The sequence below is a fragment of the Collinsella aerofaciens ATCC 25986 genome (assembly GCF_964237925.1).
GTDB classification, from domain to species: domain Bacteria; phylum Actinomycetota; class Coriobacteriia; order Coriobacteriales; family Coriobacteriaceae; genus Collinsella; species Collinsella aerofaciens_BJ.
Genome location: NZ_CAXSKI010000014.1, coordinates 1 through 57,122 on the forward strand (window position 1 = coordinate 1; position 57,122 = coordinate 57,122).

General features: G+C 60.7%; 56 protein-coding genes and 1 riboswitch. Of the genes, 12 read left to right on the plus strand and 44 right to left on the minus strand.

Going from position 1 to position 57,122, the window contains the following annotated elements:
* The 3 genes from ACESWY_RS07355 to ACESWY_RS07365 form a co-directional block, all read right to left on the minus strand.
* Positions 1–1,022 (minus strand): hypothetical protein (locus ACESWY_RS07355; protein WP_373093869.1); only part of this gene is annotated, 1,022 nt, incomplete at its 3' end.
* Positions 1,023–1,175: 153 nt separating this feature from the next.
* Complete coding sequence (locus ACESWY_RS07360; RefSeq protein ID WP_373093867.1) at positions 1,176–1,916, minus strand: ABC transporter ATP-binding protein; 741 nt, start codon at positions 1,914–1,916, stop codon at positions 1,176–1,178.
* Between the two features lie 5 nt (positions 1,917–1,921).
* The gene (locus tag ACESWY_RS07365; protein ID WP_349100652.1) at positions 1,922–4,144 is read right to left on the minus strand and encodes a hypothetical protein; all 2,223 of its coding nucleotides are present in this window, start codon (positions 4,142–4,144) and stop codon (positions 1,922–1,924) included.
* A gap of 134 nt (positions 4,145–4,278) precedes the next feature.
* Between ACESWY_RS07365 and ACESWY_RS07370 the strand changes: the two genes are divergently transcribed.
* From ACESWY_RS07370 to ACESWY_RS07395, 6 genes are all read left to right on the plus strand, one after another.
* Positions 4,279–4,791: a hypothetical protein gene (locus tag ACESWY_RS07370; RefSeq protein ID WP_373093865.1), complete on the plus strand. Its 513-nt coding sequence runs from the start codon at positions 4,279–4,281 to the stop codon at positions 4,789–4,791.
* 9 nt (positions 4,792–4,800) lie between these two features.
* Positions 4,801–5,052, plus strand: a complete 252-nt coding sequence (locus ACESWY_RS07375) for a helix-turn-helix domain-containing protein (protein WP_006235292.1) — start codon at positions 4,801–4,803, stop codon at positions 5,050–5,052.
* 18 nt (positions 5,053–5,070) lie between these two features.
* Positions 5,071–5,778, plus strand: coding sequence for a site-specific integrase (locus tag ACESWY_RS07380; protein WP_373093871.1), 708 nt, complete (start codon positions 5,071–5,073; stop codon positions 5,776–5,778).
* A gap of 396 nt (positions 5,779–6,174) precedes the next feature.
* Positions 6,175–6,462 (plus strand): ACT domain-containing protein, encoded by a 288-nt coding sequence (locus ACESWY_RS07385; protein WP_006235289.1) that lies wholly within the window; start codon positions 6,175–6,177, stop codon positions 6,460–6,462.
* Positions 6,463–6,539: 77 nt separating this feature from the next.
* Positions 6,540–7,958, plus strand: a complete 1,419-nt coding sequence (locus ACESWY_RS07390; RefSeq protein ID WP_373093863.1) for a citrate synthase — start codon at positions 6,540–6,542, stop codon at positions 7,956–7,958.
* 87 nt (positions 7,959–8,045) lie between these two features.
* Positions 8,046–8,888, plus strand: a complete 843-nt coding sequence (locus tag ACESWY_RS07395) for a Cof-type HAD-IIB family hydrolase (protein ID WP_373093861.1) — start codon at positions 8,046–8,048, stop codon at positions 8,886–8,888.
* Between the two features lie 118 nt (positions 8,889–9,006).
* Here ACESWY_RS07395 and ACESWY_RS07400 read toward each other — a convergent pair whose 3' ends face one another.
* From ACESWY_RS07400 to ACESWY_RS07415, 4 genes are all read right to left on the minus strand, one after another.
* The gene (locus ACESWY_RS07400; RefSeq protein ID WP_373093859.1) at positions 9,007–9,801 is read right to left on the minus strand and encodes a Cof-type HAD-IIB family hydrolase; all 795 of its coding nucleotides are present in this window, start codon (positions 9,799–9,801) and stop codon (positions 9,007–9,009) included.
* A gap of 198 nt (positions 9,802–9,999) precedes the next feature.
* Complete coding sequence (locus ACESWY_RS07405; RefSeq protein WP_346964941.1) at positions 10,000–11,820, minus strand: adenine deaminase; 1,821 nt, start codon at positions 11,818–11,820, stop codon at positions 10,000–10,002.
* A 223-nt stretch (positions 11,821–12,043) separates the two neighbouring features.
* Entirely contained in the window at positions 12,044–13,255 is a 1,212-nt protein-coding gene (gene tyrS, locus ACESWY_RS07410; protein ID WP_373093857.1) for a tyrosine--tRNA ligase, read from the minus strand.
* 96 nt (positions 13,256–13,351) lie between these two features.
* Positions 13,352–15,310 (minus strand): U32 family peptidase, encoded by a 1,959-nt coding sequence (locus ACESWY_RS07415; RefSeq protein WP_225093812.1) that lies wholly within the window; start codon positions 15,308–15,310, stop codon positions 13,352–13,354.
* Between the two features lie 162 nt (positions 15,311–15,472).
* Between ACESWY_RS07415 and ACESWY_RS07420 the strand changes: the two genes are divergently transcribed.
* On the plus strand, positions 15,473–17,668 hold the full coding sequence (locus ACESWY_RS07420; RefSeq protein ID WP_373093855.1) for a transglycosylase domain-containing protein: 2,196 nt from the start codon (positions 15,473–15,475) through the stop codon (positions 17,666–17,668).
* Positions 17,669–17,857: 189 nt separating this feature from the next.
* Here ACESWY_RS07420 and ACESWY_RS07425 read toward each other — a convergent pair whose 3' ends face one another.
* The 23 genes from ACESWY_RS07425 to yqeB form a co-directional block, all read right to left on the minus strand.
* On the minus strand, positions 17,858–18,295 hold the full coding sequence (locus ACESWY_RS07425; protein WP_006235280.1) for an arginine repressor: 438 nt from the start codon (positions 18,293–18,295) through the stop codon (positions 17,858–17,860).
* Positions 18,296–18,427: 132 nt separating this feature from the next.
* Positions 18,428–19,426 (minus strand): glycosyltransferase family 2 protein, encoded by a 999-nt coding sequence (locus tag ACESWY_RS07430; protein ID WP_373093853.1) that lies wholly within the window; start codon positions 19,424–19,426, stop codon positions 18,428–18,430.
* Between the two features lie 203 nt (positions 19,427–19,629).
* On the minus strand, positions 19,630–20,454 hold the full coding sequence (gene truA / locus ACESWY_RS07435) for a tRNA pseudouridine(38-40) synthase TruA (protein WP_055287449.1): 825 nt from the start codon (positions 20,452–20,454) through the stop codon (positions 19,630–19,632).
* Between the two features lie 92 nt (positions 20,455–20,546).
* Positions 20,547–21,014, minus strand: a complete 468-nt coding sequence (gene rplQ, locus ACESWY_RS07440; RefSeq protein ID WP_225093815.1) for a 50S ribosomal protein L17 — start codon at positions 21,012–21,014, stop codon at positions 20,547–20,549.
* Positions 21,015–21,044: 30 nt separating this feature from the next.
* Positions 21,045–21,986: a DNA-directed RNA polymerase subunit alpha gene (locus ACESWY_RS07445; RefSeq protein ID WP_006235276.1), complete on the minus strand. Its 942-nt coding sequence runs from the start codon at positions 21,984–21,986 to the stop codon at positions 21,045–21,047.
* A 32-nt stretch (positions 21,987–22,018) separates the two neighbouring features.
* Positions 22,019–22,615, minus strand: a complete 597-nt coding sequence (gene rpsD, locus ACESWY_RS07450; RefSeq protein ID WP_006235275.1) for a 30S ribosomal protein S4 — start codon at positions 22,613–22,615, stop codon at positions 22,019–22,021.
* A gap of 19 nt (positions 22,616–22,634) precedes the next feature.
* Positions 22,635–23,039: a 30S ribosomal protein S11 gene (gene rpsK, locus ACESWY_RS07455; protein WP_006235274.1), complete on the minus strand. Its 405-nt coding sequence runs from the start codon at positions 23,037–23,039 to the stop codon at positions 22,635–22,637.
* Positions 23,040–23,053: 14 nt separating this feature from the next.
* Positions 23,054–23,428: a 30S ribosomal protein S13 gene (rpsM, locus tag ACESWY_RS07460; RefSeq protein ID WP_022094275.1), complete on the minus strand. Its 375-nt coding sequence runs from the start codon at positions 23,426–23,428 to the stop codon at positions 23,054–23,056.
* 14 nt (positions 23,429–23,442) lie between these two features.
* Positions 23,443–23,556 carry a 50S ribosomal protein L36 gene (rpmJ, locus tag ACESWY_RS07465; RefSeq protein WP_006363204.1) on the minus strand — a complete coding sequence of 38 codons (114 nt, stop codon included), beginning with the start codon at positions 23,554–23,556 and terminating at the stop codon, positions 23,443–23,445.
* A 150-nt stretch (positions 23,557–23,706) separates the two neighbouring features.
* Positions 23,707–23,925 (minus strand): translation initiation factor IF-1, encoded by a 219-nt coding sequence (infA, locus tag ACESWY_RS07470; RefSeq protein ID WP_035137443.1) that lies wholly within the window; start codon positions 23,923–23,925, stop codon positions 23,707–23,709.
* A 104-nt stretch (positions 23,926–24,029) separates the two neighbouring features.
* Positions 24,030–24,818, minus strand: coding sequence for a type I methionyl aminopeptidase (map, locus tag ACESWY_RS07475; protein WP_006235270.1), 789 nt, complete (start codon positions 24,816–24,818; stop codon positions 24,030–24,032).
* Positions 24,815–25,441 (minus strand): adenylate kinase, encoded by a 627-nt coding sequence (locus tag ACESWY_RS07480; protein ID WP_006235269.1) that lies wholly within the window; start codon positions 25,439–25,441, stop codon positions 24,815–24,817. Before ACESWY_RS07480 ends, map begins: the two co-directional genes overlap by 4 nt.
* A gap of 18 nt (positions 25,442–25,459) precedes the next feature.
* Entirely contained in the window at positions 25,460–26,746 is a 1,287-nt protein-coding gene (secY, locus tag ACESWY_RS07485; RefSeq protein ID WP_368138426.1) for a preprotein translocase subunit SecY, read from the minus strand.
* Positions 26,740–27,189: a 50S ribosomal protein L15 gene (gene rplO, locus ACESWY_RS07490; RefSeq protein ID WP_006235267.1), complete on the minus strand. Its 450-nt coding sequence runs from the start codon at positions 27,187–27,189 to the stop codon at positions 26,740–26,742. The genes secY and rplO overlap by 7 nt, the downstream gene beginning before the upstream one ends.
* A gap of 3 nt (positions 27,190–27,192) precedes the next feature.
* Positions 27,193–27,375: a 50S ribosomal protein L30 gene (gene rpmD, locus ACESWY_RS07495; protein WP_006235266.1), complete on the minus strand. Its 183-nt coding sequence runs from the start codon at positions 27,373–27,375 to the stop codon at positions 27,193–27,195.
* Between the two features lie 2 nt (positions 27,376–27,377).
* A complete protein-coding gene (rpsE, locus tag ACESWY_RS07500; protein WP_006235265.1) occupies positions 27,378–27,902 on the minus strand; it encodes a 30S ribosomal protein S5 in 525 nt (174 codons plus the stop codon).
* Between the two features lie 14 nt (positions 27,903–27,916).
* A complete protein-coding gene (rplR, locus tag ACESWY_RS07505) occupies positions 27,917–28,285 on the minus strand; it encodes a 50S ribosomal protein L18 (RefSeq protein WP_006235264.1) in 369 nt (122 codons plus the stop codon).
* 75 nt (positions 28,286–28,360) lie between these two features.
* The gene (gene rplF / locus ACESWY_RS07510) at positions 28,361–28,897 is read right to left on the minus strand and encodes a 50S ribosomal protein L6 (protein WP_006235263.1); all 537 of its coding nucleotides are present in this window, start codon (positions 28,895–28,897) and stop codon (positions 28,361–28,363) included.
* Positions 28,898–28,930: 33 nt separating this feature from the next.
* Positions 28,931–29,329, minus strand: coding sequence for a 30S ribosomal protein S8 (gene rpsH, locus ACESWY_RS07515; protein WP_006235262.1), 399 nt, complete (start codon positions 29,327–29,329; stop codon positions 28,931–28,933).
* Positions 29,330–29,448: 119 nt separating this feature from the next.
* Positions 29,449–29,634 carry a type Z 30S ribosomal protein S14 gene (locus ACESWY_RS07520; protein WP_022094280.1) on the minus strand — a complete coding sequence of 62 codons (186 nt, stop codon included), beginning with the start codon at positions 29,632–29,634 and terminating at the stop codon, positions 29,449–29,451.
* Positions 29,635–29,713: 79 nt separating this feature from the next.
* A complete protein-coding gene (gene rplE / locus ACESWY_RS07525; protein WP_006235260.1) occupies positions 29,714–30,271 on the minus strand; it encodes a 50S ribosomal protein L5 in 558 nt (185 codons plus the stop codon).
* Positions 30,272–30,582: 311 nt separating this feature from the next.
* Entirely contained in the window at positions 30,583–31,626 is a 1,044-nt protein-coding gene (locus tag ACESWY_RS07530) for an XdhC family protein (protein ID WP_373093842.1), read from the minus strand.
* 9 nt (positions 31,627–31,635) lie between these two features.
* Positions 31,636–32,430, minus strand: coding sequence for a selenium-dependent molybdenum cofactor biosynthesis protein YqeB (yqeB, locus tag ACESWY_RS07535; protein ID WP_373093840.1), 795 nt, complete (start codon positions 32,428–32,430; stop codon positions 31,636–31,638).
* A 102-nt stretch (positions 32,431–32,532) separates the two neighbouring features.
* Between yqeB and yqeC the strand changes: the two genes are divergently transcribed.
* Positions 32,533–33,267: a selenium cofactor biosynthesis protein YqeC gene (yqeC, locus tag ACESWY_RS07540; RefSeq protein WP_373093838.1), complete on the plus strand. Its 735-nt coding sequence runs from the start codon at positions 32,533–32,535 to the stop codon at positions 33,265–33,267.
* 109 nt (positions 33,268–33,376) lie between these two features.
* On the opposite strand, the gene hydA is transcribed toward yqeC, so the two are convergent.
* The 5 genes from hydA to dpaL form a co-directional block, all read right to left on the minus strand.
* On the minus strand, positions 33,377–34,744 hold the full coding sequence (hydA, locus tag ACESWY_RS07545) for a dihydropyrimidinase (protein WP_373093836.1): 1,368 nt from the start codon (positions 34,742–34,744) through the stop codon (positions 33,377–33,379).
* Between the two features lie 9 nt (positions 34,745–34,753).
* Positions 34,754–35,368 carry a nucleotidyltransferase family protein gene (locus tag ACESWY_RS07550; RefSeq protein ID WP_368136619.1) on the minus strand — a complete coding sequence of 205 codons (615 nt, stop codon included), beginning with the start codon at positions 35,366–35,368 and terminating at the stop codon, positions 34,754–34,756.
* A gap of 149 nt (positions 35,369–35,517) precedes the next feature.
* Entirely contained in the window at positions 35,518–36,720 is a 1,203-nt protein-coding gene (gene ygeW / locus ACESWY_RS07555) for a knotted carbamoyltransferase YgeW (RefSeq protein ID WP_055287465.1), read from the minus strand.
* A gap of 204 nt (positions 36,721–36,924) precedes the next feature.
* On the minus strand, positions 36,925–38,310 hold the full coding sequence (locus ACESWY_RS07560; protein ID WP_373093833.1) for a YgeY family selenium metabolism-linked hydrolase: 1,386 nt from the start codon (positions 38,308–38,310) through the stop codon (positions 36,925–36,927).
* A gap of 74 nt (positions 38,311–38,384) precedes the next feature.
* Complete coding sequence (gene dpaL / locus ACESWY_RS07565; protein ID WP_138339638.1) at positions 38,385–39,599, minus strand: diaminopropionate ammonia-lyase; 1,215 nt, start codon at positions 39,597–39,599, stop codon at positions 38,385–38,387.
* Between the two features lie 277 nt (positions 39,600–39,876).
* On the opposite strand from dpaL, the gene ACESWY_RS07570 reads away from it, so the two are divergent.
* The 3 genes from ACESWY_RS07570 to ACESWY_RS07580 all read left to right on the plus strand — a co-directional run bounded on the left by ACESWY_RS07570 (position 39,877) and on the right by ACESWY_RS07580 (position 42,443).
* On the plus strand, positions 39,877–40,530 hold the full coding sequence (locus ACESWY_RS07570) for a helix-turn-helix transcriptional regulator (protein WP_089573552.1): 654 nt from the start codon (positions 39,877–39,879) through the stop codon (positions 40,528–40,530).
* A gap of 123 nt (positions 40,531–40,653) precedes the next feature.
* Complete coding sequence (locus ACESWY_RS07575) at positions 40,654–41,640, plus strand: hypothetical protein (RefSeq protein ID WP_373093831.1); 987 nt, start codon at positions 40,654–40,656, stop codon at positions 41,638–41,640.
* Positions 41,641–41,921: 281 nt separating this feature from the next.
* A riboswitch (SAM riboswitch) is annotated at positions 41,922–42,012 on the plus strand.
* Between the two features lie 8 nt (positions 42,013–42,020).
* Positions 42,021–42,443, plus strand: a complete 423-nt coding sequence (locus ACESWY_RS07580; RefSeq protein ID WP_373093829.1) for a hypothetical protein — start codon at positions 42,021–42,023, stop codon at positions 42,441–42,443.
* Between the two features lie 110 nt (positions 42,444–42,553).
* Here the strand turns inward: ACESWY_RS07580 and ACESWY_RS07585 are convergent, their stop codons facing one another.
* The 4 genes from ACESWY_RS07585 to ACESWY_RS07600 form a co-directional block, all read right to left on the minus strand.
* Entirely contained in the window at positions 42,554–43,288 is a 735-nt protein-coding gene (locus ACESWY_RS07585) for a 3'-5' exonuclease (RefSeq protein WP_373093827.1), read from the minus strand.
* Between the two features lie 458 nt (positions 43,289–43,746).
* Positions 43,747–43,953 (minus strand): hypothetical protein, encoded by a 207-nt coding sequence (locus ACESWY_RS07590; protein ID WP_373093825.1) that lies wholly within the window; start codon positions 43,951–43,953, stop codon positions 43,747–43,749.
* Positions 43,929–44,090, minus strand: a complete 162-nt coding sequence (locus ACESWY_RS07595; RefSeq protein WP_161144910.1) for a hypothetical protein — start codon at positions 44,088–44,090, stop codon at positions 43,929–43,931. The genes ACESWY_RS07590 and ACESWY_RS07595 overlap by 25 nt, the downstream gene beginning before the upstream one ends.
* Positions 44,091–44,273: 183 nt before the next feature.
* Positions 44,274–45,665 (minus strand): ATP-binding protein, encoded by a 1,392-nt coding sequence (locus tag ACESWY_RS07600; RefSeq protein ID WP_373093823.1) that lies wholly within the window; start codon positions 45,663–45,665, stop codon positions 44,274–44,276.
* Between the two features lie 592 nt (positions 45,666–46,257).
* Between ACESWY_RS07600 and ACESWY_RS07605 the strand changes: the two genes are divergently transcribed.
* On the plus strand, positions 46,258–47,256 hold the full coding sequence (locus tag ACESWY_RS07605) for a hypothetical protein (protein WP_373093821.1): 999 nt from the start codon (positions 46,258–46,260) through the stop codon (positions 47,254–47,256).
* A 425-nt stretch (positions 47,257–47,681) separates the two neighbouring features.
* Here the strand turns inward: ACESWY_RS07605 and xdh are convergent, their stop codons facing one another.
* The 5 genes from xdh to ACESWY_RS07630 all read right to left on the minus strand — a co-directional run bounded on the left by xdh (position 47,682) and on the right by ACESWY_RS07630 (position 57,056).
* Positions 47,682–50,459, minus strand: coding sequence for a selenium-dependent xanthine dehydrogenase (gene xdh, locus ACESWY_RS07610; protein ID WP_373093819.1), 2,778 nt, complete (start codon positions 50,457–50,459; stop codon positions 47,682–47,684).
* 12 nt (positions 50,460–50,471) lie between these two features.
* Positions 50,472–50,951, minus strand: a complete 480-nt coding sequence (locus tag ACESWY_RS07615) for a 4Fe-4S binding protein (protein WP_055252516.1) — start codon at positions 50,949–50,951, stop codon at positions 50,472–50,474.
* 11 nt (positions 50,952–50,962) lie between these two features.
* A complete protein-coding gene (ygfK, locus tag ACESWY_RS07620; RefSeq protein ID WP_373093817.1) occupies positions 50,963–53,962 on the minus strand; it encodes a putative selenate reductase subunit YgfK in 3,000 nt (999 codons plus the stop codon).
* Between the two features lie 148 nt (positions 53,963–54,110).
* Positions 54,111–55,466 (minus strand): putative aminohydrolase SsnA, encoded by a 1,356-nt coding sequence (ssnA, locus tag ACESWY_RS07625; protein ID WP_373093816.1) that lies wholly within the window; start codon positions 55,464–55,466, stop codon positions 54,111–54,113.
* Between the two features lie 195 nt (positions 55,467–55,661).
* Entirely contained in the window at positions 55,662–57,056 is a 1,395-nt protein-coding gene (locus ACESWY_RS07630) for a uracil-xanthine permease family protein (RefSeq protein ID WP_373093815.1), read from the minus strand.
* Positions 57,057–57,122 lie beyond the last annotated feature (66 nt).

Sequence of the window (57,122 nt, forward strand, 5' to 3'; positions counted from 1 at the left end):
GATGCGCCGCCCGAACCGGAGCCAATGAATTCTGTCGGGAAGCATCCTACGTAACCCGTTGCCTCGATAGGCGAGAATATGGCCAGCGGCAGGAGATTGAGCGCGGCGTTATGCTCCAGTGCCGAATCGGACAGTAACGGGAATGCCGGGGCCGCGACAAGCAGCGCGGAGGTAAGGGGGCCTGCGAGGACGCGCCTCGTTGCGGTCGATAGGACGGCGGAGCAAACGGATATCAAGGTTCCGCCCGCAAGCAGCGCGAGAAGCAGGGTCGTGAAGACGTTTCCCGCGGTCGTGGTGGTAAGCGCGCCGTCATGGAAGAAGGCGATCGGGTACCCAATTTGCCCGAAGCCGTTTAGGGCCAAGGCGTAAATGCCCCCGGGTGCGAGGCCGGCGAGGAGCATCGCGGTCCCCGCGGCGATTATCGAAAACACGGTCTGGATAAGGCGCCGGAATTTGGGCACGGGCGCCTTTGCCGCCAGGGTCCCGGGCCTTGTGGCGCCGAGCACGAGTATCGACGAGAGAAGGAAGGGGATGAAGGGAAGGAAAGACGGCGCCGTGGCAATGGCGTAAGGCAGGAAGGAAAGGAATGGCAGGTCGTTTGCGGAGGCCGGGATATCCGTGATGCCGGAGCTGCTCAGAGCGCGGCAATATGCGAGCTCCGCGTCATTGGTCTCTCGGTCTCCCACGATGGACCCGGATTGGAAGCCTTCGCCCATGAGCGCGTAGTAGCTCTCGGCAGAATCGAGAAAGGCGGCGTCGGTTTGAGCGGCGAGGGCGGCGTTCGCGTATCTTGCAAGCTCCGCGTCGACTTGCTGCTCTGGCGATAGGTCTGTGCCGCTGGCCTGGGGCGCGCGCGTATTGAATGCGTCGACAAAGCCCTGCATGCCCTGCTTCATAAAGAAGGGCCCGTAGATGGGTGAATTGAACGCAATGGGGATGGAGAAGGCTGCAGCGAGAACGAGCGTAGAGATCCATACGGCCCTGTCTCTTAGGATTAGTTTGAGAAGAAGTCGACAGTACATTTGGAAGCACCTACATTCCTCAAAGCATCGTTAGATTAATAATGACAGACCGAATGAAGATACGTGCGACGGGGGCGAGGCGAATGGCTGAGCGGTATCGATATGCGGGTTCAACGGTATCACATTGACCACATAGATTTTTAACTTGCATTTCTACCCGCCCTTTTCGTAGAGTCGCCGATACGTGCTTAGCGCACCCTCGGCGCGTCCGGCAGGCTTTGCGAAATGGGATCCAGGAGACTTCGGCGCAGCATCATCTTGCGGAATGCTTCTAATGAGCCTCCCATCCTTCAAAAACAGAATCTCATCGCACAGCCTATCGACCGAATCCAAGATGTGGGATGACATGATGATGCACGTACCAGAATCGGCCAGCTTCCTGAGAATCTCGGAATGCAAGTCCACCCTGCTGGGGTCGAGCACGTTCATGGGCTCATCTAATAGAAGGTACCGCGCGCCCGTCGCATACGCAATCGTCAGGGTAAGCTGCTGCTTCATGCCCTGGCTCAGAGTGCGGATCCTCATCTTCGCGAACTCGCCTATCTGCGTTTGTTCCACTATCTCTTCGATATCGCGAGCATGCGGCCACATATCGCAAACCATCTTGAGGTGATCTTCCGCACGCAATCCGGGATACAGCAGCGTCCCCTCACCAGGTGCATAGAAGATCATAGAACGGACCTCTCTCGCACCCGTACCCTGCACCTCATCCAGAACGATGCTCCCGTCCACGCGAGGACCCGGCAAACCTGCCATCGCACGCAGCAACGTCGTCTTTCCATGCCCGTTCGGAGCGACGAGACCGTAGACCGTACCCGGGGCAAACTCAGCGTTCACCGAATCTACGAGCACCTTCTTTCCATAAGAGATCGTCAGCGTTTGAAGGTCAATCATCGAGATCATCCCCTTTCGATCTTTGGAACACTCAGGCGCACCATCAACGGAGATACGGCGCCCAAGACCACCAGCAGAGCGCCCGATGCGCCGACGACCTCTCCAAAAGGCATCGCGTTCGTCCCTCGCCCAAGGAACCCAATCGTCCCCACCTGGGAAGCGGGATCAAACGAGGCGAATGGAGCCAGCAGCGCGACGCCCATGCCCACGCTTTCAACATGAGCGCTCAACGAACCCAACACCAAGAGAACCGCGCAAACCATTCCGGTGACAACGGGGTTGCGGCTAATCGCTGCTGTCAACGCAGCGACGACGGAAATCACGCCGTATGCCATGACCAGCAACGGAATACTGCACAACACCGCCTCCCCCACCGTGGACGTTGTCGAAGCTCCCGCCCGAATGAGAGCGACGGGATACTCCGATCCACCCGCACCGTTCTTAATCACGGACACAACGACAGCGGGAACCATCGACACCAAAAGCAGCACCAAGCCAAGCAGGAGAGCCAGCGCAACAGCCGTCAGAAAACGCACATGCGCTGTTGCGGGGATCTGGAGAACCAGAAGGGAACGACACTGCAGGTGGGTGCACGCGAGCGATGTGACAACCACGGGCAACAGCAAAAATAAGGAGGGAAGCGCTGCCTGGAGATACGAAAGGAGGATTAATGGGGGCATCTTCGTACTTAACTCGTAAACCTTGGGGTCCGGCAAGCTCGCGATCGACTCAAGCAGAAGGGCGCGCGCCTCCGCACGAGAAGGAGTCTCCGGCTCGATTCCGATCGATTGCAGGAGAGTCGCATCTGCCGCGCCCAGCTCACCTCGAGCGCGCTCGTACGTCGCAAGGCTTCGAAACCCCTCCGCAGGCATAGGCGCGTACACGAAACCCGAAAGAGCATCCCGCATGTCTTCCAGGGCCGCTTTGCCCTCGACGTCCATATTCGCAGCGTTCTGCTCTAGATACCGATCTATTGAACGGAGCTCCCCATCCCTATACCGAACAGCGGAAACGTTATCAGCGTCAGGAAACATCTCGACCAGAGCCGGGGCCAGCATCGTCGTCGACATTGCAATCGCGCATACGGCGAGGGTAGGAGAACGCAGGAGCAGTTTCCCCATCGTTCTTACGTATGCAACGGCGGAGGCACAAGCGCTCGAACGAGTTGCCGTTCTCGATGCAGTGAAGGAACCTCTCTCAAGACAAATCGGGGATATCGGGCACGCGCAGCCGCTCTTTCCAGCAACGCAAAGCAGGCTAATTGCCAGCACCTCGATCCCGATTGCGCATACGAGGGCAATCGCGCCACGCTCGAAGCAAAGTCCAGGCAGATTCACTATCTGCGTTGTCGGGTACGGGCTATAGGCGCCGACGGTCAACTCAGTGTTCGCATACGTAAGGGGATTCAACAGGGCGAACTCACGTAAAGCGATGGATCTTCCGTAATACCCGGGAACCATCGTCACCCCCATCAGGGCACATACGAACACGATTCCAAGCGTAGGGTTATTGGCAATCTTCACGGCAAGGTGAACGACAAGCGAGATGAACGCTGCCACCAAGAATTGCAAGATGGCCGTCTGCGCGAACACCAGCCAAGCCGGTTTGATAACCGGAGTCGCATATTGAATGTAGCCTATCGGATAGAACGGCGAGCCCGGGCCATTCTTCACAAGCGCGGCGATTATCCCTGGAAGATTGATGGCGAGGACGGCAAGCATTGCAAAAACACTCGCCCATACGCTCGATGCAACAAGTCTACCCAGCTCGCCCATCGGTGCCTGGATGATGAGCTTTTCACGTTTGTTAAGACGCGCGGCAAGGAACGAGACGGCAACGGCCGTTGCGACCCATAGCAAGTACTCCTTCGATCCGTCATAATAGGTGTACTCTCCATCCGATATCTGCAGAAACGGAAGTAGGGGGGAGAGCGGTGCCAAGATAAGACGTCCCGCGGCAAGAGGGTACAGAAGCGCGGGCATGCTTGATGAAGAGGTATAGACACCGTCCTCCCCCGCATTCACAAGCGCATCCGCATAGGATGCTGACAATTCCTGCTCAACACGGGTTATTCCCGACTCGAGGTATTCGACCCGTCCGTCGATGCCAGCCGCGCTCCTGAAGACGGGCAGAGCACAAAGAACCATCAACGCAACAACGACAACACAGAGCGACCTGGAGGAGAGAAGCGACCTAAAGATCGCCTTCGAGATTTTGAGCATATTCATCGCCAACCTTAACCTCATCCAGTCGGAACAGAGGGGCCGAACAAAATGCTCGGCCCTTATTACTTGCCGGCAAAGTCAATTTAACATAAACTGTTAAAAAGTAACCTGAGTTTTTAAATTCTTCGGAGGTTATTATGAGTTCCGACAATCGCACTCCCCGGCTTCATTCCTTCCGCATCGCATGTGCGATAGCCTCTGCGACCCTTTGCGCCACCGCCATCGCACAAGTGGCGTTCTCCTTAAAGCCAGCAATCAAAGTGCTCGACAACCCTGTAATTGCAGACTCCCCCGCGTATCCAGCCCTTGCGATCTCGACATTGGTCCCTGCCGTCATCGGTATCGCTACGACCATCCTCAGCGCCGTTCTCGTGTGGACGATCAAGAGCGGAGACCCCTTCAAGAAAGGGTCTGCGACATGCTTGAAGGTGCTCGGCATTCTCTTCGTTGTTCAAGCTGCCACCAGCCTCTACGCCGGCTCACTCAAAACCTCCGTTTCGATGTTTGGCGGCGAGGGGGCCGTCGGCGCCCAAGAGATCGCTTCATCATTCGATTGGACCTCTCTGGTTCTCGGCATCGTCCTGTTCATGCTTTCCCAGCTCTTCTTGTACGCCCGAGAGCTGTACCTCGACTCCGACGAGATTGCGTAAGGAAACGCCATGCCCGTAATTGTTCGCCTCGACAAGATCATGGCCGAGCGAAAGATTTCCTCGAACGAACTTGCCGAAAGGATTGGAACCACGCCCGTGAACCTGTCCCGTATTAAAAAAGGGCATATTCGCGGCATTCGCTTCAACACACTCGAGCAGCTATGCCTCGCCCTTCGTTGCCAACCCGGAGACCTTCTCGAAGTCATGAGCGAAGAGGATGCCCGAAAGGAGTTCGGACTCGATTGGTCCGCCGAGGATTAGAGGGCGGTCGTACTCGCCCTGCACACGGGGATGCGAATCGGCGAGGTCTGCGGCCTTCGGTGGTGCGATGTGGATTTCGAGACGGGCCTGATCTCGATCAGACACTCGGTGGCGTACGCGAAGGGAATGGGTTCGTTCATCAAGGACACCAAGACCCATGACGCCAGGGGTATCCCCATCGACCCGGTCGGCCTACTCCCCTTCCTGAAGGAGACCCACGAGATCGACTGCGGAAAGCTGCGCTTGCGCGGCCTTACCGGGGCGATCGAGATCGGGGGCTGCTACATCCTGTCGGAGCCGGGCGCGACCTTCGCGACGACAAGCTATATCCGCAGGGCGTTCAAGACGTTCTCGGAGACCAACGGCCTCATGGGCACCAACGACGAGCTGATCACGTTCCACGGCCTTCGCCACACGTTCGCAACGCAGTGGATCCGCCAAGGCGGCGATATCAAGGCGCTCCAATCGATCCTCGGCCACAAGGACGCCATGGCGACGCTCAACGTCTACGCCGACATCGAGCCCATCTCCAAAATCCATAACATGCTGCGCGCCACGCCGTGCCTTTGGCGCGGGCACCTCGGGCCGAGGGTCGATCCGGGTCCCATGTTCCAACAGAGGATCCAGGAGTCCATCGAGACGCTCCAGGCGTTCGGCTACGGCATCACCGAGCCGGACGACCGAAATATCGCCATACGCGACGTGAAGACGAACAGTTGGCTCTAGCTCACCGAGTACGCGGCAGTGCTGGGCCCATCTCGACTGAGGTCACGGTGGTCCGATAGGGGCGCCGCCCGCGGCATGCGCCGCGGAGCGGTATCCCCTACCGAAGGGCGGGGATGCCCTCCGCTTCCAGTTCGGAATCAGCCGTCGGAGGCGTTCGGCTGACTGCAGGAACGGCCTGTCCGCTCAATGTGTTCGGCTGAGATCGGAAATCAACCCAACACGAGCCGGACACGCGCCAGACGGCTCTTCCCCGTACGGCCTTCCCCCTTACGCTCATGTTGCAGGCATGTAACGCCGCAGCGAGCGCGCCTTTTTTGCGCCAGACAGGTACAATGATGAACACTGTACCGTAGCGGAGCGCCCCGCGCGCGCCGCAATCACGCGAAAGGGTTTCCCATGGCCGAGATCTCGTCCTCCCGTATCGTCATCACCGTCCTTGGCAAGAACCGCCCCGGCATCGTCGCCGGCGTCACCCGTGTCCTAGGCGAGGCCAACGTCGACATCCGCGACATCACGCAGTCCATTATCGAGGACATCTTCACCATGACCATGCTGGCCGATACCGCCGAGTCCAAGCTCGACTTCGCCGAGCTGCAGAAGGCGCTGGCCGAGGCCGGCGAGCTTTCGGGCGTCAACGTGTCCATCCAGCGCGAGGACGTCTTCAACTTTATGTACCGCCTGTAGCGAGCAAGCCGCTGGGGATAGCCTGACGCGCGCATGCCCATGCAAGTCACCCCGATGCGGCCCGGAGAGGAGCGCGCATGGCCTACGACGCCAAGAAAATCTATTACCGCTTCGATGACCACTTGAGCCGCCTGGTTCTGGATTACGAAGCAAGCCGCCAGATTTCGTCTGAGAGCGAAAACCTCTACCACGGCCTGCCGACCGACCCTTATGACGAGGGCCTGTTTGTCGAGCACAATGTCAAGCGCGGCCTGCGCAATGCCGACGGCTCGGGCGTGGTCGCGGGCCTCACTCGTATCTCGGATGTGCACGGTTACAACAAGGTCGACGGAAAGGTCGTGCCCGATCAGGGCAAGCTCACGCTTCGCGGCTACAGCATCGAGGATCTGGTCAACAATGCCCAGGCCGAAAATCGCTACGGCTACGAGGAAGTCGCCTATCTGCTTATCACGGGTTCGCTACCCAACAAGGAAGAGCTCGACGGCTTCTGCGAGCGCCTAGGTGCCTTTAGACATCTGAGCGACGAGTACGTCAAAGAGTTCCCCATGACCACGGTGTCGTCGAGCATCATGAACGTGCTCCAGCGCGCCGTGCTGCTGCTCTACGCCTTCGATGCCGAACCAGACGCGATCACGCCCGAGCACGAAATCGACGTCGCCATTTCCATGCTCGCACGTCTCCCGCGCATCGCCGCCTTCGCACACATGGCCTCGATCGCCAAGCTTCGCGGCTCCGAGGTTCACGTGCCGCACCCCACGCCCGGTCTCTCCACCGCCGAGACCATCCTACAGGTCCTGCGCGGCGGCATGGCGTTCACCCGCGATGAGGCCATGCTGCTCGACGTGATGCTCATGCTGCATGCCGAACACGGCGGCGGCAACAACTCCACGTTCGCCTGCCGCGTGCTGTCCTCTTCGGCCACCGACCCGTATTCTGCCTACGCTGCGGCTATCGGCTCGCTCAAGGGTCCGCGCCACGGTGGCGCCAACGCCAAGGTCGTGTCCATGCACGAGGACATCCGCGCGCATGTTTCCAACTGGGAGGACGAGGACGAGGTCGCGGCCTACCTGGGCAAGATCCTCGACAAGCAGGCCTTCGACGGCACCGGCCTCATCTACGGCATGGGCCACGCCGTCTACACGCTGAGCGACCCACGCGCCGAGGTATGCCGCCGTTACGCGCGCTCGCTGGCAGCCAAGAAGGACTTGGGCGAAGAGTTCGCACTCATCGAGCGCATTGAGCGCCTGGCACCCCAGGTCATGCGCGACCACGGCATGACCAAGCCCATCTGCGCCAACATCGACCTGTACACAGGCTTTATCTACAAGATGCTCGGCGTGCCCGAGACGCTTTTTACGCCGCTGTTCGCCGTCGCCCGCATGGCCGGCTGGTCGGCACACCGCATGGAAGAGCTCTTCTGCGCGCACCGCATCATCCGCCCCGCCTACCGCCCGGTTATCGAACCGCTGGAGTACAAGCCACTCGCCGACCGCTAGGACGCGGACCGATATAGATCTTGAGCGTGGCCAGGGCATCGCCGCCCTCGGCCACGCTTTTTATGCCAACAGAAAGGGCTGCATCAAATGATTGTGTTTTCCGATATGGACGGAACGCTGCTGACGAGTGATAAGCAGATGAGCGACGCCACCTGGGCGATGCTCGACGAGCTTGCGCGCCGCCGCATTGAGTTTGTACCCTGCACGGGACGCCCGCTGTCGGGCATCTTTGAGCCCATCCTCGCCCACCCCGCCGTACACTACGCGGTCTGCGCCAACGGTGCCAGCGTCTGGCAGCTCGACGACGGTACGCCCGCCGATGCCTCACGTGCTACGCGCATTTTGAGCCGACCGCTCGACCGCGCCATCGCCCACCGCGTCCATAGCATCGCCGCCGGCCACGATGTGACCTTCGATATCTTCGCGGACGGGCAGTGCTTCCTCCCCCGCTCGCTCTACACGCGCCTGGACGAATTCTGCGGCGGCGACCCCCACATCGCGGCTTCGCTCAAGCGCACACGAACACCGATCGACATGGATATCGACAGCAAGATCGACGAAGTCGAGACGCTCGAACGCATCGCCATGTACTGGCACGACCCGGCCGATCGCGACGCCATCGCGACGGCGCTCGACACGCTCGGAGGCATTGAGGTCACGCGTTCTTACGCCATGAATATCGAGGTCATGGGCGAGGGCGCCACCAAGGGAACGGCCCTCACGTGGCTATGCGAGCATCTGGGCGAGCGTCTCGCCGACGCCTGGGCGTTCGGCGACAACATCAACGACATTCCCATGCTGCAGGCAGCGGGCCACGGCATGGCCATGATCAACGCCGAGCCCGAAGACCGCGAGGCCGCCGACGCCATCACCGAATACGACAACGACCACGACGGCGTCGCCCGCACCATCATGGACGCCCTCGCCTAGTCATTGGCCAGTCACTGGGGATGTTCTTAAATGACTAGTCGTTGGGGACACTCTTCGCAAAAAGCTGCAAGGACTGTCCCCCACTGTCGGCAGAAAAGGAACGTCCCCATCTGCCGGATTAGGAGAGACTCTCCAGCACGCGACGGAGCTCCTGCTGGACGGCGTGGTCGCGGTTACGACCCACCACGCGATCGGCCACCGCCTTAAGCGCGGGGCGCGCGTTTTCCATCGCGCAGCCCGTACCGACAAAGCGAATGATCTCGTAGTCGTTCATCGAGTCGCCAAACGCCATGACCTCGTCGCGTCCAATGCCGTAATGCTCCGCGAGCTGTGCGATGCCCGAGGCCTTCGACACACCAGGCTGCATGGCATCGATCCACGCGTTGCCCGAAGGCGCAAAAGTAAAGAGCTGACCAAGTTCGCGCTGCAGTACGTAAGCGCTGTCCATAACGGTACCGTCATCGCAAAAGATACTCGCCTTGATGATATTTACGCTGGGATCGGGCAGCTCCCAAATGCGCTCGGCATTGGGAAGGTCCTTATCGACCTCGCGCACGAACTTGCACTCGTCATCGAGCAAAAAGGACTTGGTTCGGTCAAAGAGCGCAAGATGCAGATTGGGAAACGTCGCGACTGCTTGGGCGAGCTTTCGAATCGCCAGGTGCGAATACACCTCGCGGTCCACTATCTTGCCGTCGGCGTAGACCTGGGCGCCGTTAGCGGCGACAAAGTCCATCTTGTCGCGAACGGGCGCAAAGAACTCGCACAGGCGATCGTAGCGACGACCTGACGATGCGGCGAAATGCACGCCATGCTCGTGTAGCGCCAGAATCAGTTCGTAGGTCTCGGGAGGCACCTGGCCGTTTTCGTCAAGCAGTGTGCCGTCCATATCGGATGCAATCAGTTTAAACATAGAAAAGCTCCCTTCGGGCTTGTTGGAATCGAACGTGTATCCGATTCCAACGTACCCAAAGGGAGCTCAAATAAGACTCCGCGGGCGTAAACGTTACAAGGACCTGGCAAATAGCTCACACATGCCAGAGGTCCTACGGTCGCGGCGTCAGGCGACACGCCATCCCGACGGCCAGTCGTTTAAAAACGTCCCCGATGACTAGTCGGCGTAGGTGAAGGTCGTGACGTCGAACATGCCCTCGGGGCGGATGCGGAGCGTCGGGATGACCGGCAGGGGCAGGAAGATGATGCCCATGATGGGGTCGAGCGGCGGCTCAATACCCATGGCGCGCGCCTTGACCATAAAGTCGTCGTGCTGCGCAGCAACGTCCTCGGCCGTGCCTTCGCTCATAAGACCACCGAGCGCCAGCGGAATGCGCGCCACGACCTCGCCGTTGCGCACCAGCACGTGACCACCTTGGCCCACGGCCTCAACGGCGGCCATCATATCGGCGGCGTTGTCGCCCACCACGCACACGTTGTGCGAGTCGTGGCCGATCGTAGAGGCAATGGCGCCACCCGTGATGGTGAAACCGCGCACCCAGCCGCGACCGATGTGCTTGCCAACAAGACCCAGGCCCGCAGGACCATCGCCGTCGGCGCCCTCGGCTTGCAGCGACACGCCGCGGCCGTGACGCTCGATCAGCATAATGCGGCGCAAGTCCTCGTCAGTCTCGGGACGAACCATGCCCGTGATGGCCTTGCCCGGCACCACGTCAATCACGGCCTCGCCCGGCTTAAAGGCATAGTCGAATACGTCGAGCGAAAGATTCGGCAGCTTAACGGAGGCGCGCAGCTCATCGGCAAGGGCCGCAACCTCGGCCATCTCGGGTGCGATCTCGCCCACAAAGGTGCCGTCCTGCGCCACCAGGGCACCGGCGGCATATACGCGATGCGGAGCCGCGGCAAACGTCAGGTCGTTGAGCACCAGCAGGTCGGCACGCTTGCCCGGGGCAATCGCACCGCGGAGCTCGTGCGGGTCGCGGCAGCCGTGATCCAGGCCAAACGCCTCGGCCGTGGAGAGGGACGCCATGGAGATGGCGACCACCGGGTCGATACCGGCCTCAATCGCCACGCGGCAGGCATTGTCGATCATGCCGGTTGCAAGCGCATCGGAAGGGGCACGGTCGTCAGTCGCAAAGCAGCAGCGGCGGGCGCGCGCTGGATTCTCCAGCAGCATCGGGGACAAATTGGCCAGGTCGTGGCTGCACGTGCCCTCACGCAGCATCACGTACATGCCGCGGGATAGCTTGTCGAGCGCCTCCTCGGGAATCGTCGACTCGTGGTCGGCGATAATGCCCGCTGCGGCATAGGCGTTGAGGTCCTTTCCGGCAACGAGCGGCGCGTGGCCGTCAACCTGCTTGGACGGCGTCTGGTTGGCAGCATCGATGCGAGCGCAGGTCTCGGGGTCGGCCATAAAGACGCCCGGCAGGTTCATCATTTCGCCCAGACCAAAGACATCGCCCGGATGCTCGGCAAAAAACGCCTGCATATCGGCAGCCGAAATAACGGCACCGGCCTGCTCGTCGGGCAGCGCGGGCACGCACGAAGGCATCATGTACTTGATGGAGATGGGTGCGCGGCGGCCGTCCTCGATCATAAAGCGCAAGCCGTCGAGACCGGCAACATTGGCAATCTCGTGGCTGTCGGCAATGGCGGTGGTAGTACCGCGCGTCGCGGCCATGCGAGCATACTCGGCGGGACGGATGTTCGAAGACTCGATATGCAGATGCCCATCAATAAAACCGGGAGCGAGATAGCGACCCTGGCAGTCGATGACCTCAGTTGCCTCGTAGGTGCCAGCGGCATCGTCGCGACCATCGTAGAGCACGCCGACGATCACACCGTCCTTGACGGCAACGCTACCGGGCGCCACACGCTGGCCATACACGTCGACGATCTGCGCATTGGTAAACAGCGTGTCGACGGGCACGCGGCCCTCGGCGGCCTCGATCACAGTCCTCATGACCTCAACGGACATACATACTCCTTTAACCGTAGAAAAAGGCTGCGGAGCGGACAGGCCTTCACCGCAGCAAACCAATAGCCATTGTATGCCCAAAAGGAAGCCCCGCTAACACCCCTTCCGCTTAACGGCACCGCCAAATGATCCCTCCGTCCCCAAGGGATCGTCGTAACCAAAAAAGGCCGCAGTCGGGAATCCCGGCTGCGGCCTTGTTGCACTTGTGAGGTCAACTCGCTCGTTAGATCAGCTTGAAGCCCTTGCGCTTGCCTACGGAGAGGGTGTCGCCCAGCTTGAGGGCGCTGGGATCGATGTTATAGCTCTTGGGAGCCACGGCCTTGCCGTTGATCTTGACGCCGCCGCCGTCGATATCGCGACGAGCCTGGCCGGCGCTCGCCGAAAGACCCAGGTCCTTGAGCAAGCCGGCGAGGTAGATCTGGCCCTCGTCGTTAACGGTCAGCTCGACATGCTTCTCGGGGAAGTCGGCGAGCTGGCCCTCCTTGAACACGCGGTCGAACTCGGCCTGAGCCTCGTCGCCGGCACCGACGCCGTGGTAGGTGTCGCACAGGTCGCGGCCCAGAGCGCGCTTGAGCTCGTAGGGGTCGGCAGAACCATCGGCCAGGGCAGCGTCGATCTTGTCGACCTCGGCCGGGGTGAGCGAGCTCGCCAGGCGGTAGTACTTGCCGATCATCTCGTCGGGGATGGACATGGTCTTGCCGAACATGTCCTTGGGCGCGTCGGTCAGGCCGATGTAGTTACCGTAGGACTTGGACATCTTACGAACGCCATCGGTGCCCTCGAGCAGCGGCATGGTGAGCGCGATCTGGGGCTCCATGCCCATCTTCTCCATGAGCTCACGGCCGGCGAGCAGGTTGAAAAGCTGGTCGGTGCCGCCCATCTCCACGTCAGCCTTAATCATGACCGAATCGTATGCCTGCATCACGGGATACAGGAACTCGTGCAGGGCGATCGGCGTCTGGGACTGGTAGCGCTTGGTAAAGTCATCGCGCTCAAGAATGCGGGCAACGGTGAACTTGGAGCACACCTGCAGCAGGCCGGCCAGATCCATCGAAAGGATCCAATCGCCGTTGTGCACGATGGTGGTCTTCTCGGGGTCCAGGATCTTCATGGCCTGGCTCACGTAGGTCTCGGCGTTGGCCTCGATCTGCTCCTGCGAAAGCTGCGGACGCGTGGAGTTCTTGCCCGAGGGGTCACCAATCAACGCGGTACCGTTGCCGATGATGAGGGTGACGTTGTGGCCCAGGTCCTGGAACTGGCGCATCTTGCGCAGCGGCACGGCATGGCCCAGGTGCAGGTCGGGGCTGGTGGGGTCGACGCCGAGCTTGATGTTGAGGGGCTCGCCCTTCTCAAGCTTCTTGCGAAGGTCGGCCTCGGGAACGATCTGCGCGGCGCCCGAGGTGATGATACGCATTTGCTCGTCAACAGACAGCATTGGGTATCCTCCTTTTGCTATAGCACCCTCGCCGAAAACGGCGGTGCTGGAAGTCCATAAACTCTCTTATGATAACAAACTGACGCGACGCGGCACCTACGACAGGAAAATCCTCGTCCTGCCGCATGCGTCAATGGCAACTGGCAGACGTGTACCGTCACGCTCAACCAGATAGCGCACCTGCCGACGACGCAAGCAGTCGCGGCAACGGACCTGTCCCGTCGCATCGGTGGCGCAGACGCCCTCGGCGGTCAGCAGGCAGTGCTCGCACACCATAAGCTCGGGACGGTCGGCGTCGACCGGACCAAAGACGCCGGGTTCAGCAGCCAGTTCGGCAATACGCTCCGCATCATTGCCGAGCAACTCGGCCGGCAAGTACACCCGCCCCGCACCGAGTCCGCGCAGCCAGGTAAGCGTGGCCCGATTCGCGCAGAACACCGGCGCCGCCACGTCAAATGTCACGCCCAGCTCGCGAGCGATCACCACCTGTCCCAGGTTGCGGCAGACGACGCACCCGGCACGCTGCATCAGTGAGCGGGTCCGGTCAGCGTCACCCGTGCGGCACACTTCGTCAAGCACCACAACGGCGTCGGACAAATCGAGTTCTCCGCGCGGGTCGGCATCCATCAGCTGCCAAGCAAAAACCATGCGAGCGGGAACCGCGCACTCCACCAACTCCGTCGACGCACCACCATCCACCGCAACGCCCTCAAAGGGCAGCACCTCAACGGCACGCGCAACGGGCGCAATCGCATCCGCCTCGGCCCGCATGCGCTCCAACACCGCCGCCGTCTGATCCAACACGCCGGCGCTGCGAATCAGGTATACCTCGCAGCCCGCGTCCACCTTACGCTTGCAATGCACGACGACGCGCTTCCCCGCTGCGGCATCCACCGGGCAGGGCACCTGCGGCCAGCGCTTGGGCACATCGGGACGCGTGTCGACACCCGGATAGAACCGAATCTCGAGCGTGTCACCCGCCGCCACAGCGGCGTCGAGCTCAACGGTCACCTCTTCGTGGCCCACAGCGACCAAGCGCCCCACGCGCACGCCCTGGTTAATTGCGCGCTCAAAGCTCATCAGCCCGGCACCCGAACGCCCTCGCAGGTACGCATCGGTAAACCCACGGTTAAACGACCTTCCCAGCTCGCGCTCAAGCTCTTCCACGGCACCGGAGTCCCACGCGCCGTCGCGCAGCATATCGAGCGCCCGGCGCCACACCCGTACCACGTTGAATACGTAATCGGGGTTCTTCATGCGCCCCTCGATCTTGAGCGACGCCACGCCGGCATCTACAAGCTCAGGCAGATGTGCAATACCCAGATAGTCGCGCGGGCACAGCAGGCGATCTCCCTCGACGGCAACAACGCTCTGTCCCGCCTCGTCCACTAGGTCGTACGCCAGACGGCACGGCTGCGTGCAGTCGCCGCGCATCGCCGAGCGCCCACGCCGCAGGGCCGAGAACTCGCACGCCCCCGAATAGCCGATGCAAATCGCACCGTGGCAGAATACCTCGATGGGCACGCCCGTGGCACATAGCGCCGCAATCTCGTCGACCGTCAGCTCGCGTGCCGTCGTCACGCGCTCGACCCCCAGCTCATCGGCGGCAAGCCGCACGGCGCCTTCGCTATGAGCGCCCGCCTGCGTGGACAGGTGAATCTCGACCCCGGGAATCGCCGCGCGCAGCGCGCAGGCCAACCCGGCATCGGCGACAATCAGAGCATCGGCGCCCAACTCCAGTGCATGAGCTCCCAACGCCACCGCGTCGGACAACTCATCGTCAAACACGAACACGTTGAGCGTCACGTACACGCGCACGCCATGGGCATGCGCCACGGCGCAGCCGCGCGCAAACTCGTCATCCGTAAAGCCATGCGCGCTCACGCGGGCGTTAAAGCCGCCCAACCCCGCATAGATGGCATCGGCACCCGCGGCGATGGCCGCAAGCATCTGGTCGAGCCCGCCCGCCGGCGCCAGCAGCTCGGGCAGCGCCACACCGGCAGCATCCAATCCAGTCTCGTATTGTCCGCTCGGCCCCATCGCCCGAATCGCCATCGGCAAACTCCTTACCAAGGTATGCATTCACTCTGAAAAATGCCGTCTTCCAGCATACACGAGGCCTCGCGCGCCCCGTTTGGTTTATCGTGTAATAACTTATGTCCATCCTGCCCCGACGGCACATCCGCCGTCCGGCACGACATACCTGGAGGTCAATATATGGGTCCTCGCCAACGACAGGGACGCAGCCGTTCAAAGACGCATGCCCTGCCCATAATCCTGCTCTCGTTTTTGGGCTTTTTGCTTATCGCGGGCGTGGCGTTTGGCATCGGCATGGTCGGCAACGTCAACCGCTGGCTGTCCGATCTGCCCGACTACACCGACGCCAACGCGTATCTGGTGAGCGAGCCCACCGAGATCGTCGACTGCAACGGCAACAAGATCGCAAGCTTCTACACGCAAAACCGCAAGTCCATCACCAAGGACGAGGTCTCCCCCTACGTGCTGCAGGGCACCGTTGACGTCGAGGACGAGCGCTTCTACGAGCACGGCGGTATCGACCTGTGGGGTATCGCGCGTGCTGCGGTGGCAACCCTCGGCGGCGGGCACGAAGGCGCCTCGACTATCACCCAGCAGCTGGTGCGCAACACCATCCTGCAGGAGGAGCAGTTCGACTCGACCATCGAGCGTAAGGTGCGCGAGGCCTACATCGCCGTAAAGATGGAGGACATGTACTCCAAAGACGAGATCCTCATGATGTACCTCAACACCATCTATTACGGCCACGGCGCCTACGGTATCGAGGCCGCCGCCGAGACCTACCTATCCAAGAGCGCCGCCGACCTCACCCTGAGCGAAGCCGCGCTGCTCATCGGCCTTCCCAACTCGCCTTCGCAGTACGACCCCACGGTCAATCCCGACCTGGCACTGTCTCGCCGCAACAAGGTCCTCGACAACATGCTGCGCCTGGGCCACATCACCCAGGAGGAGCACGATGCCGCACAGGCCGAGCCCATCACCCTCAACGTGACCGAGATTTCGGGCAGCGGCGTCGACGTATACTCGCAGCCCTACTTTGTCGCCTATGTTAAGCAGCTGCTGGAGCAGGAGTTCTCGACCGACGTGCTCTTTAAGGGCGGCCTGACCGTCAAGACCACCATCGACCCCACGATGCAGCAGGTGGCAGAGAATGCCGTCCGCGAGCAGCTCGACACGCTCTCACTCGACGGCCTGGACATGGGCATGGTCGTCGTCGACCCCAAGACCGGCTACATCAAGTGCATGGTGGGCGGCTACGACTACAACGCCGACGAGAACCACGTAAACCATGCCACGGCCAAGCGTCCCGTCGGCTCCACCTTCAAGGCCTTTACACTGGCAACTGCCATCCAAAACGGCATGAACCCCAACGTCACCCTCAACTGCAACTCGCCGCTCAAGGCCAAGGGCACCACGACCGAGGTCCAAAACTACGCCAAACATAGCTATGGCAACATCACGCTTAAGCAGGCGACGGCATACTCCTCCAACACCGGCTACATCCAGGTGGCGGAAGCCGTCGGCAACAGCAAGATCATCTCGCTCGTCAAAAAGCTCGGCATCGATCCCGCCAAGGACAACATCGAGGACGTTCCCGTCATGACGCTCGGCACCGGCTCGATCTCGCCGCTCGAGATGGCCGCCGCCTACGCGACGTTTGCCAACGGCGGCTACTATCGCCAGCCGATCGCCATCACCGAGATTGACTCTCGTACCGGTTCGGTGCTGTACCAGCACACCGACAATCCCTCACAGGTGCTTACCGAGGGCGAGGCCGCCGCGGTCACCGATGTTCTGTCCGGCGTCATGCAGGGCGGCGGTACGGGTGCTGCCGGTGCCCTGAGCGTCAACCAGCCCTATGCCGGCAAGACGGGCACCACCGACAACACCACCAACCTGTGGTTCTGCGGCTATACCCCGCAGCTGGCGTGCGCTCTGTGGACCGGCTATTCCGCGGGCGAGATCCCTATCCAAAAATACGGCACAGACCTGCTGGGCGACAGCACCAACCTGCCTGTCTTTAAGCGGTTTATGAACACCGTTCTGACCGGTACCGAGCGCGAGGAGTTTGCGACCGGAACGGCGCCCACCTACAAGAACAACAGCGTCTGGAAGTTCTACGGCACCAACAACACCAAGAAGACGGAGAACGACGACAAGGACGAGAACGAGGACGAAGAGGAAACCACAACGACGACAACGACGACCACGACCACCGAGACCACAGGCGGCGACACCACCGGCGGCACCGGTACGACCGGTGGCTCGACGGGCGGCTCCACTGGTGGTTCGACCGGCGGCGATGGCGGCACGCCTACGCCTACGCCTACACCCACTCCCGACCCCTCGCCCACGCCTGACGATACGGTTGGTTAGAAATTCATCCGGCCATTAGCAACAAGGCCCCCGAGCAGCTTATTAAAGTGCTCGGGGGCCTTTTAGTTTAAAGCGACCTGGTGGACGGCCTTTATACCGGCAAACAATATAGGGGGTACCGACCAACGTCGATACCCCCTTACAAGCCACCATGTCACGCACACAGTGCCGAGCGCACGACCCGCACGCCTACTTGCGAGAATTGCTCAGCTTATTGATCAGCGCCTCGAGACGCTCGCCGTCCTCGGCCGTCTGGGCAATAACCAAAATCGTATCGTTGCCGGCAAGCGAGCCAAGCACATCGGGCAACTCTGCCGCATCAACGGCGGCGGCGATGCCGGAAGCCGTACCAGGCTGAGCCTTGATCATAACCAGATTATCGGTGCGCAGAACGCCCGTTACGAGCTCGGAAACCATACGCTGCAGGTGCAGGTCCTCTGCCAGAACATAGATACCCTCGGGGAGCTTACGCAGCCCCATATCGGCAATATCGCGAGAGACAGTCGCCTGCGTGCAATCAAAGCCCATAGCGCGGAGCTCATCGACCAGCACGCGCTGCGTGCGGACGTCCTTATTGCGCACAATATCTCTAATGGCATCCTGGCGCCCATTGCGTTTTTTAGCCATACAAACCCTCTCTCCAAAAGATGGCGGAGACAATCAATCAGTGACTGAATAGTTTAACGCTATTTGAAGGCTTTTGTGTATAAGAACGCATTTCGAAACAATTCTATGCAAATTTGTTTCGAAATGAGCCGTTTAGGCGGTTTTTGCGCCCGTCCGGTTAAGAAAAGCTGCCAGATGCGTACACATCACGCAGCGCGCGGGCTTGGCGCTGGCGATCGGCCCAAACAACAAACCGAGTCCCCGATGGTTATCCTTGAGCGCGGCGACCATCTGACGGGTTCGAGGCGCATCGAGCATATCACGCATGCGGGCGGAACGCTCGATTGACGACACCCCATGCGGGCTCAGACACAAATTCTCGATGCAGGCGACCAGTCCGGCAAAGTAGAACTTTTGGCTTGCCAGCTTGAGCCGACCACCGCTGTCTGCTTCCGAGAGTGAGTCCGCAAGCTCGTCGAGCGCTCGAGTGTCATCGGATACCTTGGCATACATGGTGGGATCAAAGGCATCTGTAAGTTTAGGTGCCGCCGTGTGGAAACAAGCATCGCCGCAGCCGGACACGCATCGTGTCTGCGAAAGCGCGCATGCCATAAACCCAACTGTGCGAAACACCTTGTCGCACAAAAGGCATGCCTCAAACAGCGAGCGGCTGTACATCACACCAGAGGTCTGAACGACTAGGCCGCCTAAAATCAACTGAGGCAGCCCGGCCACCATCGAAGATTTGCTATCAATGGAAATATGAGCAGCATCCAAGACGCGCGAATGGCGCTCTCGATGTGCATCATAGCGGTCGAGCGACACCGTGGGGAGCACTATGTCTGCCGTAGAATCGCACGCGATATTGACCATCTTGGAAAGGGACTGCGGAGCAAACCACTCATCGGCGTTCATAGCGATGATTTGAGAGCCGCGCGAGGCAGCAAAACCGGCACGAAGACAAGCGCCGCGCTTCGCGTCCTCGACGTCAATCAAATCAATATGAATGTCCCTGTCGGCAGCAACTTGAAGCGAATGGCGCACACCGGGCGCAGCATCGCGACAGACAACGACAATCTGCAAATCGTAGAGGTCTTGGTTCTGGATACTCTCGAGCGCACGCATCGCATAGCTGAGCGAACCTTCTACCACAAGGATCACCGAAAGTCGCGGATGCGAGCCACGTCGAACCAAGTTATCCGTCCTCTCGACAGCAGTGAATCAAACTGTCGTTCATGGTACACCCCGGCAATAAAAGCAATGAGACACCGGTTGTATTGCACGCCAAGAACAGATGTTGCACACGCGCAGCCCACAGATGACAGGTGCCGACGCACGACGCGCCGAGCCCTCCCCTAGTCGAGCACGACAAGCTCGGCGGGATCGTAATCCACGCCCATAAACGTAAGGCCGCAGGCAGGAGCCGTGGGGCCCGCAGCGGTACGGTCGCAAGCATCGATGACCTCGCGCATCCACTCGGGTTCACGGCGATGCATGCCAATCGCGACAAGCGTGCCAACGATCGTACGGACCATCGAATGCAGAAACGCATTGCCCTCGATGGTAAACGTCAGGATGTCCTCGCCAAACGCAACCTCATGGCCAAACTCGGCGCGCATTACGCAGCGGTGCGTAGGTTTGCCCACGGCAGAAGCAACCTTGCAAAAGCTTTTAAAGTCCTGCTCGCCCAGCAGCGCGGGGCAGGCAGCAGACATAGCCTCAACATCCAAGGGATAGCGATGCCACCACACCGCACCGCGGGACAGCACGGGGCGCGCATCTCGATCGGCAATACGGTACGTATACGTACGGGAACGCGCGTCAAAACGTGCAGAAAAGCCTTTACGGGCCTTGTAGACCTCGTTGATGGCGATATCTTTGGGCAGCAGGGCATCCATAGCCCGCAGCCACCTACGGCGCGTTAGGGCGAGCTCAGCGTCCGTTACGGGCACGCTGATGTACTGAGCCACGGCATGCACGCCGGCATCGGTGCGACCCGCGCACGTCAGATCGATCGGACGGCGAAGCAGCGTCTCGATGGCTCGACGCAGCTCACCCGCAACCGTCGTCTGTCCCGGCTGCTCGGCAAAGCCGCTATAGGACGAGCCATCGTATGCCACGCGGAAAACGAGCGTGGCATCGAGCTCTGGAATCGAATTGAAATCAGACGGCGCGGTCATGGGCGCTCCCAACAAACAGGCAATGGCATTTCGACAAAAAAAGAGGGGTACGCGAACGTACCCCTCGAATATAGCCTATGCAGACGGATTGTCTACTCAGCGGTCTCCTCAGCAGGAGCCTCCTCGGCAGCCTCGACCTTCTTGGGAGCAGCGGCCTTCTTGGGGGCCGGAGCAGCCTTCTTGGCCTTAGGCGTGCAAGGCTCGGTGACGAGCTCCATGATAACGATGGGAGCGTTGTCGCCCTTGCGGTGCCCGAGCTTCATGATGCGGGTATAACCGCCGTTGCGATCCTGCCACATACCCTGGGCAGCCTTGTCGAAGATCTCGGCAACGAGCTGCTTATCGCCGAGCTTGGCGATAGCCAGACGACGAGAGTGCAGGTCGCCCTTCTTGGCCCAAGTGATGATCGGATCGACGACCGAACGCAGCGCCTTAGCGCGGGTCTCGGTGGTCTTGATGCGGTCGTTCTCGAAGAGGGCCTTAGCAAGGCTCTTCTTCATGGCCTTGGTGTGGCTCGCATCGGTGCCGAGCTTCAGGCCCTTCTTAACGTTGTGACGCATGGTCTAGTTTCTCCTCAAATATGCGAAGCATTAAGCCTTCAGGCTCAGGCCCATGGACTCAAGCTTGTCCTTCACTTCCTCGATCGACTTAACACCGAAGTTACGGATGTTGAGCAGATCGTTCTCCGAGAACTCAACGAGCTGACGGACCGAGTGAATGCTGGCGCGCTTAAGGCAGTTGTAGGAACGGACGGAAAGGTCCAGATCCTCGATCTGCTTGTCCAGCTCGGCGTTGTCGTTGGTGACCTCGGGAGCGAAGATCGAAGCCTCCTCCTCGACCTCGGGGGTCTCGGCAAGGTTCATAAAGGCGGCCATATGCTGGTTGATGATATTGGCAGCCTGGACCACGGCGTCGCGCGGGGCGATGGAGCCGTTGGTCTCGATCTCGAGGACAAGGCGGTCGTAGTCGGTGTGCTGACCGACACGGCAAGCCTCAACGAGCTTGGCGCAACGGGAAACCGGCGAGTACAGCGAGTCGACGTGGATCACACCGATGGGATCGTTGTCGCGCTTGTTGGCCTCGCCAGAAACATAGCCGCGGCCATAGCCGATGCGCATGCTCATGGTGAGATGGCCACCCTCGGTGAGCGTAGCAATGTGCTGCTCGGGGTTGACCAGCTCAAACTCGGACGGAATAAAGAAGTCCGCACCGGTGACCTCGCAGGGGCCGTCAACCGAGATGGTGGCGGTCGCCTCGTCGGTCGTGCCGAGAGCCCTGAAGACAAGACCCTTGACATTCAGGACGATGTCGGTGACATCCTCGACCATGTTAGGGATGGTCATGAACTCGTGCTGCGCACCATCGATCTGAATAGCCTCGACGGCGGCACCCTCGAGCGAGGACAGAAGAACGCGACGAAGGGAGTTACCCAGCGTATCGCCGTAACCACGCTCGAGCGGCTCGACGGAGACACGAGCAGACGTCTCGTTGATCTCTTCGACCTGAACCTGAGGCCTAATGAATTCTGACATGTATTACCTCCAGCCTCAGCAGCCCGGATGGACTACTTAGAGTAGAGCTCGACGATGAGCTGCTCGTTGATATCACCGCTGATCTGCTCACGCGTCGGCAGAGCGAGCACGTTACCAGACAGCTTCTCGATATCGACCTCGAGCCAGCCAGGGACCTCAAAGCGCTCGGAGGAAATCAGGGCCTCCTTGATGGGGAGGAGGTCACGGAACTTCTCGCCGACAGCGACGACGTCGCCGGCCTTGACGCGGTAGGACGGGATGTCCACGCGCTTGCCGTTCACGGTGAAGTGACCGTGACGGACGGACTGACGAGCCTCTTTGCGGGTGCGGGCGAAGCCAAGACGGAAGACGACGTTGTCGAGGCGAGACTCAAGAATGATCATGAGGTTCTCACCGGTGACGCCGTTCATCTTACGGGCCTTGTTGAAGTAGCCGTGGAACTGCTTCTCCAGAACGCCATAGATGAACTTGACCTTCTGCTTCTCGCGCAGCTGCATGCCGTACTCAGATTCCTTGCGACGGCGCTTGGGCTGACGGATAGATTCCTTCTTGCTGCTGTAACCGAGCTCAGCGGGATCGATCCCGAGCTGACGGCAGCGCTTAAGAACAGGAGTCCTGTCGATTGCCATATTGATACGATCCTTTCAGTTACACGCGGCGACGCTTCTTGGGGCGGCAGCCGTTGTGCGGAATGGGGGTCTTGTCCTGGATGCTCGAGACCTCGAGGCCAGCAGCCTGGAGGGAGCGGATGGCGGTCTCACGACCGGAGCCGGGGCCCTTGACGAAGACGGAAACCTTCTTCATACCGTGCTCCATGGCCTGCTTGGCAGCAGCCTCGGCAGCCATCTGGGCAGCGAACGGCGTGGACTTACGGGAGCCCTTGAAGCCCACCTGGCCAGCCGACTTCCAGGAAATGACGTTGCCCTGGGGATCGGTGATCGAAACGATCGTGTTGTTGAACGTAGAACGAATGTGAGCCTGGCCCACGGAAATGTTCTTACGGTCCGCGCGCTTCAGACGGGCAGCGCGAACGTTCTTCTTAGCAGTAGCCATCTATCTAGCGCTCCTTATTTCTTCTTCTTAGCACCGATCTGACGCTTCGGGCCCTTGCGGGTACGAGCGTTAGTGTGGGTGCGCTGGCCGCGGACCGGGAGGCCCTTGCGGTGACGAAGGCCGCGGTTGCAGCCGATGTCCATAAGGCGCTTGACGTTCTGGTTGCGCTCACGGCGGAGGTCGCCCTCAACCATGATCTGGTTCTTATCGATATAATCGCGGATGGCGTTAACCTCATCCTCGGTGAGGTCCTTAACGCGCGTATCCACGTTAACGTTGCACTCGACGCAAATCTTCGTCGCAGTGGTGCGGCCGATGCCGTAAATGTAGGTCAGACCGATCTCAACGCGCTTCTCACGCGGGAGGTCGACACCATTAATACGGGCCAACGTAGTCTCCTCTCTTAACCCTGACGCTGCTTATGACGGGGGTTCTCGCAAATGACGAGGACCTTGCCATGGCGCCTAATGATTTTGCACTTATCGCACATCTTCTTGACCGAAGGACGTACCTTCATCGTTCTTCCTTTCGGTAGCGCTCAAACTACTTCCCTACTATCTACTCGCCCAGCCGCAGGCGTTTAAAACTATGGCTGGTCTTCACACACAATCCGACCGTAGGTTGAGCTAAGCCTGCAGTCGGAAATGGAGTGCGTGTATGCGTGCCGCTATTTGTAGCGATAGGTGATGCGGCCGCGGGTCAGGTCGTACGGGGAAAGCTCCACGACAACCCTGTCACCGGGGAGAATACGGATGTAATTCATTCGGATCTTGCCAGAAATGTTGCACAGAACCGAATGACCGTTCTCGAGCTCGACCTTAAACATGGCGTTGGGCAACGGTTCCTTTACCGTACCCTCGAGCTCAATTGCGTCTTCCTTCTTCACAAGCAATCATCTTTCTCTAGAAAACGACAGCGATTGAGTATTCTACAACACGTATGCACGCATCGTAATAACTTCGTAATGGCTCCACAACTAAATGGAACTTGTTACATTTCTCCGCCTTGGAGGGAGCACCAAGCACCTTGGGCATCCGTGGTGAGAATCACCGGACCGTCATTGGTAATGGCGACGGTGTTCTCGTAGTGCGCGGCGGGCAGGTGATCGTTGGTCGTAACAATCCAACCGTCGGAGCCCGTGCTCACATGGTTGGAACCCATCGTAACCATCGGCTCGATAGCAATGACCATGCCGGCCTGGAGGCGAACGCCCCTCCCCTTCTTTCCATAGTTAGGAACGTTGGGGTCCTCGTGCATCACGCGGCCAATGCCATGGCCTACATAATCACGAAGCACACCGTAACCGTGAGACTCGGCGAGGGACTGAACGGCATAACCGACGTCCCCGATATGGTTACCGGGAACAGCCTGCTCGATGGCAGCCTTAAGGCAATCGCGCGTGACCTCGCACAAAGCCTTGGCTTCGGGCGTGGGGGTGCCGACGAAAAACGTCCAAGCATTATCGCCGACCCAACCGTCGACAACGGCTCCCGTATCGATGGAGATGATATCGCCATCGCGCAGGATCATGTCGGGGTTGGGAATACCGTGGACCACGGCATCGTTGATCGATGCGCAAATGGTCCCCGGGAACCCGCCGTAACCCTTAAAGGCCGGGGTGCCGCCATGCATGCGGATAATCTGCTCCGCGAGCTGATCGAGCTCAAAGGTGGAAACGCCGGGGCGCACCATGGCTCCAACGTGGCGGAGCGCCATCTTAGATAGCGCTCCTGCCTTCTTCATCTGCTCGATTTGCGTTGCAGACTTAATCTTGATCATAGACCGAGAGCCTCTTTGACATCCCCGTACACGGTCTCGCGAGCCTGGTCACCGTTGACCGACTTGAGCAGACCCTGGCCACGATAGTAGTCGACGAGCGGGCTCGTGGACTTCTCGTAGACGTCGAGACGGTTCTTGATGGTCTCGGGCTTGTCGTCGTCGCGCTGATACATCTCGCCGCCACACTTGGGGCAGGTAGCATCGGCAGCGGTGCCGGTGTAACCGCAGGCGCGGCAGGTGCGACGCGAAGACAGACGATCGATAATGACCTCGGGGGCCACATCGACCAGAAGGGCGCAGTCGATCTCGCGACCCATGGCGGAGAGCTCGGAATCGAGCGTCACGGCCTGGGCGGTGTTGCGCGGGAAGCCGTCGAGGATGAAGCCCTGCTGGGCGTCATCGGCGGCAAGGCGCTCCTTGACAAGGTCGATCACGAGCTGATCGGGAACGAGCTCGCCAGCGTCCATGTACTTCTTAGCCTGAATACCAAGCTCGGTGCCACCCTTGACGGCAGCACGCAGCAGGTCGCCCGTGGAAATGTGAGCGACGCCAAACTCGGCGACGAGCTCCTGTGCGACGGTACCCTTACCGGCACCCGGAGCTCCGAGCAATACGAGGTTCATGAGCAATCCTCCTCTAGCCTATTTAAAGAATCCATCGTAATCATACATCTTGATCTGGCCTTCGAGCTTATCGACCGTGTCGAGCACGACGCCGACCATGATGAGGATGGACGTGCCGCCAAATGCCTGGATCAGATGGTTACCCGTGAAGGAGAAGATGATCGAAGGCACGATGGCGATGAGCGCCAAAAAGACAGCGCTGGGAAGCGTGATCTTGTTGAGCGCGTTCTTGATGTAGGCCGCGGTAGCCCTACCCGGACGCACGCCCGGAATAAAGCCGCCCTGCTTCTTAAGGTTATCGGCCGTGTCATCGGGGTTGAACACCATGGAGGTGTAGAAGTACGCGAAGAACACGATGAGGACAACGTTAAGCACCCAGTTGAGCCAGCCGCGCGAAAGCGCAGAGGCAACTGCCTGAATCCAGCCGATGCCGGGGAAGAACACGGCAATCTGAGCCGGGAAGTACAGCAGCGCCGAAGCGAAGATGATTGGCACGACACCCGCGGTGTTGACCTTGATGGGCAGGTAGGTGGTCTGACCACCCATCATACGACGGCCCACGACGCGCTTAGCGTAGGAGACCGGGATGCGGCGCTGGCCGCGCTCAAGGAAAACAATCAGCGGGATAACCAGCAGGATGATGGCGCAGATGATCACCATGGTGATGATGCCACCGGCATTGCCCTCGGTGCTGGAGAAGATAGCCTGCGGCAGACCGGCCATGATGTTCGCAAAGATGATCAGCGACATGCCATTGCCGATACCGCGCTGGGTGATGAGCTCACCAATCCACATGATCAGCATGGCGCCCGCAGTGAGCGTGCCGACGATCATGAGGTCGAAGATGATCTCGGGAGCGCCGGCGCCATTGAAGCTGATGCCGAAGCTCTTAAAGAGGAAGAGGTAACCCACGGAGTTGAGGATTGCCAGAGCAAGGGTGAGGTAACGCGAATACTGCGTAATCTTGGTCTGACCGACCTCGCCCTCGCGGGCAAGCTCATGCAGGGAAGGCACAACGGCCTGGAGCATCTGGAGGATGATCGAGCTGGTGATGTAAGGCATGATGCCCAGCGAAAACACCGACACATAGCTCAACGCGCCGCCAGAGAAAAGATTCAGGAGGGCCATAGCACCTGCGGCGACCGAATTGTTATCGGTCGAGAAAAGGCCCAGCATCCCCTGGAAGGGAATGCCGGGCACAGGAACGTGCGCACCAATGCGGTACACGACGAGCATAGCTATGGTAAAAAGAATCTTTTCGCGCAATTCTTTGATGCGGAAAGCATTCTTAAGACCATTTAGCACGGCAGCTCGACCTTTCCGCCGGCGGCCTCGATCTTGGCCTGCGCAGAAGCGCTGACCTTGTCGACCTTGACCGTGAACTTCTTGGTGAGCTCACCATTGCCGAGCACCTTGACGGGCTCGAACTCGCTCTTGGTGATGCGAGCGGCCTTAAGAGCGGCACCGTCGATCACAGCGCCGTCCTCGAACTTACGCTCGAGACGCTCAACGTTAACAGCGGTGTACTCGATACGACGGGGGTTACGGAAGCCCGGAAGCTTGGGCAGGCGCATAGCCAGCGGAGTCTGGCCACCCTCGAAGCCGGCACCCTTGGTGCCGCCAGAGCGGGAACCCTGGCCCTTCTGACCGCGGCCAGAAGTGGTGCCGTGACCCGAAGAATTGCCACGGCCGACGCGCTTGCGGTTCTTGGTGGAACCGGGCGCGGGAGTAAGATCGTGAAGCTGCATTTGCTACTCCTCTACAATCTCGACAAGGTGCTTGACCTTGAAGATCATGCCGCGGACGGACTCGTTGTCAGCAATCTCGCGAACCTCGCGGATCCTGTGGAGACCGAGGGCACGGACAGTACGGACCTGGTCCTGCTTGCAACCGTTGGTGCTGCGGACCTGCTTGATCTTGATGGTGTCAGCCATGCTTAGTTCTCCTTACCGACGAACATCTCGGAGACCGTCAGGCCACGGCGAGCCGCGACGTCCTCAGGGCTGGAGAGCTCCTTGAGGCCCTCGACGGCAGCCTTGATGATGTTGAGGCCGTTGTCGGTACCGAGGGACTTGGACAGGACGTTCTTGATGCCAGCAAGCTCAAAGAGGGGACGCACAGCGCCGCCGGCGATAACGCCGGTACCCTCGACAGCGGGCTTGATGATGATGCGGCCGGCACCAAAGTGGCCGAGAACCTCGTGCGGGATGGTGCCCTGCTCGGTCACCGGCACGTGGAACATGTTCTTCTTGGCATCGAGAGATGCCTTGGAGATGGCCATGGGCACCTCAGCGGACTTGCCCATGCCAACGCCGACGTTGCCCTTGCCGTCGCCAACGACGACGAGAGCGACGAGGCTCATGCGACGACCACCCTTGACGGTCTTCGACACGCGGTTGATGTAAACGACGCGCTCCTCGAACTCGGAGGCCTCGCGCTGCTGCTTCTGATTACGAGCCATGTGCTACATACCTCCTAGAACTCGAGACCGGCGGCACGAGCACCGTCGGCGAGGGCCTTGACGCGGCCATGGTAGATACGGCCACCGCGATCGAAGGCGACCTTGGTGATGCCGGCCTCGATGGCGCGCTTGCCAACGAGCTGACCGACCTTCTCCGCAGCCTCCTTGTTCGAGGTGTGGGTGCCCTTGAACTCGGCCTCGAGGGTCGAGGCAGAGACGAGCGTCAGGCTGGAGCCCTTGCTGTCGTCGATGATCTGGGCATAGATGTTGGCGTTAGTACGGGTCACGCGAAGACGCGGACGCTCGGAGGTACCCGAGACCTTGCCGCGAACACGACGCTGACGACGCTTGAGGCCTTCCAGCTTCGCCTTATGCTTGTTCATACGTAAACTCCTAAAAAGGTTGATCTTGCCAGCACCTGACGGGGTGCTGGTCTTATGCGAGTGAGTCGGTTACGACTACTTGGCGGCCTTACCCAGCTTGCGGCGGATGTGCTCGCCAACGTAGTGGATACCCTTGCCCTTGTAAGGCTCGGGAGGACGATGGCCGCGGATCTCAGCGGCGATCTGACCGACCTGCTGCTTGTTGATACCCTTGACGTTCACGTGGGTGTTGTCGGGAACCTCGAAGGTGATGCCCTCGGGAGCCTCGACGATCACGGGGTGCGAGAAGCCCAGGGAGAACTCGAGGTTCTTGCCCTTCTGCTGCACGCGGTAACCGACGCCGGCGAGCTCGAGCTTCTTCTCGAAGCCCTCGGAAACGCCAACAACCATGTTGTGGATGAGGGCGCGGGTGAGGCCGTGGCGGGCACGGGTCTCACGCTCGTCGTCGGGACGGGAAACGGTGAGGACATTGTCCTCGACGTTGATAGCGAGCTTCTCAAAGACATCGAGCTCGAGCTGGCCCTTGGGGCCCTTGACGACAACGTTGTTGCCGTTGACTGCCACTTCGACTCCGGCGGGAATCTGGACAGGCTTATTACCGATACGAGACACGGTGATCTCCTTTCCTTCTACCTACCGAGCGAATTACCAGACGTAAGCGATGATCTCGCCGCCGACGTTGTGCTTGCGAGCATCGCGGTCGGTCATGACGCCATGGCTGGTGGAAATAATGGCGGTACCAAGGCCACCGCGGACGCGGGGCATGTCGGCAACGCCGGTGTACTTACGCAGGCCCGGCTTGGAAATGCGGCGGATGCCGTTGATGACCTTAGCCTTCTTGGGACCATACTTAAGCGTGATGTGCAGAGTCTTCTGGGGAACGGTGTCCTCGACATCGTAGCCCTCGATGTAGCCCTCCTCGTGCAGAACACGAGCGATCTCGACGAGCTTCTTGCTGCTCGGCATGGAGACCGTGGCCTTGTTCACAGAGTTAGCGTTACGGATGCGCGTAAGCATATCTGCGATCGGGTCTGTAAGGTTCATACAGATTCTCCTTCGTTCTTGATGAACACGTGCTCTTGGTTCTTCACCGCCCTTAACGGCAAAGCCTTTTTAGCGCGTTTTCCCTGTTCCAAACGGATGCTTGAAACGCTGGTAGTGACTTACCAGCTGGCCTTCTTAACGCCGGGAAGCTCGCCCTTGAGTGCAAGCTCACGGAAGCAGACACGGCACAGGCCGAACTTGCGGTACACAGAGTGCGGACGGCCGCAGCGCTGGCAGCGCGTGTACTCACGAGTAGAGAACTTCTGCTTGCGATTGCACTTGACGATCATCGATGTCTTAGCCACTTATATCCTCCTCACATAGAGTATTGTTCGCCCCAAGCGCCGCCCCCTTGTGGGAACGGCGCTTATAGGGCAGGTGAACCTATTTCTTGAACGGGAAACCGAAGGCGTCCAGAAGGGCCTTGGCCTCCTCATCGGTGTTGGCGGTGGTCACGAAAGTGATGTCCATACCACGCTGGTGATCGACGGAGTCGAAGTCGATCTCGGGGAAGATGAGCTGCTCGGTGACGCCCATGGAGAAGTTACCACGGCCGTCGAAGCTCTTGGCGGAAATGCCGCGGAAGTCGCGGATACGGGGGATCGCGACGGAGGTCAGACGATCGAAGAACTCCCACATACGGTCGCCACGCAGGGTAACCTTGCAGCCGATCGGCATACCAGCGCGCAGGCGGAAGGTAGCGATGGACTTACGGGCACGGGTGATCATCGGCTGCTGTCCGGTGATGGCGCGCAGGTCGCGCACGGCACCGTCGATGGCCTTGGAATCGGTAGCGGCCTCGCCGACACCCATGTTCACGACGATCTTCTCAAACTTGGGGATCATCATGACGTTCTCGTACTGGAACTTGTCCTGAAGCTGCTGCTTGACCTCGTTGTTGTACTTGGTCTTCAGACGCGGCACATACTTCTCTTCTGCCATTGTTCACTCCTTCTTGGGGTTTTAAGCACGGGGCGTGGCCACGATGGGTTGTCCTCGTACCTCCTGGCTGCATCCGCGCCGCTCATGGCATTTTGCGGTTTGGACTCGACGCAGCAGGAGCCGACAAAACAATCGGTACTATACGCGCATCGTGAGCGTATTTCCAGAAAAACCTCGTCTGCCTGCACAACTCCACAACTCCCCCGCACAAATGGGTCCCAAGAAGCAGTTGCGGTGAAATAGGGACTGTTTGGCGGCCTAACAGGCTTAAACAGTCCGTATTTCACCGCAACTTATTGGTGGGGATGCGATTAGCGCTTGCGGGGGACGAGTTTGGTGCGGCGCAGGTGGATCATCTCGGCGGCGATGGAGATGGCGATCTCCTCGGGGTCCTCGGCCTCGATGGCAACGCCGATCGGAAGGTGCAGCTCGTCGATCTGGTCCTGTGTAAAGCCTTCCTGCTCCAGGCGGGCACGCACAAAGGCCGTCTTGCGACGCGAACCCAGACAGCCCAGGTAGGCAGGCTTGGCACGCATGGCCTGAATCACCACGTCGATATCGGACTTGTGGCCTGCTGTGGCCACGACCACCAAGTCGCGCGGGCCGATGGGGCACTGCTTGCTCAGGTTCTTGTAGTCGACCAGACGACGGTCGTAGACACCGGGCACCCAATCGGGGGTCAGCGTGCCGAGACGGTCGTCGCACGTCACGACGGCAAAGCCCGCCGCCGTGAGCACCCGCGCCGTCGCGGCGCCCACGTGGCCGCAGCCAAAGATGTAGGTCAGGCCCTCGGGGCAGAGCGTCTCGATGTGCGCCGCGGGAATCTCAGAGGCCGCGTTGGTGTAGGTGACCTTACTCCCCTCCTCCACCAGCGAAAGCTCGGGGCAGCCGGCAATGGTATGGCGCGATGCCTCGCCATGGTACTCGACCACATCGCCCTCCAGGGCCTGAATGACAAACGGTTCAAAGTCGATGACGAAGTCGCCGATACGTCGATACGTCAAGACGTCGGCAATTTCCTGGAACAACTGTGCCTGGATCGCATCCAGATGCAGATAGCACAGGCAGATGGCTCCGCCGCAGATCATACCGGTATCGGAGTTCTCGCCGCCCATGGTGTAGCGGACCAGACGCGATTGCCCCGCGGCCAGCAGCTCTCGCGCCTCGTCCAGCGCAAAAAGCTCGATCTTGCCGCCGCCGATGGTGCCCGCCTGGCTACCGTCGGCAAAGACGGCCATCCAGGCGCCCACGCCGCGCGGCGACGACCCCGCCGTGCCGGCCACGACCACGAGCTCGCACGTCTCGCCAGCACGCAGGGCGACAAGCGCCGCATTCACAACATCGAGCTTTTCCATTGCCGCCTTCTATCCTCTAAAGATATCGGTGAGCATAGCGAGTGCCTCGAGCACGCCGCCGCCGACCGACGTCGCCTTGTCCGAAATGTAGTTGATATAGCTGGCATCGCCGCGCGGATCGACATCGGCGCATTTAAAGCCCTCAGTCACCTGCACGCCGTTCGCCAAAAGCCCGCGCAGACAGCCATCGATCTGCGTGCACATGGGCGAATCGCCCGCATACCCGATCACATCGCCGGCACTCACGATGTCGCCGATCGCATGGTCGGACCTAAACACGCCGGCGGCGGGGCTGTGGATAACACGCTCTTTGCCATATCCGGCGATGACGCCCGGCACGCCCGTGTTGGGCTGGGGCGAACCTTGGGTAATGACACGGCCCAGGAAATGCCCACGCATGGTTTCGATCACGGCGTCGCAGTCAACCGGCGCGGTGAAGCCCGGCCCCACGGCGATGACGGCAGGAGCCATGTCGCGCGTGGTACCCAGATTGCGCTTGGCCAGAATTGCGTCGACCACAGCCGCGGGCTTCAGTTCGTCGAGCATCTGTGCCTGGGGGTCCACCACCACGGCGACATCCCCCGCCTCGGTAATCTCAAGCGCCTCGGCCGACGTCTGCGCCAGGCGAGCGCGAATGCCCTCGACCTGGACCTCGCCCAGGCGAATGGCCTCGCAAAAACTGATTGTGCGACGGATGCACGTGGGAACCGCGATATCGGCCATGACAACTGACACGCCGGCGCGCACCAAGCGAGCGGCGACGCCCGTGGCGATATCGCCGGCGCCGCGAACATAAACGAGCATTCCCGGGGCACCTCCCTGTGCTACGGTTTGAGCAGAGCAAAAGCGGTTCGACCGCTACTCTGATGATTATTTATTATCACAGTATTATACGGCGGTGAACAGATGGAAACGGTTAGCGGCAATCTTGCCTCGGCGCTCAGGATCGAGCCGGGCATTACCGCGATTATCGGCAGCGGCGGCAAGTCGACCTTGCTAAAGACGCTCGGCCTTGAGCTTATGCGCGCTGGCGACCGCGTGCTCCTCTGCACCACCACGCATATGTTCCCCGTCGCCGGCGTGCCATGGGACGGGTCGGGCCGTCGTCTGGACGCCGCGCCTTGGAAGCCGGGGGCCCTGCATGTTCCCGGCTGCACCTGCGAGGCATGCGCTGGCATGAGCCGCGGAAGTATCTGCCAGGCGGGTATTTTGGACCCGGAGACGGGCAAGCTCTCCTCCCCTGCCGAGCCGCTCGACCAGCTGGCGCAGCGCTTTGACTACGTCCTGGCCGAAGCGGACGGCAGTAAGCGGCTCCCGCTCAAGGCGCATGCCGCCTGGGAGCCGGTGATTCCCTCTGGCACGGCAAACGTTGTCTGGGTCGTCGGCGCCTCGGGACTGGGCAAACCCGTCGCCGAGGTTGTCCACCGCCCCGAGCTCTTCTGCGAGCGCTGCGGCTGCGAGCCCGCCGACGCTGCCACCCCAGAGCACGTCGCCATGGTGCTCAATGCCGAGCTGCGGATGCTGAACCTCAACAATGCCCGCATCATGCTCAACCAAGCCGACACGCTCAACGACCCAACGATGGCAGATCGCTTCGAGGCAGCCCTCGGCCGCCCCGTCGTCGCCAGCAGCCTCAAGTAGCCGGCCCCATCTCCTCAGTTGCGGTGAAATACGGACTGTTTGGCCGCCCGACGGCCGCAAACAGTCCGTATTTCACCGCAACTGAGGAGGGGACACGGCATCTTTGCTGCTAGCGAGGGACGTAGCGACCGGGTTGGGCTCCGGTGGGCTCGCCATCGCGCGCCACCAGCACGCCGTTCACAAACACAGCCTTGGCGCGACCATGCGCCTCAAAGCCCTCGAGCGGCGTGTAGTCCACGGCCTGATGCTGCGTCGCCGCGCTAATGGTCCAGCGCGCCTTTGGATCCCACACGCACACGTCGGCATCGGCACCCTCGGCAAGACAGCCCTTGCGCGGATACATGCCAAAAACGCGCGCCGGGTTCTCGCTCATCAAGCGGCACAGATCCTCGGGGCCCAGCTGGCCCTCAAAGCTCGTGGCAATCGCGACGGGACGATGTTCCACGCCGGGCCCGCCGTTGGGAATCGCGCGGAAATCGTCGCGCCCGCGGTCCTTTTGCCCGTGCAGGTTAAAGCTGCAATGATCGGTCGCAATCGTATCGATCTCGCCGGCCACAAGCGCCTCGCGTAGCGCGGCACGGTCACCGGCATGGCGCAGCGGCGGGCTCATCACGTACTTGGCGCCCGCAAAGCCGTCCTCGCCCTGCTCCAAGTAGCAAGTATCGTCGAGCATCAGATACTGAGGGCAGGTCTCGACATAGATGTTCTTCTGCCCGCGCGCTTTGGCAGCGCGAATGGCCTCGAGCCCCAGCTTGGTCGAAAGGTGCACCACGTTGACTGGGGCGTCCCCGGCTAAGTGCGCCAGATACAGCAGACGACTCACGGCCTCGGCCTCGCACACGTCCGGACGGCTGAGTGCATGCCCCTCGGGCCCATGAATCCCCTGCTCGTACACGCGCTTCTGCAGCTCATTCACCAGCGTGCCGTTCTCGCAATGCACGCACAGTATGCCGCCAATACGCTTGAGCTCCTCCAGCACCTCGAGCGTCTCGGCATCGTCCAAGCGAAGGTGGTCATAGGCAAAGTAGGTCTTGAACGACGACACGCCCGCCTCGCGCATGGCCGAAAGATCGGCGCGGTTGCGCTCATTCCACTCGGCGAGTGCCATATGAAAAGCGTAGTTGGCCGTGCAGGTTCCGTCGGCGCGGCGATGCCACTCGGCCAAGGCATCGGGCATGGTCACGCCGCGATCGGCCGTCGCGTAGTCCACAATGGTCGTCGTGCCGCCGCAGGCAGCCGCGCGCGTGCCGGTCTCAAAGCTATCGGCTGTCCAATCCATGCCAGTCCAGCACTGCATGTGCGTGTGGCCGTCGATAAAGCCGGGAAACACCCAGCAGCCCGCGGCGTCCTCGACGGTATCGTCGGCGCCCGGCTCAATCGCTGCGGCGATCCGCACGATCTTATCGCCCTCCATGGCAAGATCGGCGCGGCGAAGCCCCTGGGGCGTCACGAGCGCGCCGTTTTTGATGATGATCATAATTGCTCCTTATTGATTGATGCAGTTGGCCACGTGATCAAAATACGAGCAGGCGGCAATATGCTCCGTTATGCGTCGCTGTCCCTTGACGGTATCGACGTCCCACAGCTCGTAGGCACGCGCTTCGACCAGCGCAACGTCGACGCGACCTTTGAGAATCGAGCCCCCGCCGTCTTTGCCCTCAAGACACATAAGTGCATCGAACAGTTCCGCCGGAAAGAGCACCGGGCTCGAAGGCTCACCGTTGCACGCAAGACGCACCGGATGTTTGCGGCCACGCTCGTCAAATGCACGAACCATAGCCTCAAAAGAATCCGAACTCACGAGCGGCTGGTCGCCCGGCAAAAAGAGGCAACCTTTCCAGTTGCGTTCGACTCCCCACGAAAGGCCCGCACGGACGCTTTCGCTGCGCAGCTCGCCATCGTGCAGCACGCACGGGCAATGCTTGTCCTCGCAAATCTGAGCGACCTCGGGCCAACGCGTCGAAACCACGACGTCAAAGCCCCGGGGAACCGAATCGATGGTCCGGGCAATCAGCGGCTCGCCATAGATATCGGCAAGCATCTTGTTAGAGCCAAACCGCTTGCCCTCGCCCGAAGCCATAATGACGCATCCAAGTTTCATGGTGATACCTCCCCTGAAACCATCGTACCCATAACTCGCGCCGCGGGCATCTACATCGAAAGCGCTTATCCCGCACGCCCGCGATGCAAAAAGGGGCACCCCGCCGGTTGGCAGAGCGCCCCCTTTACATGGCTTACCTCAACCCGGCTTTAGGCCTGGAGCCAACGGGCGGTGTTGCGCTCGTCGAGGGCCTTGAGGGTAGCGGCGGGATCGGCAACCTTTTGCAGGAACATCATGGCTGCGATGGCGTACGGCTTGTAGCTGGCCTCCTTGTACATGCCCACGCGGTGCATGTCGAAGACGTCGGCGTTGACCTCGCCGTGCTCGCAGGAGACACCGGAGATGTCGGCGGGCAGCGGGTGCATAAAGATGGTGTCCTGGCCGTTGGCAGTCTTCTCCATGAGCTCGGTCGTGGAGCACCAATCCTGATGGGTGGCGTTCTGGGCGAGCAGCTCCTTCTCGAGCGCAGCGATGCCGGCGTCGTCGCCCTCGGCGTACAGATTGGTACGCTTCTCCATGGCGGCAAACGGAGCCCAGCTCTTGGGGATCACGATGTCGGCGCCCTCGAAGGCCTCGGCCATGGTGTTGACCTGCTTAAAGGTGGTGCCGGACTCGGCGGCATAGCCCTTGGCGCGCTCGACGACCTCGGGCATGAGGTCGTAGCCCTCGGGGTGGGCCAGGGTGACGTCCATGCCAAAGCGGGGCAGCAGGCTGATCAGCGACTGCGGGCAGGACAGCGGCTTGCCGTAAGAGGGCGAATAGGCCCAGGTGACGGCAACCTTCTTGCCCTTGAGGTTCTCAAGGCCGCCAAACTCGTTGATGAGGTAGAGCATGTCGGCAGAGGACTGCGTGGGGTGATCGGAGTCGGACTGCAGGGAAATGAGCGTGGGACGGTGATCCAGAACGCCGTCCTCGTAAGCCTGCTGGACAGACTCGGAGACCTCGGCCATGTAGGCGTCGCCCTTGCCGATGTACATGTCGTCGCGGATGCCGATGACGTCGGCCATGAAGGAGATCATGGTAGCGGTCTCGCGGACGGTCTCGCCGTGAGCGATCTGGGACTTCTTCTCGTCCAGGTCCTGCAGCTCAAGGCCGAGCAGGTTGGCGGCCTTAGAGAAGGAGAAGCGCGTACGGGTGGAGTTGTCGCGGAACAGGGAGACGGCCAGGCCCGAATCGAAGATCTTGGACGAAACGTTGTTCTCACGCAGCTCGCGCAGTGCGTCGGCGACGATGTAGAGAGCCTTAAGCTCATCGGTGGTCTTGTCCCAGGTGTGCAGGAAGTCGCTGCCGTACATACCCTTAAAATCGAGGCCGTTCAGCTGCTCGACGAGCTCGGTAAACTTAGCGTCCATGGAAATGTCCTTTCTAAAGATGAAACGATCGCAATGAGTTAATGCGCTCCGGCATGCGCGTGTGGCTAGAACATGCAGAGCACCATGACGAGGACCCGCTACCGTTGAGGAAGCATGGGAGATAACGACCGCGGGCCCCAAGTCAACAGGGGGGGGTGCCGGGGACACGAGCGGCCCCCGGCTCAACAAAATCGAGGAATGGGACTAATCGATCTTGTTGTTGGTCAGACCGGCGCGGAACACGGTGGCGTCGCCATCGGCCTGGCTCGGATCGTAGAGGTTCAGGGCAGCTACATACATGGCGGCAGCGGTGACCAGGTCGTCCTTGTAGGTGACCTCGTTGGGAGCGTGAGCCTGAGACTCGGCACCCGGGCCAAAGCCCACGCAGGGGATGCCGTAGCGGCCCTGGATGGAGACGCAGTTCGTGGAGAAGGTCCACTTGTCGCACAGCGGACGACCGGTGCGCTTGTCCATGCTGGGCTCGCAGCCGATGCGCTCGTCACCAAACATGGCCTTGTGGGCGTCGACGAGGGCCTTGACGTGCGGAGCGGTCTCCTTGTTGATCCACGTGGGGAAGTAAGCCTCGGTCTCGTAGACCTCGCCGGTCCAGGACGGACGGTCGTACATGTACATGGAGACCTTCACGTCGTCACCGTACTTCTTGGCTGCCGGCAGGTTGCGGATCTCGTCCAGGCAGGACTCCCAGGTCTCACCGGCGGTCATACGACGGTCGATGGAGATGGCGCAGGAGTCGGCCACGGCGCAGCGGCTGGGGCTGGTGTAGAAGATCTGGCTGACGGTGCAGGTGCCGCGGCCCAGGAAGCGGGCATCCTCGAAGTGCTCGAGATTGTACTTGGGGTCGAGCATCTTGACGAGACCCTTGATGTCGGTCGACTCGTCGCAGCCGTTGTTGTTGAGGGCGCGGACGTCGGCGATGATGTCGGCCATCTTGTAGATGGCGTTGTCGCCGCGGTCGGGAGCGGAGCCGTGGCAGGAGGTACCGTGAACGTCGACGCGGATCTCCATGCGGCCGCGGTGACCGCGATAGATGCCGCCGTCGGTGGGCTCGGTGGAAATGACGAACTCGGGCTTAATGCCATCCTTGTTGTAGATGTACTGCCAGCACATGCCGTCGCAGTCCTCTTCCTGGACGGTGCCGACGACCATGATCTTGTAGCCCTCGGGGATGAGGCCCATGTCCTTCATCATCTTGGCAGCGTAGGTAGCAGAAGCCATGCCGCCCTCCTGGTCGGAGCCGCCGCGGCCGTAGATGATCTCGTCGGTCTCGTAGCCCTCATAGGGATCGGCATCCCAGTTCTCGATGTTGCCGATGCCGACGGTGTCGATGTGGGAGTCGATGGCGATGATCTTGTCGCCCTCGCCCATAAAGCCCATGACGTTGCCCAGGCCATCGACCTTGACCTCGTCATAGCCAAGGTTCTCCATCTCGGCCTTGATGCAGGCGACAACCTCACCCTCCTCGCAAGACTCAGAGGGATGGGAGATCATAGCGCGCAGGAAGCGAGTCATATCAGCACGATGGGACTCAGCAGCAGCCTTGATAGCGTCGAAATCGAGTTCTTTAGCCATTGTTCATAACCTTTCAAACGAAGGAATCTACCTGTGAGGTGGCGGAGCGATACCTATTTACTCCGCCCCAACGATTAGCAAGTGGGATATTCGCCTTCCCAAACAATGCGGCGATACTGGTCGGGATCGGTGTCGCCCTCGGTGGAGAAGCAGAGCACGGAGCTCGTCTTGTCCAGGCCGATGAGTTCCTTGAGCTCGGCGTACTCGGGATCGAGCATGAGGGTCTCGACCAGGCCGGTGGTCACAGCGCCGGACTCGCCGGAGATGACGCGCGGGTCGCCCTTCTCGGGAGCGCCCAGGGTGCGCATGCCGCGAGCGGTGACCCAGTCGGGGCAGGACACGAAGGCGGTGACGTGGTTGCGCAGGATATCCCAGCCCAGAATGTTGGGCTCGCCGCAGCACAGACCGGCCATGATGGAGGGCATGTCGCCGTCCACGATGCGCGGATCGCCGTCGCCGGCGGCAGCGCCCTTGTACAGGCAGGCGGCAGGCGCGCACTCAGCCACGACGAAGGTGGGCGGGTTATCGGGATACAGGTTGGTGAAGTAGCCCACCACGGCGCCGGCGAGCGAACCCACGCCAGCCTGGACAAACACGTGCGTCGGGCGGTTGATGGCCATCTCGCGCAGCTGCTCGGCAGCCTCGGAAGCCATGGTGCCGTAACCCTCCATGATCCAGGACGGGATCTTCTCGTAGCCCTCCCAGGCGGTGTCCTGAACGATGACGCCGCGCTCGCAGGCGTCGGCCTCGGCAGCGGCCATGCGCACGCACTCGTCGTAGTTGACCTCTTCGATGGTCACCGTTGCGCCCTCGGCGGCGATGTTATCGAAGCGGGGCTTAGTGGAACCCTTGGGCATGTGAACGACGGCCTTCTGGCCCAGCTTGTTGGCAGCCCATGCCACGCCGCGGCCATGGTTGCCGTCGGTGGCGGTAAAGAAGGTGGCCTGGCCAAAGTCCTCGGCCAGCTGATCGGAGGTCAGGTAATCGAAGGTGCAGTCGGCAACGTCCTTGCCGGTCTCATCGGCAATATAGTTGGCCATGGCAAACGAGCCGCCCAGGACCTTAAAGGCGTTGAGGCCAAAGCGATAGCTCTCGTCCTTAACGCACAGGTTGGACAGGCCCAGGCGCGCAGCCTGACCGTCCAGACGGGCAAGCGGAGTGACGGTATATTGAGGGAACGACTGGTGGAAGGCACGGGCCTTCTTCACGTGGTCGAGGCTCATGATTCCCAAGTGCTTGTCATCGCTCTTGGGCATCGTGTTGCCCGCCCACTGGATCTTATCGGCCATACGGTGAACTCCTTAAGTCCTCTCTTGCCGGCCCCCGCATACGCGTTTCAGCCCGATCCCATTCACACGACTGAACTTTTATGTGGATGCCAAACAAAAAGTTTGTTAGTAATGTTCTATCACACTTTTTGATTGGTATATCTAACGAATTGTTTGTTGCCGTAATCGGTACTTTTTCGCCGCCGAACGGTCATGAATTGCCTTGTTGATGGATTTGTTTGCGGTCATGTGTGGTTTATGGCACAGTGAGCCCAAACTAATTTTTAGGAAGGTACCCATGACCCCCGCACAGATTGAGTTTTACAAGCGCCTCGCACACGGTCTGGCGCTCCAATTTGGCCCCAACTGCGAAGTCGTCGTCCACGATCTGGAGACCGAGGACGTGGACCACTCCATCGTAGTGATCGAAAACGGCCACGTCAGCGGGCGCAAACTGGGTGACGGCCCCAGCCATATCGTGTTTGAGTCCATGCACGAAGGCGCCACCGACGTACACGACCGCGAGCCGTACCTCACTAAAACCACCGACGGTAAGCTGCTCAAATCGTCGACGATCTTTATCCGCAACGATGAGGGCAAACCCGTCGGCATTTTGGGCATCAACTTTGACATTACGCTTATGAAGGCTTTTGAGCGTTCGCTCGACGCCTTTACCGGCACCGGCGGCACGGGCTATACCGAGCCCGAGCCCATTACCAAGAACATCGGCGACCTGCTCGAGGACCTGCTGCACGAGTGCGAGCAGTTTGTGGGCAAGCCCGCGGCACTCATGACCAAAGACGAGCGCATTCGTGCCATTGGCTACCTCGACCGTCGCGGCGCCTTCCTCATTTCCAAGTCGAGCGAGCGCGCCTGCGAGTTCTTTGGCATCTCCAAGTACAGCTTCTATAGCTACCTCAATGAGGCCAAGGCGGCGGCCGGCGACAAGTAGGCACTCGCCTGGATTGCCCCTCCCCTTTTGGGTGCGAGTTCTGGAAAGCACGAATCCAAGACCGGGCCGCTTGGGAAGTTCCATATAATCGATGTCATTAGTATTTCGAAAGGATGGAACAGAATGGCGTTGAGCAAGGCATCATGCACCGGTCGCGGATTGATTCCGGCAATTGGTGGACATGTGCACCGCATGTTCGATGAGGGTGAAGACGACCTGTTTTCGCTAAGCCTTGACGACGTGATGGATGATCGCCCGTGGACCGCCGACGAACTCATGGGCGGCGGGGCTCGCCCGTCAAGCCCCGATCCCACACTTGCGCCTAAGCCCGCATCTGCGCCGACTCCTGCGCAGTCGCCCGTTTCGACGCCCGCGCCTACGCCCGCACCCACTTCGGCGTCCACGCCCGCTCCCCGCCCCGCAAGCGACCCGTCCGAGACGGCGGCATTTCTCGCTGCAGCGACGCAGGGCAAATCGGCCGACAGCACCGTTATGTACAGCGCCCAGCAGTTGCCTGTTCCTGCGGCACGCAAGCCTCCGGTCGCAAGGCTCGATGAGCCCGTTGCCCATCAGGTTGCCTACGATTCCTGGGCTGCAGCCGATCTGGATGAGACCTCTACCGGCATGCCGGCGCTCGACGTTCCAGTTAATCCGCTTTTTGCCGCCAACACGAGCGCCGCGGACTATGAGGGCGGTGCGGCATATTCCGATTATTCCGATGGCTATGCTGGCACCAGTCGCATCGAGACCGAGGATTATGGCACCGCACCGAGCGATTATCTCAACGATCCGTACGCTGCCACGCGTGCACCGGAATATGACCCGGAGGCCGCGTCCGCACCGGCGTACACCAAAAGCACGGGCGAAGAACGCTTCGCCGATTATTACGCCGAGGAAAAGGCACTGCGTCTCTCGGAATTTCCGCAGGCAGTCAAGATTGCCTTTCTCGCCATTGTCATTGCCCTGTTCGGCGTCATTGCGTTTGAGGGATTCCAGCTGTTCCGCGGCCCCACCCAAGCGGAGTCGGAGACCCAGCAAAAAGAGGACGATAACCAGTACCTGGACATCAACACCCTCAAGGGCGACCCCAACGACGGAGACGATGAGTAGCGGGAGCTGAAGGCGGCCGCAGGATCCCGCATCCAGCGCCGGCTTCTAAGTGCTGTTTTGTCATCCAGCCACACTTTTCCGAAGTTTTAAGGTGCCTATTTCGACACTTTTCCGTACTTTTACACGGCTGATTTCGACACTTTTCCGGATGAAAGCCGAATAATCACTTGGGAAACCAACGCCATCCGCGCGTCATTTCGCGGATGGCGCTTGATTTCTGTCCGTACACGTTGAGTCCGTACACGTTGATAGACTTCCTCTTGCCCGCAAGGAGCGGGCACGTTTTATCCAGAGTCGGGGCAGAGAGTTGGCTCCACGATCCCGACGCCAACCGGCCAAAAGGCACGGTGGCCCTGCCATCATCGATGAAAGGAGTCCGTATGGACAATTTCTCTGTGCGCAGCGAGCGCAACTTCCACAACCTGGCAGCCAAGCCAAAACGAATGCATCTTCTGGACAAGCAGAACGGCTACGCCTCGGCCATGGTCAAGAGCAGCCTCTCCCACCAGATGCGCTTCACGGTGCAAAAGCTCGAGAAAGAGTTCTGCGTTGCCGGCGACCCGCATGTGTTGCAGATCAAACTGTCCGGAGACGATTCGCGTGAGCCGTCTAGCTGGGAGCGGTTTGCCGATGGCGCGTGCGTTGCGGGCGGGTCGGGCATCTTTGCCCGCGAGTGCTTCTGCGAGGGAGCTGAGGTGTTTCTGGACCTGTGTCGCGACGCCGTACGCACAGCCGAGCTGCGGCAGTGGAGCGAAAGGGAGTATGAGCTGTTGAGTGCGGCCCGCGGGATTGCGATGGTGTAGGCAGACAGACCAGACAGCTCGTCATACTGGTTGACGCTTCGATTCAAACAGCAGTGCGAAGTCGCGCTTACAGCCCTGCCATGCCAAACCGAATGGCGTTCTCAAAAGGCCTACCTCCCCTCCGCCTTCAGCCTCAGCAGCAGGTCGCCCAGCTCGGGGCACTTGCTGGAAAGGCGCGTCTGGGCTCGCTCGCCCATCCCCCACCGCTGGCGGACTTCCTGGACGTGCGGGCTCACGCGGTAGTCCCCATCCATCACCTGCTTGAGCAGCTTGGCGGTCACGCGCGCATCGGCTAAGGCGCTGTGGGCGTGACCCGTCGACTCGTCGAACTCGATGCCAAACCACGTTGCCGCGTCACTCAAAGAGACGCACCCGTGGCTGCCCACGTCCATGATCGAAGTGTAAAACGCCTGCAGGTCGGCCCAGTCCGTAGGAAATGCGGAAAGGTCCATGTGCTTTGCCTGGCACTCGGTCATAAGCTGTCGATGATCCGCCCCGCTCCAGCAAACTATCTGGGCGGAGTAGCGACCGATCCAATCGCTGAGTCTTTTGATCACCACATAGAGCGGATCAGCCATCGCGGTGTCCACGGCCGATATCCCCGTAAGCTCGCGGACGGGAAACGCAACGCCTTCGGTAAATTCTGTCTGCACAAACTGCGAGAACTCGCCCATAACGTTGCCGCGGTTATCGAGCTTAACCGCGCCGACCTCGATAATCTCGTTGCGCAACCCGCGGCGCTGGCGCTGCCTTGGCACCGGCGCAAACTCAAAGTCCAGCACGATCTGGCGCGCAAAGTTCGTCGTATCGATAGCCGAGATACACGGCGTCTTTTTGTCTGGCACGGCGAGGGCCTTTCTCCGTCAGCTGCCGCCTGTTTCACAGGCAGCTACATTGCCGTAAGGATAGGCGCCCGTGCGGACATGAAGGCGGGACGCAATGCCACGCGCGCCAGGCACGCGCCACGCAGACAGCCCCAAAAGAGTCGCCCGCCTATTCGAATGTGTGAAAAAGATTTAGGCCCGGTGACTTGAATCAGCGGTCATCCCGGGCCCATCAGAGCTCGTAGAGCTCTTGGTTGCTTTGGTCTCGCTCTTCACGGCGCTTATCGAACTTTCCGAGGCACTCAAGCAGCATTCGAAGCATAACAAGTCGCTGCCATTAAGGCACCGACCTCTTGACCAAGCAACGGCGTTTCCCAGCTCTCCAGAACTTGGGCTGCCGTCAACTTTATTCTATCCGCGAGCATCTGGTTTACCAAATGGATTTTCGGTAAAGGAAGCACGGCACGCCCGCAAAACCACTACGCCCCAAGTGGCGCCATGGGGATCACCGCCACGCCGTCGTCGCGTGTGTAGGCAATGCTCCCCTTTCCAACCACGACCGCCAAAAACGCCGGCGCGGCATTCTGGGCGGCAGGATTGGAGAGCACTTTCCTCTCCAGCGCCTTGAGATTTCTCGCTCCATCGTCTGCTTTCGCATCACTCAGCTTGACCTCGATGGCTCCCATCCGCACAGGTCCTCGGTCAGCTTGAGCCTGTTGAAGAGATCCAGGTGCGCAGCGATGGTCCTCTCGTCGGGGCCCGTCTCACCGTACGAGGCGTCCTTTATGAGCGTCTTGTACGTGACAGCCTGGCTCTCGTTCATGGCAAGAGCTCGCAAAAGGCCGTGTGCAAGCTCGGGCGATCATGCGATATACGAAATTACGCCATTCTCAATGCTGTTTTTACGCCGTTCTCAATGTAGTTTTTACGCCATTTTCATTGTAGGTTTTACGCTTGGCATCCTTAGCGCGACCCATTCCGAGCAATCACATCAGAGCGCGCTTGGTTATCTCCGCTCGCACATCTCGGCAAACGAAATCAGCTTGGTATCTCCCCTGCTCGCCGCAGCTTCCTGACATCCTTGCGTAAAGCCACGCTTCGAGAAGATCACGTAGCTTTTATGCTGACGCCTAAAGAGCTCGCTTCGGTACACGAGCTTTTCCAGAACATCCTCGCCTGCCGGTTCGTTACGCCATTTGCACTCCGCAAAGAGCGTCGCGCCCTCTCCGTCGTCGACAATCAAATCGATCTCTTCCTGCGTACGCGTCCGATTGTCCGTTCCCCACCAACGGCCAACTGTTGCCGGCACCACACCAAGTTCGCCCGCGCGTGCGAGTTCGTACACGTATTGTCTGCATATAAGCTCAAAGACCGTACCCATGTAATCCGATACGTGCGGCTCAATACGCTTATACGCCATCTCGGCCATATCGTTTTGAATCAGCCCGATGCTCTGCGGAACAAACTTGTACCAGAACCTAAACATCTGGTCGCTCAGCAGATACACGGCTCGCTTATTGCTCGTCTCGTTTAGGGGCAGCTCGCGCTCGACAATCCCAAGCGACGCCAGCTTATCCACATAGCCCTTTACGTTGCTCGCAGGGATTCCCGTAGAGCTCGCAATCTCCGAGATCTTCGAGCGCCCCTGAGCAATTGCTTGCACGATTGCATCATATTGCTCGGGATTGCGGCACTCTTGCAATAGCAGGTTACTCGGCTCCTCAAAGAGATAGCCCGTAGGAGTAAGAAAAAGACGTTTGATGTTGTCCTTGAGCGGTGCGACAGGATCGACTTTCTCGATATATGCAGGAATGCCGCCCGTCATGCCATAGCAAACCGCAGCGTCTTCGCGACTCATGCCCTGCCACAGGCCGAGGGTCGTCGTAAAATCGAGCGGCATGATCTTAAACTGGGCCGTACGTCTACCGTATAGCGGACTCTCGTAGCCCAGCACCTGCTCTTCCATGAACGAAAGCGACGACCCGCACAGGATAAGCATGAGCTTGGTCTCTTTGTACAGGTGATCAATCTTATCTTGCAGCAACGAGCTGATCTCGGGATTCGATTGGGCGAGATAGGGATACTCGTCAATCACGACAATCAAACGTTCCGTGCGAGCCATGGTGGCCAATGCATCGAACGCCTCGTCAAAGCTACGAAACGACACGCCCGCAGCACCAACGGAGCCCGCAAGTATCGCTTGGCTAAAGCCATGCAGGTTTGCCTCCGCATTGGTACGACGAGCCTGAAAGTAAATAGCCTTCTTGCCTTGGATGAACTCTGTGATAAGGCGCGTTTTACCCACACGACGGCGGCCGTAAATCACAGGCATCTCAAAGGAGCCCGTGCCATACAGTCGATTGAGCTCGGACATTTCCGTTGTTCTTCCGATAAACACAGGGCCATCCTTCCTTTACGTTATAGCTAGCTATATTATATCTTCCTATAATATAGCTAGCTATAACGTAATTCGACAAGCGACGCACGCAAAAGGGGCGGTACCCCACCGCATGTGGACCGTTCCGGAAAATGTATCCCGTTCTGGAGCCAAAAACTGGGCCGTAGTTTCCGCCAAACATGTCATCCGGAAAGCGCTTCCCGCTCTGAGCCTGAATTCTGGGATGCACTTTCCGCTGAAGCTTCTACCGGAAAATGCATCCCATTCCGAGCGCTCATTCCGGGTCACAATTTCCGCAGATACAAGGCGACAGTCCGCCGCCCTTATCACATACCTTCAAATATGCGATCCAGAAACACAAAACAGCAGATAGAATGCTCTTTTTTCAAAAAGTACACGTCCCGAAACTTACCAAGACTTCATATCCAGCTACCGTTCACGGTCGCCGATTACCGCTCACCGATTCAAACAAGAAAAATGTCGCCAAAAGCAGGTCATCTACCTGCATGGTTAGATTTTGGTCAGCTTTTGGTCAGCTGAGCGGCAAGTTCCAGCTGATACGTTTTTGCTACCCAAAAGGAGGCGGTAGCTCATGACCCATTGCAACGACCAGCTCATCGACCAACTGCTCACTCAAGCCGAACAAGAGGGGCGCTGTCTGATTCCCCCGAGCACGGCGATCCGAAAAGCGCTCCTTCGGCGCACCGGCGGCACGGTTGTCTCGCCCATGCCGGGGTTGTTTGCGCGAAAAACGCACTGGGATGAACTCAACCGAGCGCAACGCCATTGCGAGATCCTCCGCGCCCTTGCGATCATCCATCCCGATTGGACGTTCTGCTCGTTTTCGGCAGCTTGCCTGCTGGGGCTCGAGGTCTCGTGGCGACACCTGAACGTCGTGCATGTTTGCAGCTCGACAAAGCCGTCGGCTCGTCCGGGCGCACATATTCAGCGACACCAGATTGAGCCGGCCGGAGCAATACGCAGAGCCGGCATATCGGTAACGCCGCCCATCCAAACGGCCACAGATTGCCTGCTGCAAACTGGTTTTGCCGACGGCATGCCCATTGCCGATTCGGCGATCTCAAAGCTCGGCCTTGCGTCGGAACAGCTGATGGAGGCCGTTGAGCAACGAGCGACTGCCCGCAATGGTCGCGCGATTCGCACCGCCCTCACAACGCTTCGATATGCCGACGCCCGCGCCGAGAGCGGCGGGGAATCGGTCGCCCGAGCCATCATGATCGAGACGGGCTTTGCGCCCGACTGGCTTCAATACGAGCTGACGGACCCCTTCGATTCGGCCAAGCCCATACGAACGGACTTTGCCTGGGAGCGCCAGGCGCGGGAACTCACGCTGGGCGAGCTCGACGGGCTCATCAAATATACCGACCAGACCATGCTGGCCGGACGCACCACCGCCGAGGCGCTCGTTGCCGAACGACAGCGCGAGGCGCACCTATCGCTCTACGGCCACCCTCTGCTGCGCTTTACCATGAACGAGGTCCGCTCGGCAGGAATGCTCGCCAAAAAGCTGCAGACGGCAGGCATCCGGCAGACCGCGCTGCCGACGTGGCTCAACGACGTGGAGCTGTAGGAGCTGCTAGGCCGTGCATCGCCGGATCGCATCCCCCCTATCTGGGCCGCGTTTTCCCAACGGCCACGCCAACGGAAAGCGCGGCCCAGCCTGGACGCTCAAAACGGGATGCACTTTCCGGATGGCGGGCCTGGCGGAAAGCGTGTCCCGGAATCAGGTCTCGGAACGGGTCGTGCTTTCCGGTTGAGTCCTTCAGCGGAAACCGCATCCCGGAATAAACGCTCAAACTGGGATGCACTTTCCAAACGGCCGGCCAGCGGAAAACACATCCCATTCTGAGGCACGATTCCGGGACGCAGCTTCCGCATGCGGAGGCGCTCCAAACAAAAGGCCCCGGCTCGCGATGGAGCTGGGGCCAAAGGCGCGGCATATGCAGTTGGTGTTGAGCGCGAACAGCCCGTCAGCAATGCTGTCCGCACCCTACCCTACCCGCGGCGACGGGCGCGGCTGTAGGGCGTATCCACCATGGGCAGATCTGGACGTAGTTTGCCGTCAAACGCGCGGTAGGCGTTCTGCACGGCGGGCGCCGTGGGGATCGTTGCGATCTCGCCGATGCCCTTGCCGCCGTATGCCACGGGCAACAGCTCGTCCTTCTCCACGTAGATAGCGTGGATATCCGGAATCTCGGATGCACGGAACAGCCCGAGCGTACCGTACCTTGCCTGGGGCACGCAGTCCTTGAGCGGCCAGTCCTCGGTAAGTGCGTAACCCATACCCATGAGCACACCGCCTTCGATCTGACCCTGGATGGAGATGGGGTTGACCACCTTGCCGGAATCGTGCGCGGCGTAGACCTCGCTCACGCGGCCGTCATCATCCAGAATGACCACATGCGTGGCAAAGCCGTAGCAGATGTGGCTCTTGGGATTGGGAACGTCGGCGCCCAGTTTGTCGGTCGGCTCCAGGTACACGTAGCCAAACTCGCATCCCTCGAGCGCCTTGATGGCGGCCGCGGGATCCTGAGGGTGCATACCCTGGCCGGCGACGAGTTCCTGCGTGTGCAGCTGATAGGCGCGGCCGTCGTCATACTCGATCTTGACGCCGTCGCCATGCGCACTCACGGGAGCGGCGGGCGCAGACTTGCCGGCCTCGATATCAAGCATGGCATCGCGCAGCAGGAAGGCGGCACCGCGCACGGCCTCGCCGGTCACGACCGTCTGACGCGAGCCAGACGTGGTGCCGGAGTCGGGAGCGTTCTCGGTGGAGCACTCGCCGTTGGCGATGCAGCGAAGCGGCAGGCCGCATGCCTCGGCAACGTCTTGCAAAAAGACGGTGTTACAGCCCTGGCCAATGTCGGACGTGGCGGCATAGACCACGGCCGCGCCGTTCTCGATGCGAATCTTGCAGCGGCCGGCATCGGGCAGGCCCACGCCCACGCCGGCGTTCTTCATGGCGCAGGCAATGCCGGCGTGTCCGGGATGCGCATAGTAGGCATCCTTGACCTCGAGCAGTGTCTCCTTCAGCGCCGTGGAGCAGTCGGCAATCTGACCGTTGGGCAAAACCTCGCCCGGCTCGATGGCGTTGCGGTAGCGAATCTCCCACGGATCCAGGCCGACCTTCTCGGCCAGCAGGTCGATTAGGCTCTCGAGCGCAAACTCGGACTGGCAGACGCCAAAGCCACGGTACGCGCCGGCGGGCGGGTTGTTGGTGTAGTAGCCATAACCGCGAATGTCGGTGTTCTGGTACTTGTAGGGGCCGACAGCATGCGTGCAAGCGCGCTCGAGCACCGGGCCGCACAGCGACGCGTAGGCGCCGGTATCAAAGTTGATCTCGCAATCCAGGCCGGTAAAGTTGCCCTCGGCGTCGCAGCCCAGTGTAAAGGTGCCGTCCATGGCATGACGCTTGGGATGGAAAGCGAGTGACTCGGCACGCGTGAGCTTGCACTTCACAGGACGCTGGAACTTATAGGCGGCGAGCGCGGCCAGGTGCTGGATGGACACGTCCTCCTTGCCGCCAAAGCCGCCACCCACGAGCATAGTCTCTACAACCACACGCTCGGGCTCGCTATCCCAGCCAAACATGTGGGCGCACTCTTTACGCGTATCGTAGGCGCCCTGGTCGGTCGACTGCACCTTGACGCCGTTCTTGTACGGGAAGGCAACGGCGCACTCGGGCTCCAAGAAGGCATGCTCGGTAAAGGGCGTGGTAAAGCGCTGCGTCACGGTGAACGCGCTTTCGGCCAGCGCCTTGGCGGCGTCGCCGCGCGTCACATGACGGCTCTGGCACACGTTGTCCTTGAGCTCCACTGTGTTGCCAAAGGCAAAGAAGCTGTCGTGCAGGCGCGGGGCGTCGGCGGCCCTGGCCTCAACAATGTTGCGCACGGGCTCCAGCGGCTCGTAGTCAATCTTTACGAGCTTCTTGGCCTTCTCGAGCGTCGCCTCGTCCTCGGCGACCACCAGCACGATGGCATCGCCCACGCAGCGGGTGATATCGCCCTGAGCGATCATGACGTCCCAGTCCTGGATAAGGTGGCCGACCTGGTTGACCGGCACGTCCTCGGCGCGCAGGATGCCCACCACACCGGGCAGGGCCTCGGCCTTGGAGGTGTCGATGGAGAGCACGCGGGCGCGCGGATACTTGGAGCGCACGGCGCTGGCATAGGTCAGGCCCGGCTGATCGAGCTCGTCGATGTCGTCGGGATACTTGCCCTCGCCGAGCACCTTCTTGCGCACGTCAATACGGAAGGCGCGCTTGCCCACGCCGTAGTCATCGCCACGCTCCAGGTCCTCGTCGATCTGCTTTTCGCCGCGGAGCACCGCAGCGGCCAGCGAGATGCCCTCGATAATCTTTTTGTAGCCGGTGCAACGGCAGACATTGCCGCGAATGGCGTACTTGATCTGTTCCTCGGTGGGCTCGGGGTCCTCGGCGATGAGCGCCGCACCCGCCATGACCATGCCTGGGATACAAAAACCGCACTGCACGGCGCCCACGGCGCCAAAGGCGTACACAAAGGCCTCGCGCACGTCCTCGGGCAGGCCCTCGACGGTCACGATGTTGCGGCCGGCGGCAAGAGCGGTGGTCAGCACGCACGCCTTGACGGCCGCACCGTCCACATGGATGGTGCAGGTACCGCAGGCGCCCTCGGAGCAGCCGTCCTTGGCGGAATGGATGTGCAGGTCGTCGCGCAGGTAGCGCAGCAGCGGCTTGTTCTGCGTCGTCGTGCGCTCGACGCCGTTAACGGTAAAAGTGAATTCCTGTGCCATGGTGATTCCCTTCTACACGCCGGCGGCGATGCCGGTGCGGTCGTGGATGGCGCCATGCGGGCAGACGACGGCGCACATGCCGCACGACAGGCAATCCGCACCGTCGATATGGGCGCAGTTGTCCTCGATGCGGATAGCGCCGGCAGGGCACTTTTTGGCGCACATGCCGCAACCGATGCAGCTCGTATCGCAAATCTTACGGGCGATGGCGCCCTTATCGGTGTTGTTGCAGCGCACCAGGATATTCTGGTAGCCGGGAACGAAGGCAATCACGCGCTGCGGGCACGCCATGCCGCACAGGCCACAGCCCGTGCACTTTGAGCGATCCACGCGGGCGATGCCATCGACCAGCGCAATGGCACCGTGGGGGCAGGCCGTGACGCAGGCGCCACAGCCAATGCAGCCTTCGCTGCAGCGGGCGTCGCCGCCTGCGGAGGCGCAACCGCTTCCGCAGGCAACGTAGGCCACGTTATGTTGAATGGATTTGGCCATAAGAGACTCGCCTATTTCTTAAGGAGATACGGATAGTTGTCGCGCACAGCCCTGATGGTCAGGCGGACGGCCTCGGGAAGGCCGGTGTTGACGGCATCGACCGAGACGGTGCGGACCGTGCCGGCGACGCGGACCTTAAAGTGGTCCTCGTCCACAGCCAGGAAGCCCTCGTTCTCGGAGTTCTCCATGTCCTGCTCGCTCCAGAACAGGGTGAGCTTGTCCTTGTAGGGACGGCCCTCCTGGTAGGGGCAGAACACAGCGCAGTTGCCGCACTCGTTGCACATGCCGTCGACGTGGACGACCTGATGCTTGGCGAGACCCGGCACCTTAATGGCAACGTTGGCGCGGTTGGGGCACACATCGCAGCAGACCTCGCACACCGAGCCGCAGCCCAGGCAGCGGGTTTTGGTGCAGTTGCGCTTGTCGCGGCACAGCGATCCCTTGCGCTCGTAGCAGGTGTCCTCGCGACCGGCCTGCTCGTTGCAGTCGGCGTACTTGTTAAAGTCCACACCGGCAATGGCACGGGCAACCTCGGCGGCGTCGGCGATAGCCTCGACCACGGTGGCCGGACCGCGACGGCAATCGCCTGCAGCCCAGACGCCCTCGACGCCGGTGGAGGTGGCGGCAAGGCGACCGCGACGGTCGTGTTCGACGCCCGCGGCATCGTACAGGCTGGCATCGATGCCCTCGCCCACGGCGCAGATCACCGTGGTGGCGGAAAGCTCGACGGTCTCGCCCGTGGCGACGGGGCTGCGACGGCCGCTTGCATCCGGCTCACCGAGCTCCATAACATCGCAGGTCAGCACGGCGCCGTTGAGTGCCTTGGGCGCCAGCAGCTCGCAGAACTCAACGCCGTCGGCAAGAGCAAGATCGAGCTCCTCCTCGTCGGCGGGCATCTGCTTCTTGGTACGGCGATACACCAGGCGCACGTTCTTCACGCCGGCCAGGCGCTTGGCCACGCGGGCCGCGTCCATGGCGGTGTTGCCGGCGCCAATGACCACGACATCCTCGCCCAACTCGAGTTTCTCGCCCTTCTTGGCGGCCTCGAGGAACTCCAGCACGTCGAGCTCGGCACCCTCGCCCAGACCCGCAGAGCCGGGCATCCAGGCACCGGTGGCCACGACCACGTCGGTAAAGCCCTGGGCCTTGAGCTCGTCAATAGAATCCACGCGAGCATTGAGCTGCACCTTGGCGCCAAAGGCCAGGCAGAGCTCGGCATCGTGGGAGATATCATCGCTCGCAATGCGGAACTCAGGAATCACGTGGCGGACCACGCCGCCGAGTGAATCGCGGGCCTCAAAGATAGTGACGGGCACGCCGGCGCGCGTCAGGAAGAACGCCGTCGCCAGGCCGGCCGGGCCGCCGCCGATAACGGCAACGTTGCGCTCACCGTCGTTGGCGATGGCCTGGGCGCGCAGCTTGGGCAGCACGGCGGTTATGGCCTCGCGGGCGGCCTTGAGCTTGCTGGCGCGGATCTGGGCGCCCTCGGGCTCGTAAAACGCACGCTCGCAGGCACGACCGCAGGGATGCGGGCAGATGGTGCCGGTAATGAACGGCAGGGCGTTGCGCTCGATGATGATGTTGAGTGCGTCCTCGAAGCGGCCCTCGTCAACAGCCGCCAGATAGGCGGGGATATCCTGCTGGATGGGGCAGCTCGTGCGGCACGGCGTGGTAAAGCAGTCGGAAAGCGGGCTCTTGCCGGCGACCTTGCGATCGGGCAGCGGGCGCAGCGGCTTCTTGTAGAGCGGGTTGGTGAGCGAATCAGTCTGGATCGCGGTCACGGCGTCGAGAGAGACGCCCGCGAACGGTTTGCCGTCCAGGTCGGCAAACTCGCCGGCCATCTGGCTAAAGCGCTCGTAACCGCCGGGCTTGAGCACGTCGGTCGCCAGGGTGACGGGCCAAATGCCGGCGTCATACAGGGCGCGGATGTTGTAGACCGTGGCGCCGCCGGAGTAGCTGATGCGCAGCTTGCCATCGAACTGCTCGGTAATGCGGCGAGCAGCCTCGATGGTCAGCGAGAACAGCGAACGGCCGGACATGTACATCTCGGTGGAGGGCAGCTCGTTCCTCGTCACGTCGACGGGGAACGTGTTGGTCAGCTTGACGCCAAACTCCAGGCCGCGCTCGGCACACAGGGCAATCAGGCGCTCGAACATGGGCACGGCGTCGGCCCATTGCAGGTCCTCGCGGAAGTGCGTATCGTCGAAGACGATGTAGTCAAAGCCCAGCTCGTTCAGACGCTGGCGGGCAAACTCATAGCCCAGCAGCGTGGGGTTGCACTTGATGTAGGTGTTGAGGCCCTTCTCGGTGATCAGATAGGTCGCGATGCGCTCGATCTCGGCGGGCGGGCAGCCGTGCAGGGTAGACTCGGTGATGGAGTTGGAGACGCGTGCCGGGATGGATTCGACAAACGCGGCGTCGACATGCTCAAACTTGTCCAGGTTGGCAAGCGCCCATGCGCGGCACTCATTCCAGACGTCGGAGCCGCTGGCGTCCTTCATGCCCTCGATGTAGGCGTCGACCTTGGGGTTCTTGATGCCCTCGAGGTCATAGCCCACGGACATGTTAAAGACAAAGCCGTCCGGGCTGCCCAGGCCGTACTCGCGAGCGATCAGGTGGCAGGCAAACCATGCCTTCACGTACTCGGCAAAGGCCTGCGGAACCTCGAGCTCGGTCGACCACTCGCAGTTGTAGCACTCGTCCTGCGCCACAATGCAGGGCTTGTTCACACACTTGGAGAGCTCCTCGCCGTCCATAACCTGGACGGTCTTGAGCTCAAAGAAGCGGGAACCGGCCACGTAGGATGCCACGATGTTCTGGGCAAGCTGCGTATTGGGGCCGGCGGCCGGGCCAAACGGAGTCTCGATGCGCTCGTCAAAAATGGGAAGCGCACCCTCCTGATTGGTCGTGACCATCTTACGCACGCCAAAGATGGCGTCCTGAGTCTTGTGCTCCTCGATGATCCAGTTCATCAGCTGCGAAAACGGGATCGGCCTCATGATGTCGCTCATAGTGAGCTCCTCTCTGTAACGCCCGGCGAGACCGCGCGGCGGGCGCAAATACGGTGTAGCGCTAGCACAGCGCCGACGACCCCGCGGAGGTCGCCTATACGCGCGTCGGATGCGGCGAAACATCCGGCGCGCGTGAATCTACTTGTAATTAGTAGGTGCGATCGTTGAGCGTGCTCCAGAGCTTCTTGGACTCAGCCATGGTCCACGCGTTGATCTTGTCCTCATCAATGCCAACGAACTCGCGATCCTTGTACAGGACGCGGCCGTTGATGATGGTGGTGCGGCAGTTTTTGCCCATCATGCCAAAGAGCATGTGGCCGTCGATGTTCTCCTCGCTCAGCGGCGTAAAGGGCTTGTAGTCCATAACGATGACGTCGGCGGCAGCGCCGGCCTCGAGCACGCCGAGCTTGCGATCGAAGTACTTGCTCGCCATCTTGGCGTTGTTCTCGAACAGCATCGTCATGGCCTCGCACCAGCCCACGTTGGGCATGGCGGCGTTGTGGCGCTGAATGATCAGGAAGACCTTGAGGCTCTCGAGCATATCGTGGGTGTAGGCGTCGGTGCCCATGCACACGGGAATGCCGCGGCGGAAGAACTCGAGCACGGGAGCGCAGCCCACGGCGTTGCCCATATTGGATTCGGGGTTGTTGACGAGCCAGGTGCCGGACTCCTTGACGATATCCATCTCGGCAGGCGTCACGTGGATGCAGTGGCCGAGCATGGTGTCGGGACCCAGCAGGTTGTGCTGCAGCAGGCGCTCGACGGGGCTGATGCCGCCGCGGTTGAGGCGGGAATCCCACACATCGTTCATGCCCTCGCACACATGGATATGGAAGCCGGTCAGGCCGTTGTTGGCCTCGGCCATCTTGTCCATGGTCTCGTCCGACAGCGTAAAGGTGGCGTGACCGCCAAACATGGCGGCGATCATGTGGTTGTCGTTATCGCGACGCTCCTTGGCGGCCCACTGGGCAAATTCGGCGTTCTCGGCAATGGCCTGGTCGCATTTTTCCTGGCCGCGGCGATCCGAGACCTCGTAGCACAGGCACGAACGCATGCCCAGCTCCTGAGCTGCATCCTTAATGGTAAAGAGGCTTCCCGGGATCTCGCAGAAGCTCGCATGGTGATCGAAGATCGTGGTGACGCCATCGCGGATGGAGTCAAGAATCGTGGCATAGGCGCTGGCCTTGGTGCCGTCGAGCGTCAGGTTGTCGTCGATCTTCCACCACTGCTGCTCAAGATTCTCCAGGAAGTTGGTGGGGTTGCAGCCCTTAATGGCAAGGCCGCGGGCCAGACCCGAGTAGATGTGGGTGTGGCAGTTGATGAGTCCGGGCATGATGAGGTTGCCCTGGGCGTCGACGTACTCGGCATCCGGGTACTTGGCCTTGAGCTCGCACTCGGGGCCCACTTCGACGATCGTATCTCCGTCAATGGCGACCGCACCGTTTGGAATGAACGGGGCCTGCGCGTTGCGGGTAAAGACGGAACCGTTAGCGACCAGAAGCATGGATGCTCCCTTCAACATCAGGGGCGGGGTTTGACACCTCTGACATGGCGGAGTGCGAAGCGCCGGCCTACACCGGAAACGGGCCCTCTCCCGTCAACGCTTCACCAAAGGGACAAGCCCTTTGAAGTGCGGCTTGGCGCCGCATGGCGTCGGCGGACGAGGCGATGCGTCCGCCGACGAATAGCACCGAATTGGTTACTTCTTGCTCTCGGGCAAGACCAGATCCACGGCAGCGTCCTTGGCAGCATCGATGTGCTGAGCCACGACCGGCGTCTGCGGAAGGATCAGGTTAAGGACAATGGCCATGATGGCGGTGGGGGTTACGGCATTGGAGCCGATGACGGTGGACACCCAGGCGGGCATACCCTCGCCGGCAAGGCAACCGCTGGCCATCCAGATACCCAGGCCAAAGACGACGGAGGTACCGACGATGGTGGTAGTGCGCTGCGTGAGGCCCTCGCGGGTGAACATGCGCACGCCGTTCATGGTGATGGTGCCAAAGACACCGACGGTCGCGCCGCCGATGACGGGCTGCGGGATAGCGGAAAGGACGGCAGAAAGCTGCGGGAACAGACCGGCGATGGCAAAGACGGCCGCGATGATCACAAAGACCCACTTGTTGACGACCTTGTTGGAGCAGATGATGCCCACGTTCTGGCCAAGGGCGCTGGTGGGAAGACCGCCCAGCAGGCCGCCGACCATAGAGGTGAGGCCCTGGGACACGATAGCGCCGGAGAGCTCGCGCTCGGTGGGCATACGGTCGATGGAGCCCAGGCAGGCGGCGGACACGTCACCGATAACCTGGATGGCAACCATGGGGAACACGACGGCGAGGGTAATGCAGACCTCGGGATCAAACTCGAGCGCGTAGGGCATGAGCTTGGGAAGGGCGAAGACCTGAGCGGTGGCGACGCTGGAGAAGTCGATCATGCCAAAGGGGATCGAAACGATCATGCCAACGATCATGCCAAAGAACACGGACCCCAGCTTGAGCGTGCCCTTGCCAAAGTTGGCGAGCGCAAAGACCACGGCGAAGGTGATAAGAGCGACGCACCAGGCCTGCGGAGTGCCCCACAGCGGCGTACCCATACCGCCGGCCATATACTTGACGGCCGTGGGATACAGCGAAACGCCGATGGAGAAGATGACCGTACCGGTCACGACGGGCGGGAACAGCCACTTAATCTTGCTGTAGGCCAGACCAAAAAGGACCGCAACGGCACCGCCGACGATCTCGCCGCCCAGCAACGCACCAAAGCTAAAGCCCGAGGCACCCATGGCCTGCAGGGCCGGCAGGAACGCGAACGAAACGCCCATGACGATGGGCAGGCCGCCGCCGATACGACGGAAGGGAGCGAAGGCCTGAAGGGCCGTGTCGATTGCCGAAAGAATGAGCGCAACCTGAATGATGTCGGTGCTCTGCTGGCTATTAAAGCCGTAGACGCCGGCCATGATGACCGCCGGGGTAATGATGCCGGCAAACGATGCCAGTACGTGCTGAAGGGCACACGGGATCATTTCCTTAACGGGAGGCACGCCTTCGCGAGTGAACAGGGCTTCAGTGCCGTTCGTAACCGTCTCCTGGGTCATTTGACCACCAATCCTCGAAATAGTTGTTTTCGCATCTAACGCTCTATTGTGACGCAGTGCGGGGTT

Coding starts and splice junctions, on each gene's coding strand:
- ACESWY_RS07360 (WP_373093867.1), bottom strand. CDS start 1,916: ATGATTGACCTTCAAACGCTGACGATCTCTTATGGAAAGAAGGTGCTC.
- ACESWY_RS07365 (WP_349100652.1), bottom strand. CDS start 4,144: ATGAATATGCTCAAAATCTCGAAGGCGATCTTTAGGTCGCTTCTCTCC.
- ACESWY_RS07370 (WP_373093865.1), top strand. CDS start 4,279: ATGAGTTCCGACAATCGCACTCCCCGGCTTCATTCCTTCCGCATCGCA.
- ACESWY_RS07375 (WP_006235292.1), top strand. CDS start 4,801: ATGCCCGTAATTGTTCGCCTCGACAAGATCATGGCCGAGCGAAAGATT.
- ACESWY_RS07385 (WP_006235289.1), top strand. CDS start 6,175: ATGGCCGAGATCTCGTCCTCCCGTATCGTCATCACCGTCCTTGGCAAG.
- ACESWY_RS07390 (WP_373093863.1), top strand. CDS start 6,540: ATGGCCTACGACGCCAAGAAAATCTATTACCGCTTCGATGACCACTTG.
- ACESWY_RS07395 (WP_373093861.1), top strand. CDS start 8,046: ATGATTGTGTTTTCCGATATGGACGGAACGCTGCTGACGAGTGATAAG.
- ACESWY_RS07400 (WP_373093859.1), bottom strand. CDS start 9,801: ATGTTTAAACTGATTGCATCCGATATGGACGGCACACTGCTTGACGAA.
- ACESWY_RS07405 (WP_346964941.1), bottom strand. CDS start 11,820: ATGTCCGTTGAGGTCATGAGGACTGTGATCGAGGCCGCCGAGGGCCGC.
- tyrS (WP_373093857.1), bottom strand. CDS start 13,255: ATGCTGTCTGTTGACGAGCAAATGCGTATCATCACCTCGGGCGCCGCG.
- ACESWY_RS07415 (WP_225093812.1), bottom strand. CDS start 15,310: ATGGCGATTCGGGCGATGGGGCCGAGCGGACAATACGAGACTGGATTG.
- ACESWY_RS07420 (WP_373093855.1), top strand. CDS start 15,473: ATGGGTCCTCGCCAACGACAGGGACGCAGCCGTTCAAAGACGCATGCC.
- ACESWY_RS07425 (WP_006235280.1), bottom strand. CDS start 18,295: ATGGCTAAAAAACGCAATGGGCGCCAGGATGCCATTAGAGATATTGTG.
- truA (WP_055287449.1), bottom strand. CDS start 20,454: ATGACCGCGCCGTCTGATTTCAATTCGATTCCAGAGCTCGATGCCACG.
- rplQ (WP_225093815.1), bottom strand. CDS start 21,014: ATGCGTCACAACGTTAAGAAGGGCCTGAAGCTCGGCACCGATGCGAGC.
- ACESWY_RS07445 (WP_006235276.1), bottom strand. CDS start 21,986: ATGTCAGAATTCATTAGGCCTCAGGTTCAGGTCGAAGAGATCAACGAG.
- rpsD (WP_006235275.1), bottom strand. CDS start 22,615: ATGGCAATCGACAGGACTCCTGTTCTTAAGCGCTGCCGTCAGCTCGGG.
- rpsK (WP_006235274.1), bottom strand. CDS start 23,039: ATGGCTACTGCTAAGAAGAACGTTCGCGCTGCCCGTCTGAAGCGCGCG.
- rpmJ (WP_006363204.1), bottom strand. CDS start 23,556: ATGAAGGTACGTCCTTCGGTCAAGAAGATGTGCGATAAGTGCAAAATC.
- map (WP_006235270.1), bottom strand. CDS start 24,818: ATGATCAAGATTAAGTCTGCAACGCAAATCGAGCAGATGAAGAAGGCA.
- ACESWY_RS07480 (WP_006235269.1), bottom strand. CDS start 25,441: ATGAACCTCGTATTGCTCGGAGCTCCGGGTGCCGGTAAGGGTACCGTC.
- rplO (WP_006235267.1), bottom strand. CDS start 27,189: ATGCAGCTTCACGATCTTACTCCCGCGCCCGGTTCCACCAAGAACCGC.
- rpmD (WP_006235266.1), bottom strand. CDS start 27,375: ATGGCTGACACCATCAAGATCAAGCAGGTCCGCAGCACCAACGGTTGC.
- rpsE (WP_006235265.1), bottom strand. CDS start 27,902: ATGGCTCGTAATCAGAAGCAGCAGCGCGAGGCCTCCGAGTTCGAGGAG.
- rplR (WP_006235264.1), bottom strand. CDS start 28,285: ATGAACAAGCATAAGGCGAAGCTGGAAGGCCTCAAGCGTCGTCAGCGT.
- rpsH (WP_006235262.1), bottom strand. CDS start 29,329: ATGAACCTTACAGACCCGATCGCAGATATGCTTACGCGCATCCGTAAC.
- rplE (WP_006235260.1), bottom strand. CDS start 30,271: ATGGCAGAAGAGAAGTATGTGCCGCGTCTGAAGACCAAGTACAACAAC.
- ACESWY_RS07530 (WP_373093842.1), bottom strand. CDS start 31,626: ATGGAAAAGCTCGATGTTGTGAATGCGGCGCTTGTCGCCCTGCGTGCT.
- yqeB (WP_373093840.1), bottom strand. CDS start 32,430: ATGCTCGTTTATGTTCGCGGCGCCGGCGATATCGCCACGGGCGTCGCC.
- yqeC (WP_373093838.1), top strand. CDS start 32,533: ATGGAAACGGTTAGCGGCAATCTTGCCTCGGCGCTCAGGATCGAGCCG.
- hydA (WP_373093836.1), bottom strand. CDS start 34,744: ATGATCATCATCAAAAACGGCGCGCTCGTGACGCCCCAGGGGCTTCGC.
- ACESWY_RS07550 (WP_368136619.1), bottom strand. CDS start 35,368: ATGAAACTTGGATGCGTCATTATGGCTTCGGGCGAGGGCAAGCGGTTT.
- ygeW (WP_055287465.1), bottom strand. CDS start 36,720: ATGGACGCTAAGTTTACCGAGCTCGTCGAGCAGCTGAACGGCCTCGAT.
- ACESWY_RS07560 (WP_373093833.1), bottom strand. CDS start 38,310: ATGGCTAAAGAACTCGATTTCGACGCTATCAAGGCTGCTGCTGAGTCC.
- dpaL (WP_138339638.1), bottom strand. CDS start 39,599: ATGGCCGATAAGATCCAGTGGGCGGGCAACACGATGCCCAAGAGCGAT.
- ACESWY_RS07570 (WP_089573552.1), top strand. CDS start 39,877: ATGACCCCCGCACAGATTGAGTTTTACAAGCGCCTCGCACACGGTCTG.
- ACESWY_RS07575 (WP_373093831.1), top strand. CDS start 40,654: ATGGCGTTGAGCAAGGCATCATGCACCGGTCGCGGATTGATTCCGGCA.
- ACESWY_RS07580 (WP_373093829.1), top strand. CDS start 42,021: ATGGACAATTTCTCTGTGCGCAGCGAGCGCAACTTCCACAACCTGGCA.
- ACESWY_RS07590 (WP_373093825.1), bottom strand. CDS start 43,953: ATGGGAGCCATCGAGGTCAAGCTGAGTGATGCGAAAGCAGACGATGGA.
- ACESWY_RS07595 (WP_161144910.1), bottom strand. CDS start 44,090: ATGAACGAGAGCCAGGCTGTCACGTACAAGACGCTCATAAAGGACGCC.
- ACESWY_RS07605 (WP_373093821.1), top strand. CDS start 46,258: ATGACCCATTGCAACGACCAGCTCATCGACCAACTGCTCACTCAAGCC.
- xdh (WP_373093819.1), bottom strand. CDS start 50,459: ATGGCACAGGAATTCACTTTTACCGTTAACGGCGTCGAGCGCACGACG.
- ACESWY_RS07615 (WP_055252516.1), bottom strand. CDS start 50,951: ATGGCCAAATCCATTCAACATAACGTGGCCTACGTTGCCTGCGGAAGC.
- ygfK (WP_373093817.1), bottom strand. CDS start 53,962: ATGAGCGACATCATGAGGCCGATCCCGTTTTCGCAGCTGATGAACTGG.
- ssnA (WP_373093816.1), bottom strand. CDS start 55,466: ATGCTTCTGGTCGCTAACGGTTCCGTCTTTACCCGCAACGCGCAGGCC.
- ACESWY_RS07630 (WP_373093815.1), bottom strand. CDS start 57,056: ATGACCCAGGAGACGGTTACGAACGGCACTGAAGCCCTGTTCACTCGC.